48 protein-coding genes, 1 tRNA gene and 2 pseudogenes (1 of these 51 cut by a window edge) are annotated in these 57,220 nt (G+C 59.3%); 26 read left to right on the top strand and 25 right to left on the bottom strand.

All coding sequences use genetic code 11. The features are described 5' to 3' along the window. Window positions 1-15 precede the first annotated feature (15 nt). From selA to KVG95_RS06010, 3 genes are all read left to right on the top strand, one after another. Complete coding sequence (gene selA / locus KVG95_RS06000; protein WP_217854895.1) at window positions 16-1,464, top strand: L-seryl-tRNA(Sec) selenium transferase; 1,449 nt, start codon at window positions 16-18, stop codon at window positions 1,462-1,464. Then, window positions 1,461-3,380, top strand: coding sequence for a selenocysteine-specific translation elongation factor (selB, locus tag KVG95_RS06005; protein ID WP_217854896.1), 1,920 nt, complete (start codon window positions 1,461-1,463; stop codon window positions 3,378-3,380). The genes selA and selB overlap by 4 nt, the downstream gene beginning before the upstream one ends. A 6-nt stretch (window positions 3,381-3,386) precedes the next feature. Beyond that, window positions 3,387-3,482: transfer RNA gene (locus tag KVG95_RS06010), tRNA-Sec, on the top strand. Window positions 3,483-3,500: 18 nt separating this feature from the next. On the opposite strand, the gene KVG95_RS06015 is transcribed toward KVG95_RS06010, so the two are convergent. Both KVG95_RS06015 and KVG95_RS06020 read right to left on the bottom strand, forming a co-directional pair. Then, the gene (locus KVG95_RS06015; protein ID WP_437180784.1) at window positions 3,501-4,826 is read right to left on the bottom strand and encodes an OprD family porin; all 1,326 of its coding nucleotides are present in this window, start codon (window positions 4,824-4,826) and stop codon (window positions 3,501-3,503) included. 75 nt (window positions 4,827-4,901) lie between these two features. Further along, entirely contained in the window at window positions 4,902-5,555 is a 654-nt protein-coding gene (locus tag KVG95_RS06020; protein WP_052963294.1) for a hydrolase, read from the bottom strand. 238 nt (window positions 5,556-5,793) lie between these two features. On the opposite strand from KVG95_RS06020, the gene KVG95_RS06025 reads away from it, so the two are divergent. The 4 genes from KVG95_RS06025 (at window position 5,794) to KVG95_RS06040 (ending at window position 9,428) form a co-directional block, all read left to right on the top strand. Then, complete coding sequence (locus KVG95_RS06025) at window positions 5,794-6,759, top strand: tripartite tricarboxylate transporter substrate binding protein (RefSeq protein ID WP_217854897.1); 966 nt, start codon at window positions 5,794-5,796, stop codon at window positions 6,757-6,759. Window position 6,760: 1 nt separating this feature from the next. Continuing rightward, on the top strand, window positions 6,761-7,252 hold the full coding sequence (locus KVG95_RS06030) for a tripartite tricarboxylate transporter TctB family protein (RefSeq protein WP_217854898.1): 492 nt from the start codon (window positions 6,761-6,763) through the stop codon (window positions 7,250-7,252). Between the two features lie 24 nt (window positions 7,253-7,276). Beyond that, window positions 7,277-8,785, top strand: a complete 1,509-nt coding sequence (locus KVG95_RS06035) for a tripartite tricarboxylate transporter permease (RefSeq protein ID WP_217854899.1) — start codon at window positions 7,277-7,279, stop codon at window positions 8,783-8,785. Window positions 8,786-9,125: 340 nt separating this feature from the next. Beyond that, window positions 9,126-9,428 (top strand): hypothetical protein, encoded by a 303-nt coding sequence (locus KVG95_RS06040; RefSeq protein WP_217854900.1) that lies wholly within the window; start codon window positions 9,126-9,128, stop codon window positions 9,426-9,428. A gap of 209 nt (window positions 9,429-9,637) precedes the next feature. On the opposite strand, the gene KVG95_RS06045 is transcribed toward KVG95_RS06040, so the two are convergent. Both KVG95_RS06045 and KVG95_RS06050 read right to left on the bottom strand, forming a co-directional pair. Then, entirely contained in the window at window positions 9,638-10,417 is a 780-nt protein-coding gene (locus KVG95_RS06045) for a carboxymuconolactone decarboxylase family protein (RefSeq protein WP_217854901.1), read from the bottom strand. Window positions 10,418-10,600: 183 nt separating this feature from the next. Further along, a complete protein-coding gene (locus KVG95_RS06050) occupies window positions 10,601-11,032 on the bottom strand; it encodes a nuclear transport factor 2 family protein (protein ID WP_217854902.1) in 432 nt (143 codons plus the stop codon). 366 nt (window positions 11,033-11,398) lie between these two features. On the opposite strand from KVG95_RS06050, the gene KVG95_RS06055 reads away from it, so the two are divergent. From KVG95_RS06055 to KVG95_RS06070, 4 genes are all read left to right on the top strand, one after another. After that, complete coding sequence (locus KVG95_RS06055; RefSeq protein WP_217854903.1) at window positions 11,399-12,040, top strand: hypothetical protein; 642 nt, start codon at window positions 11,399-11,401, stop codon at window positions 12,038-12,040. Continuing rightward, a complete protein-coding gene (locus KVG95_RS06060; protein ID WP_052963288.1) occupies window positions 12,040-12,483 on the top strand; it encodes a phage holin family protein in 444 nt (147 codons plus the stop codon). Before KVG95_RS06055 ends, KVG95_RS06060 begins: the two co-directional genes overlap by 1 nt. Next, entirely contained in the window at window positions 12,480-13,310 is an 831-nt protein-coding gene (locus tag KVG95_RS06065) for a DUF3618 domain-containing protein (protein WP_217854904.1), read from the top strand. The genes KVG95_RS06060 and KVG95_RS06065 overlap by 4 nt, the downstream gene beginning before the upstream one ends. A gap of 95 nt (window positions 13,311-13,405) precedes the next feature. After that, complete coding sequence (locus KVG95_RS06070; RefSeq protein ID WP_052963286.1) at window positions 13,406-13,690, top strand: hypothetical protein; 285 nt, start codon at window positions 13,406-13,408, stop codon at window positions 13,688-13,690. A 41-nt stretch (window positions 13,691-13,731) separates the two neighbouring features. Here the strand turns inward: KVG95_RS06070 and KVG95_RS06075 are convergent, their stop codons facing one another. Further along, on the bottom strand, window positions 13,732-14,289 hold the full coding sequence (locus tag KVG95_RS06075; RefSeq protein WP_123494699.1) for an ATP-dependent Clp protease proteolytic subunit: 558 nt from the start codon (window positions 14,287-14,289) through the stop codon (window positions 13,732-13,734). 287 nt (window positions 14,290-14,576) lie between these two features. On the opposite strand from KVG95_RS06075, the pseudogene KVG95_RS29705 reads away from it, so the two are divergent. Further along, a pseudogene (locus tag KVG95_RS29705) lies at window positions 14,577-14,735 on the top strand (con-10 family general stress protein); the annotation flags it as partial. 189 nt (window positions 14,736-14,924) lie between these two features. Here the strand turns inward: KVG95_RS29705 and KVG95_RS06085 are convergent. Beyond that, window positions 14,925-15,857 carry a LysR family transcriptional regulator gene (locus KVG95_RS06085; protein ID WP_217854906.1) on the bottom strand — a complete coding sequence of 311 codons (933 nt, stop codon included), beginning with the start codon at window positions 15,855-15,857 and terminating at the stop codon, window positions 14,925-14,927. A gap of 143 nt (window positions 15,858-16,000) precedes the next feature. Between KVG95_RS06085 and KVG95_RS06090 the strand changes: the two genes are divergently transcribed. Both KVG95_RS06090 and KVG95_RS06095 read left to right on the top strand, forming a co-directional pair. Next, on the top strand, window positions 16,001-16,402 hold the full coding sequence (locus tag KVG95_RS06090) for a RidA family protein (protein WP_217854907.1): 402 nt from the start codon (window positions 16,001-16,003) through the stop codon (window positions 16,400-16,402). Window positions 16,403-16,518: 116 nt separating this feature from the next. Next, window positions 16,519-16,854 carry a YajG family lipoprotein gene (locus KVG95_RS06095; protein WP_217854908.1) on the top strand — a complete coding sequence of 112 codons (336 nt, stop codon included), beginning with the start codon at window positions 16,519-16,521 and terminating at the stop codon, window positions 16,852-16,854. Window positions 16,855-16,963: 109 nt separating this feature from the next. Here the strand turns inward: KVG95_RS06095 and phaC are convergent, their stop codons facing one another. The 3 genes from phaC to phbB all read right to left on the bottom strand — a co-directional run bounded on the left by phaC (window position 16,964) and on the right by phbB (window position 20,735). Further along, window positions 16,964-18,664 carry a class I poly(R)-hydroxyalkanoic acid synthase gene (gene phaC, locus KVG95_RS06100; protein ID WP_217854909.1) on the bottom strand — a complete coding sequence of 567 codons (1,701 nt, stop codon included), beginning with the start codon at window positions 18,662-18,664 and terminating at the stop codon, window positions 16,964-16,966. A gap of 88 nt (window positions 18,665-18,752) precedes the next feature. Then, window positions 18,753-19,931, bottom strand: a complete 1,179-nt coding sequence (locus KVG95_RS06105) for an acetyl-CoA C-acetyltransferase (protein WP_217854910.1) — start codon at window positions 19,929-19,931, stop codon at window positions 18,753-18,755. A 57-nt stretch (window positions 19,932-19,988) separates the two neighbouring features. Beyond that, complete coding sequence (phbB, locus tag KVG95_RS06110; RefSeq protein ID WP_217854911.1) at window positions 19,989-20,735, bottom strand: acetoacetyl-CoA reductase; 747 nt, start codon at window positions 20,733-20,735, stop codon at window positions 19,989-19,991. Between the two features lie 257 nt (window positions 20,736-20,992). On the opposite strand from phbB, the gene KVG95_RS06115 reads away from it, so the two are divergent. After that, a complete protein-coding gene (locus tag KVG95_RS06115) occupies window positions 20,993-22,030 on the top strand; it encodes an AraC family transcriptional regulator (protein WP_217854912.1) in 1,038 nt (345 codons plus the stop codon). A gap of 25 nt (window positions 22,031-22,055) precedes the next feature. On the opposite strand, the gene KVG95_RS06120 is transcribed toward KVG95_RS06115, so the two are convergent. Continuing rightward, the gene (locus tag KVG95_RS06120) at window positions 22,056-24,485 is read right to left on the bottom strand and encodes a DUF3141 domain-containing protein (protein WP_217854913.1); all 2,430 of its coding nucleotides are present in this window, start codon (window positions 24,483-24,485) and stop codon (window positions 22,056-22,058) included. Window positions 24,486-24,731: 246 nt separating this feature from the next. Between KVG95_RS06120 and phaP the strand changes: the two genes are divergently transcribed. Next, entirely contained in the window at window positions 24,732-25,301 is a 570-nt protein-coding gene (gene phaP, locus KVG95_RS06125; protein ID WP_217854914.1) for a TIGR01841 family phasin, read from the top strand. A 35-nt stretch (window positions 25,302-25,336) separates the two neighbouring features. Here phaP and phaR read toward each other — a convergent pair whose 3' ends face one another. The 6 genes from phaR to KVG95_RS06155 all read right to left on the bottom strand — a co-directional run bounded on the left by phaR (window position 25,337) and on the right by KVG95_RS06155 (window position 33,062). Further along, window positions 25,337-25,849 carry a polyhydroxyalkanoate synthesis repressor PhaR gene (gene phaR / locus KVG95_RS06130; RefSeq protein WP_038983295.1) on the bottom strand — a complete coding sequence of 171 codons (513 nt, stop codon included), beginning with the start codon at window positions 25,847-25,849 and terminating at the stop codon, window positions 25,337-25,339. Between the two features lie 238 nt (window positions 25,850-26,087). Continuing rightward, complete coding sequence (locus KVG95_RS06135; protein ID WP_217854915.1) at window positions 26,088-27,356, bottom strand: OprD family porin; 1,269 nt, start codon at window positions 27,354-27,356, stop codon at window positions 26,088-26,090. A gap of 127 nt (window positions 27,357-27,483) precedes the next feature. Beyond that, window positions 27,484-29,256: an acyl-CoA dehydrogenase C-terminal domain-containing protein gene (locus KVG95_RS06140; RefSeq protein WP_217854916.1), complete on the bottom strand. Its 1,773-nt coding sequence runs from the start codon at window positions 29,254-29,256 to the stop codon at window positions 27,484-27,486. Between the two features lie 64 nt (window positions 29,257-29,320). Next, a complete protein-coding gene (locus KVG95_RS06145) occupies window positions 29,321-30,991 on the bottom strand; it encodes a cation acetate symporter (protein ID WP_217854917.1) in 1,671 nt (556 codons plus the stop codon). Beyond that, on the bottom strand, window positions 30,991-31,317 hold the full coding sequence (locus KVG95_RS06150) for a DUF485 domain-containing protein (RefSeq protein ID WP_048393398.1): 327 nt from the start codon (window positions 31,315-31,317) through the stop codon (window positions 30,991-30,993). The genes KVG95_RS06145 and KVG95_RS06150 overlap by 1 nt, the downstream gene beginning before the upstream one ends. A 122-nt stretch (window positions 31,318-31,439) precedes the next feature. Next, entirely contained in the window at window positions 31,440-33,062 is a 1,623-nt protein-coding gene (locus KVG95_RS06155) for an acyl-CoA synthetase (protein ID WP_217854918.1), read from the bottom strand. Window positions 33,063-33,291: 229 nt separating this feature from the next. Here KVG95_RS06155 and KVG95_RS06160 point away from each other — a divergent pair, with 229 nt between their 5' ends. The 3 genes from KVG95_RS06160 to KVG95_RS06170 all read left to right on the top strand — a co-directional run bounded on the left by KVG95_RS06160 (window position 33,292) and on the right by KVG95_RS06170 (window position 37,588). Continuing rightward, a complete protein-coding gene (locus KVG95_RS06160) occupies window positions 33,292-35,568 on the top strand; it encodes a PAS domain-containing sensor histidine kinase (RefSeq protein WP_217854919.1) in 2,277 nt (758 codons plus the stop codon). 4 nt (window positions 35,569-35,572) lie between these two features. Then, window positions 35,573-36,208: a response regulator transcription factor gene (locus KVG95_RS06165; RefSeq protein WP_217854920.1), complete on the top strand. Its 636-nt coding sequence runs from the start codon at window positions 35,573-35,575 to the stop codon at window positions 36,206-36,208. A 195-nt stretch (window positions 36,209-36,403) separates the two neighbouring features. Next, window positions 36,404-37,588 carry a patatin-like phospholipase family protein gene (locus tag KVG95_RS06170; protein WP_217854969.1) on the top strand — a complete coding sequence of 395 codons (1,185 nt, stop codon included), beginning with the start codon at window positions 36,404-36,406 and terminating at the stop codon, window positions 37,586-37,588. A 9-nt stretch (window positions 37,589-37,597) separates the two neighbouring features. Here KVG95_RS06170 and KVG95_RS06175 read toward each other — a convergent pair whose 3' ends face one another. Beyond that, a complete protein-coding gene (locus KVG95_RS06175; protein ID WP_217854971.1) occupies window positions 37,598-38,245 on the bottom strand; it encodes an MliC family protein in 648 nt (215 codons plus the stop codon). A gap of 251 nt (window positions 38,246-38,496) precedes the next feature. Between KVG95_RS06175 and KVG95_RS06180 the strand changes: the two genes are divergently transcribed. From KVG95_RS06180 to KVG95_RS06195, 4 genes and pseudogenes are all read left to right on the top strand, one after another. Continuing rightward, the gene (locus tag KVG95_RS06180) at window positions 38,497-38,952 is read left to right on the top strand and encodes a YMGG-like glycine zipper-containing protein (protein WP_217854921.1); all 456 of its coding nucleotides are present in this window, start codon (window positions 38,497-38,499) and stop codon (window positions 38,950-38,952) included. Between the two features lie 24 nt (window positions 38,953-38,976). Continuing rightward, window positions 38,977-39,042, top strand: a pseudogene (locus KVG95_RS06185) (hypothetical protein); the annotation flags it as partial. 28 nt (window positions 39,043-39,070) lie between these two features. Next, on the top strand, window positions 39,071-40,552 hold the full coding sequence (locus tag KVG95_RS06190) for a DUF3300 domain-containing protein (protein ID WP_217854922.1): 1,482 nt from the start codon (window positions 39,071-39,073) through the stop codon (window positions 40,550-40,552). A 26-nt stretch (window positions 40,553-40,578) separates the two neighbouring features. Further along, window positions 40,579-41,466, top strand: a complete 888-nt coding sequence (locus KVG95_RS06195; RefSeq protein ID WP_217854973.1) for a DUF2950 domain-containing protein — start codon at window positions 40,579-40,581, stop codon at window positions 41,464-41,466. Between the two features lie 61 nt (window positions 41,467-41,527). Here KVG95_RS06195 and KVG95_RS06200 read toward each other — a convergent pair whose 3' ends face one another. Then, a complete protein-coding gene (locus tag KVG95_RS06200; protein ID WP_217854923.1) occupies window positions 41,528-46,357 on the bottom strand; it encodes a M10 family metallopeptidase C-terminal domain-containing protein in 4,830 nt (1,609 codons plus the stop codon). A gap of 282 nt (window positions 46,358-46,639) precedes the next feature. Between KVG95_RS06200 and KVG95_RS06205 the strand changes: the two genes are divergently transcribed. Further along, on the top strand, window positions 46,640-46,804 hold the full coding sequence (locus KVG95_RS06205; protein WP_217854924.1) for a con-10 family general stress protein: 165 nt from the start codon (window positions 46,640-46,642) through the stop codon (window positions 46,802-46,804). 418 nt (window positions 46,805-47,222) lie between these two features. Then, window positions 47,223-47,900: a dTMP kinase gene (locus KVG95_RS06210; protein WP_217854925.1), complete on the top strand. Its 678-nt coding sequence runs from the start codon at window positions 47,223-47,225 to the stop codon at window positions 47,898-47,900. 168 nt (window positions 47,901-48,068) lie between these two features. Here KVG95_RS06210 and KVG95_RS06215 read toward each other — a convergent pair whose 3' ends face one another. The 7 genes from KVG95_RS06215 to KVG95_RS06245 form a co-directional block, all read right to left on the bottom strand. Beyond that, entirely contained in the window at window positions 48,069-49,280 is a 1,212-nt protein-coding gene (locus KVG95_RS06215) for a TIGR02270 family protein (protein ID WP_437180783.1), read from the bottom strand. A 41-nt stretch (window positions 49,281-49,321) separates the two neighbouring features. Beyond that, window positions 49,322-50,086: a beta propeller repeat protein gene (locus KVG95_RS06220; RefSeq protein ID WP_217854926.1), complete on the bottom strand. Its 765-nt coding sequence runs from the start codon at window positions 50,084-50,086 to the stop codon at window positions 49,322-49,324. Window positions 50,087-50,253: 167 nt separating this feature from the next. Further along, window positions 50,254-51,300, bottom strand: a complete 1,047-nt coding sequence (locus KVG95_RS06225) for a DUF4150 domain-containing protein (protein WP_217854927.1) — start codon at window positions 51,298-51,300, stop codon at window positions 50,254-50,256. Next, entirely contained in the window at window positions 51,300-52,340 is a 1,041-nt protein-coding gene (locus KVG95_RS06230) for a hypothetical protein (protein ID WP_217854976.1), read from the bottom strand. The genes KVG95_RS06225 and KVG95_RS06230 overlap by 1 nt, the downstream gene beginning before the upstream one ends. Then, complete coding sequence (locus tag KVG95_RS06235) at window positions 52,337-53,449, bottom strand: DUF2169 family type VI secretion system accessory protein (protein ID WP_217854928.1); 1,113 nt, start codon at window positions 53,447-53,449, stop codon at window positions 52,337-52,339. The genes KVG95_RS06230 and KVG95_RS06235 overlap by 4 nt, the downstream gene beginning before the upstream one ends. Window positions 53,450-53,460: 11 nt before the next feature. Next, window positions 53,461-53,907 carry a DUF6484 domain-containing protein gene (locus tag KVG95_RS06240; protein ID WP_217854929.1) on the bottom strand — a complete coding sequence of 149 codons (447 nt, stop codon included), beginning with the start codon at window positions 53,905-53,907 and terminating at the stop codon, window positions 53,461-53,463. 11 nt (window positions 53,908-53,918) lie between these two features. Next, on the bottom strand, window positions 53,919-56,168 hold the full coding sequence (locus tag KVG95_RS06245; protein ID WP_217854930.1) for a type VI secretion system Vgr family protein: 2,250 nt from the start codon (window positions 56,166-56,168) through the stop codon (window positions 53,919-53,921). A gap of 361 nt (window positions 56,169-56,529) precedes the next feature. On the opposite strand from KVG95_RS06245, the gene tagH reads away from it, so the two are divergent. Next, window positions 56,530-57,220, top strand: partial view of a type VI secretion system-associated FHA domain protein TagH gene (gene tagH / locus KVG95_RS06250; RefSeq protein WP_217854931.1) — the 5' portion only. Its footprint extends 716 nt past the window's final position; 691 of the gene's 1,407 nt are visible here — the first part of the coding sequence; it begins with the start codon at window positions 56,530-56,532; its stop codon lies beyond the right edge, outside the window.

Below are 57,220 nucleotides of genomic sequence, written 5' to 3' on the forward strand. Positions count from 1 at the left end.
TTCCGGGAGCCTCTGATGCCCGCACCCTCCGCCAGCCAAACCTTGCGGCTGCCCTCCATCGACAGCTTGCTGCGCCATCCTGCCTGCCAGGCGCTGGCCGAGCGTTATGGGCGTGACGCGCTGCTGGCCGGCCTGCGGCAACTGCTCGACGACTTGCGCGAGCCGGTGCTCAAGGGTGAACTCGATGCCGTCGAAATCGCCCCCGACGTATTGGCGGGCAGGGCAGGCGAGCGTCTGGCGATCCAGCATCGCAGCCAGGTCCGCCGGGTGTTCAACCTTACCGGCACGGTGCTGCACACCAACCTCGGGCGCGCGTTGTTGCCGGAGTCGGCTATCGAAGCCGTTCAACTCGCCGCCCGCTATCCGCTCAATCTGGAATTTGACCTGCACAGCGGCAAGCGCGGCGATCGGGATGATTTGATCGAAGGCCTGATCCGCGAGCTGACCGGTGCCGAAGCGGTGACCGTGGTCAACAACAACGCCGCCGCTGTGTTGCTGACGCTTAACAGCCTGGGCGCGCGCAAGGAAGGCATCATTTCCCGTGGTGAGCTGATCGAAATCGGCGGTGCCTTTCGCATTCCCGACATCATGGCCCGCGCCGGGGTGCGGCTGCACGAAGTGGGCACCACCAACCGCACCCATGCCCGCGATTACGAGGCTGCGATTGGTCCGCGCAGTGGCCTGGTGATGCGCGTACACGCGAGCAATTACTCCATTGAAGGTTTCACCGCCCGGGTGCCGACGGCTGAACTGGCGGAGTTGGCACACCGTCACGGACTGCCGCTGCTGGAAGACCTGGGCAGCGGCAGCCTGCTGGACCTGACTCGCTGGGGTTTGCCCGCCGAACCGACGGTGCGTCAGGCGCTGCTTGATGGCGCGGACATCGTTACTTTCAGCGGCGACAAACTGCTCGGCGGTCCCCAGGCCGGGCTGATAGTCGGCCGCAAAGACCTGATCGCGAAGATCAAGAAGAACCCGCTCAAGCGTGCGCTGCGGGTCGACAAACTGACCCTGGCTGCCCTCGAAGCCGTATTGGCGCTGTACCGCGATCCTGATCGATTGGCCGAACGCCTGCCGAGTCTGCGCCTGCTGACCCGGCCCCAGGCCGACATCTTCGCCGAGGCCGAACGCCTGCAACCGTCACTGGCGCAGGTGTTGGGCAATGGCTGGAGCGTCAGCGCGGTACCGGCGCTGGGCATGATCGGCAGCGGCAGCCAACCGGTGGCTCGCTTACCTAGTGCTGCGTTATGCCTGCGGCCCAACGTAACCAAACGTCTGCGCGGGCGGCGATTGATGGGGCTGGAAACCGCGTTTCGTCGGTTGCCGATTCCCGTGCTCGGGCGCATCGATGACGATGCGCTTTGGCTGGACCTGCGCCAACTGGACGACGAAGCCGCGTGGTTGGCGCAACTCGATCAGCTGGCGCAATTCGATCAACTGCAGGAGGAGGGCGCGGACGGGTGATTGTCGGCACGGCGGGGCATATCGATCACGGCAAGACCTCCTTGCTCCAGGCATTGACCGGCCAGGCCGGCGACCGTCGCCGGGAAGAACGCGAACGCGGCATGACCATCGACCTCGGCTACATCTACACGGCGCTGGAACCGGGCGCCGCCCTGACCGGTTTTATCGACGTTCCCGGTCATGAGCGCTTCACCCACAACATGCTGGCCGGGGCTCAGGGCATTGATCTGGTGTTGTTGGTGGTGGCGGCCGATGACGGCGTCATGCCGCAGACCCGCGAACATCTGGCGATTGTCGAGTTGCTGGGCATCCCTCGGGCACTGATTGCAATCACCAAATGCGACCGCGTCGACCCTGCTCGTGTGCAAGCCGTCCGGGAACAGATCGAAGCATTGCTCGCACCCGGACCTTATGCCAACGCGCCGCAAATCGCGCTGTCGAGCGTGACCGGCGAAGGCGTCGAGACACTGCGTCAGGCCTTGCTGGATGCGCAACATGAGGTGCTTCAACGCAGCGCCAGCGGCGGTTTTCGCCTGGCGATTGATCGGGCTTTCAGTGTGGCCGGTGCCGGGATCGTGGTGACCGGCACCGCGTTGTCTGGCCAAGTGGCCGTGGGCGATACGCTGATGTTGAGTCCGCTGGGCAAACCGGTGCGGGTGCGAGGCCTGCACGCGCAGAACCAGGCGGCTGACAGCGCAACGGCCGGGCAGCGAGTCGCGCTGAACCTGAGTGCCGACCGTTTGGCCCTGGAGCAGATTCACCGGGGCCACTGGTTGTTGGCCGAATGGCTGCATGCGCCGACCCAGTGTCTGGATATCGAGATGACCTTGTTGGTCAGCGAGGCGCGAAGCTTCGAGCACTTTCAGCCCGTGCACGTGCATCTGGGTACTCAGGACGTGACCGGGCGAGTGGCGTTGCTGGGGGGCGCCAGCCTGGCACCGGGTAAGCAGATGTTCGCGCAACTGCTGGTGAACGCGCCGGTGCTGGCGGTGAAGGGCGATCGTTTGATCCTGCGCGACCAAAGCGCCCGACGCACCCTCGGCGGTGGCCGGGTGCTTGACCCGTTCGCCCCGGCCCGACACCGTCGCAGTCTCGAACGATTGGCGCAGCTACAAGCGCTGGCCACCACGAACAGCCTGGAAGAAGCATTGCCGGCGCTGCTGGCCAACAGCGACACCGGGCTCGATCCGCAACGTCTGGAGCGTCAGTTCAATCGCCCGCGCGAAACTTGGGAGCTGCCCGACGACGTGCGCTTGATCGATACGCGGCAGGGGCCGTTGCTCTTCAGCGCTGCTCGCTGGGAAGCCCTGAAAGCGCCACTGCTGGAACACCTCGCACGCTTTCATCAACTCGAACCGGATCAAATGGGACCGGACAGGGATCGCCTGCGTCGCTTCGCCGGCACCGCGCTGGACCGGCCGACCTTTATCAGCCTGCTCGACGAATTACTGGTCAGCGGTGCGATCGTCGCCAGTGGCCCATGGCTGCATTTGCCCGATCACCAAGTGCGGTTGAGCGAGGATGACGAAACCCTGTGGCAACAGTTACAGCCGTTGTTCGAACAGGCGGGTTTCGATCCGCCGTGGGTGCGTGATCTGGCTAAATCGACGGGCCATGAAGAGGCCGCCGTGCGCCTGCTGCTGCGCAAGATGGCGCGGCTGGGGCTTGTGCATCAAGTGGTTCGTGACTTGTTTTATACCGAGACACTGGTGCGCCGATTGGCGGCTATGCTGGTGCAACTGGCCAGCGATGACCCGGTGATCCAGGTCGCCGCGTTTCGCGATGCCGTGGGCCTGGGGCGCAAACGCAGCATTCAGATTCTTGAGTACTTCGACCGAATCGGCCTGACCCGGCGCTTTGGCGACCGGCGCCATATCCGGCTCGACAATGCATTGGCTCAACCAGCAACAGACTGAGTTCAAGGAAGGCAATCGCGCCCGGTGGCGCGGCCGGGCTTCAAACCCGGTTGGGGACGGCATCCGTTCCCGGGCAGGTTCGACTCCGGCTGCCTTCCGCCATTTCCATCGTGACGCTGATCATAGGTGCCCGAAGGTCAGCGGGTACTGGATGACGATGTAAACCCTGTCGATGTCATCGCCCGCCTGGGCGCTGTTGGCTCGGTGAGACACATGGGACAGTTGCACCGACAACCCTTTGGCGGCACCTGATTGCACGATGTAGCGCACGTCAATGTCGCGCTCCCAATGTCGCCCGCCATCGCCTTGTTGAGGCACGTACCCGCCGACAGTCTGGTCGAACGGGTTGTAGGCCCCACCCTTGGGCGCACGGGTGCCATCGACGTCGCTGCCCCTGACATAACGGGTCATGAAGCTCAGGCCGGGTATTCCATAAGCGCCGAGGTCGAGGTCGTAGCGTGCCTGCCAGGAGCGTTCGTGGGCGCCGTTGAAGTCGGCGTATTTGATCGAGTTGGCCAGGTAAATGGAGTCGCCGCCGACGAAGTCGAACGGTGTGTCGCCATTGATGCGTTGCCAGGCCAGGGTGAAGGCATGAGCCTCAACGGTGTATTTGCCCGACAGGCTGTAGGCGGTGTTGTCGAGGGCACCGGCCAACGCCTTGCCGCTGTCTTGCGTGCGATACAGGTTGGCGTCGAGGAACCATCCGGACCGTTTCAGGTGCAGATTGCCATAGTACTGGCGCCAGGTGTCGCTCAGTTCGGAGGCATACAGCGCACCGCCGACAGGACTGTGTGTGAACAGGTCGGCGCCCAGAAGCGTGATGCCTCCGGCCTCGGTGTTGGCACCGTAGCCGTAAAAGTTGCCCTTGCCCGAGGTGTTGTCTTGATTCTTGAACGCCGTGAAATGACCGGCCACCAGATTCACGTTGTCGATTTCGCCGCTGTTCAATAGAAAACCCGTGGCGTATTCCGGTTGCAGGCGTTTGTCGGCGGTGTCGAACACCGGGGTTTCCACGGTCATTTCACCGAAAGCCAGGGTGGTTCGGGAAGCCCTGATTTTCAGCGCGCCACCGGCACTGGAATAGTTGCTTTCGCTACGACCGTCACTGTCCAGTGGCAGTAACCCCGTTCCCGAATGCCCTTTGCCGCCGTCGAGTTTCAGCCCCGTAAAGGCGTGGCTGTCGACGCCGAAACCTAGCGTGCCGGGTGTGAATCCGGATTCAAAAGAGCCGATAAAGCCTTGAGCCCACTCTTGTTTGTAGTTCTTGCCCGAAGGCGAGGGTGAACGGTAGTCGCTGTTGAGGAAGAAATTTCGACTGAGCACCTCAAGCTTCGCGCCCTCGAGGAATCCTTGCGCGGTTGCCGGCGCTTCATCCGCCAAGGCCGTTCCGGCGAAAAGCACGCAGAGCCAGAAGGACGCTTTGGCCACGTCCTCCCGACCGGGCATGAGCGGGGGGGCTTGTAAAGAAAACATCATTGATCGCCCCCTGAAACAGCGACTCCAAAGAGTCGCTGTTTTCTCTCAATGGCCTTCAGAGGCGTTGAACATGGTCTTGGCGTAGATCAGGCCCAGGCCATAGGCACCACCGTTGGCGATGGAGGTTTTCACCGTCTCGTCGTAAGTCTCGGTACGTGCCCAGTCACGCTGGAGTTCAAGCAAGTACTGCAACGATGTCATGGGACGGGCGCCGATCTGGATCATGCGTTGCATGGCCATTTCATGGGCCTCGGTGGTGACGTCGCCACAGGCATCGGCAATCACGTACACCTCGAAGCCCTGGTCAATCGCCGAAAGGGCCGGGCCAACGATGCACACGGAAGTCCACAGGCCGGCCAGAACGATTTTCTGCTTGCCGGCTGCGTTGACTTCGACGGCAATACGCTCGTCCTCCCAGGTGTTCATGCTGGTGCGGTCGATCACCTTGTGTTCCGGGAATACCGATTTGATTTCGTCGAAAATCGGGCCGGAAAAACTCTTCTCGGCGACGGTAGTGAGGATGGTCGATACCTTGAAGCCCCTTGCGGCCTTGGCGACAAGGGCGGCGTTGTTGCGCAGGGTGACGGCATCGATGGACTTGGTCGCAAACGACATCTGCGACTGGTGATCGATCATGATCAGGGTGTGGTCGGTCGGGGTCAGCAGGGTTTTGCCGGGAACAGCTTTTGCAATGGCCATGGTGAATGTCCTTACGGATTAAGTGAGAGGTGATTCGCGAGGCCATGGTTGCGTAGATTCGGGCGGGAATATTGAGTCGATGTGCTGTTTTTTTCGCAGGAATAGTGGCGGCAGGCAGGCCATTGAAATACCGCCAACAAACACAACTATGACCTACGCTTATTCCAGACGCATGTTCAACGAACAGGGGTTCTTCCCTGATCGAAAACAACAAAAAACAGCTCTCGGGAGACCACTCATGTTTGCATTGGCCCGTCGATTCAGCAGCAACCTCGCCGTTTTCATTACCGCCGCCGCGCTCGCCTTACCGGTTTTTGCGCTGGACACCGTCAAGTTCATGGCCCCCGGTTCGGTCGGTGGTGGATATGACCAGACTGCACGCGTCCTGGGTAAGGCGATGGTCGAGGCGAAAACGGCAAAGTCCGCTACCTTCGAGAACAAGGGCGGCGCCGGTGGGACCCTGGGCTTGGCGCAATTTGCCAACGGCACCAAGGGCGACGCCAATGCCCTGCTGGTGGTCGGCGCAATCATGGTCGCGTCCATCGAGCAGAACAAACCGCAAATCACCTTGAAGGACGTGACGCCGATCGCCCGGCTGTTCACCGAATACAACGTGATTGCCGTGCGGGACGACTCCCCGTACAAAACCCTGGATGACTTGCTCAAAGACTTCAAAGCCAACCCGTCCAATATCAAATGGGGCGGTGGCTCCAAGGGGTCGATCGACCACATCGGCATCGCCGAACTGGCGAGCAAAATGGACGTCCCCGTCAACAAGGTGAATTACGTGGCCTTTGCCGGTGGCGGCGAAGTCGTCGCCGCGACGCTGGGGGGCCACATCACGGTGATCACCGGCGGCTACGCCGAGCTTGCCAAATACGTGCAGTCCAAGCAGTTCCGGCTACTCGCCATTGGCGCACCCAGCCGCGTTGAAGGCATCGATGCACCGACTCTCAAAGAAAGTGGCTATGACGTGACGATCGGCAACTGGCGTGGCGTTTACGGCGCAGCGGGCCTGACGCCTGACCAGCGCAAAGAACTGACCGAAGCCGTCCTGACCGCCACCAAAAGCACTGTCTGGCAAGAAAACGTAAAAACCAATGCATGGTCACCGAGCATTCTGACCGGGGATGACTTCGGCAAATTCGTCGAAGAAGAACATGGCCGTCTGCGCGCGATGCTGGTCAAGGTCGGACTGCTTTGAGATGGCCGGGCGCTGGAAAGTCATGCCGACCCAACTGGCGATTGGTTTAGGTGTCGTCGCCATCAGCGCGGTATTGGCGTTCGGTGCCTCGCGATTTCCTGCCGAGATGGGCTTCGTCATCATGGCGGCGTACGTCTATCCCTACGCCGTCGCGGCGTTTCTGGGCATCGTCGGTCTGTTGATGTGCTATCAGGCGCTCACCGGTGGTTTTCGCAACCTTGCCGACGACCACCAGACCACCCAGGCTCAGCCCGGCGGCAAGCTCGGCGCAACCTGGGTCACGGCGGGGCTGGTGGGGGTTGCCTTGCTCATTACCTACATCGGTTTCGTATTGGCCGCCTCATTACTGTTTGCCTGTTCTGCACGGGGTTTTGGCAGTCGTAGCCCGGTGCGGGACCTGGCCATCGGCATCGCCCTGACACTGCCGATCTACTGGCTTTTCACCGCCGGGCTAGGGGTTTCCCTTCCGCCCCTGGTCAACGCCTGGATCTGATCCGGGCCGAAGGAGGTCGACAAGGTGGACATTCTCTCGAGTCTGGCAACCGGCTTCGGTGCCGCGTTGGCGCCGATCAATCTGATGTGGGGTTTTATCGGCTGCCTGCTGGGCACCGCGATCGGTGTTTTGCCGGGGATCGGGCCGGCGCTGACTGTGGCGTTGCTGCTGCCGATTACCGCCAAGGTCGATCCTACCGGGGCGCTGATCATGTTCGCCGGTATCTATTACGGCGCTCAGTTTGGCGGCTCGACCACCTCGATTCTGCTCAACACCCCGGGGGAATCGTCCTCCATGGTCACGGCCCTGGAAGGCAATCTCATGGCCCGCAACGGGCGGGCAGGCCCGGCGTTGGCGACGGCGGCGATAGGTTCATTCGTGGCCGGCACCATCGCGACGATCTTGCTGACCCTGTTCGCCCCCCTCGTGGCCACGCTGGCGCTGAAGTTCGGGCCGGCGGAGTATTTCGCGATTCTGGTGCTGGCCTTCACCACGGTGTCGGCGGTGCTCGGTGCGTCGATGCTGCGCGGCTTTGCCTCATTGGGGATCGGGCTGACCATCGGCTTGATCGGCCTGGACTCGACCTCGGGCATTGCCCGCTACACCATGGAGGTGCCCGAACTGGTCGATGGCATTGAGGTCGTGCTGGTGGCGGTCGGTTTGTTTGCCGTCGGTGAGGCCTTGTACAGCGTGCTCTACCAAAAGGAAGAAACGGGCAGCCGACATCGCCTGACCTCGTTGTGGATGACCCGTGCCGACTGGAAACGCTCGGTTCCCGCGTGGCTACGGGGCACCTTGATCGGTTTTCCCTTTGGCTCGATTCCGGCTGGTGGCGCGGAAATTCCGACGTTCCTGTCTTATTCGACCGAACGCAAACTCAGCAAGTACCCGAAAGAGTTCGCGGCCAGCAAAGGAGAGGGCGCCATCGAAGGTGTCGCCGGCCCCGAGGCGGCCAACAACGCCAGCGCCACCGGTTCTCTGGTGCCGCTGCTGACCCTGGGCATACCGACCTCTGCCACGGCGGCGATCCTGTTGGCCGCATTCCAGAACTACAACCTGCAACCGGGGCCGTTGCTGTTCCAGACCTCGGGCGAGCTGGTCTGGACGCTGGTGGCTTCGCTGTACATCGGCAACGCCATCCTGTTGGTGCTGAACCTGCCGTTGGTGGGCCTGTGGGTCAAGCTCCTGCAAATTCCACGACCGTACCTGAACGCCGGCATTCTGGTGTTCGCCACCATCGGCGTGTACGGCATGCGCCACTCAACGTTCGACTTGTTTCTGATGCTGGGCATCGGTTGGGCCGGGGTATTGATGCGGCGTTTCGATTTCCCCGTCGCCCCGGTGATCGTCGGCATGCTGCTGGGGCCGATGGCGGAAAAACAACTACGCAACGCCTTGTCCATCAGCCAGGGCGACTGGATGATATTTGTGACACAACCCATCGCGGCGTCGGTCCTGGTGCTGACGCTGTTGGTGTTGCTGGTTCCGTATCTGCTGCATAAACGCGGCATTAAATTGCATGAGGACGATTGAGCGCCGATCGTTCCCACGCGATCGTAGGAACGATCAACTTTATGGCGCACAACTTTCCAAGACGTTTCCTACAACGTACCCTGTTGCCGCGTTTCGGTATCGACCCCTATAGTTCGGACTCGCGGAAAACACCGCGAACGACCTTGGCCGGTCGATCACCCAAAACGCATCAGCGTCATTGTTCAGACCGTTTTATGTCTGGATATCGTGTTATGGCAGCTGTGCGCGGGACACCCTCGGGTGTGCCGGATCTAATGGGTGCCGGTCGGCCAACCCGCACACAGCCGCCACCTTTTTCGCTTGGCCGCGAACGGTGGTTGCTCTATTTGGAGTTACACCCATGTTCGACCAAGTCATGCCTCGCTACCTCCCCATCGACACCTACGACGCTGAAACCCCAGTGCTTTTCATCAACACCCACAAAGAACTCAGCGACATGGCCGCTTGCGCCATGCACCGCTTCACCGTGGTTCGCGATCTGACCGACACCTTGTCCAGCCTTAACCTCAACGGCATTTCCGACTGCGATTTGACCCGTGTTACCCGGGCGGTGCATCTGCTGATGCGCGAAGGTTGCGCAATACTGGATGTGATTCAGGCTCGGGCGTTGCAGCGGGAGGAGGGGTTCAAGACTGCTGTTTAGCGGTGTAGCGACGGACGCCTTCGCGAGCAAGCCCGCTCCCACACTGGATTTTCTGTGAACACATTATTTGTCCACGCCAGCGAGCAAATGTGGGAGCGGGCTTGCTCGCGAAGGCGGTGGCCCACCAGCATTAATGTCGACTGACACTCCCTCTTCGCGAGCAAGCCCGCTCCCACATTGATTGTGCATAACTGACTGGCATTAACCTTTCATCCCTGGGGTTTACGCGAGGCGAACACCTCTTTCAGAACAGGCACAGCAGACATCGCTTTCGGCCACCCGACGTAAAACGCCAGGTGCGTGATGACCTCGGCGGCTTGGGTTTGGGTCAGGCCGTTGTCCATCGCTCGGTTCAAGTGAAAGGGCAGTTGCGCCACCTGGCCTTGGGCTGTAAGAGCTGCAACGGTGATCAGGCTTCTGTCCCTTGGCGTCAGGTCAGTCTTGCGCCACAGATCGCCAAACAGAACGTCATTGGTGTACGCGGCCAGTTGTGGCGCCACGTCCCCGATTGACGCCTCGACGGCGGCTTTGCGTTTGGTTTCGCTGGCAGGGTCCAGCGTCAGCGGTTCAGAGGAGGGCGGCAGGATCTGCTCAGCCGTCAGGCCTCGATCTGTAAACACTTTATTCGCCACGCCGGCGGCTGACATTGCGTTGGGCCAGCCGGAGTAGAACGCGAGATGGGTGATGAGGGCGCTGATCTCGCTGGGCTTGAGGCCGTTGTCGAGCCCCAGGTTGAAGTGCCCTGTGAGTTGCGCGGATTGCCCGTTGGCCAGGAGCGCGGCAATCGTGATGAGGCTGCGATCCCGGGGCGCCAATTCCTGGCGTTTCCACACCTCGCCGAACAGCAGCTCAGTCGTATAAGTGTAGAGCTGGGGTGTCGCTTCCTGAACATCCGGTGAAGGTTTGGGCGCAGGTTTGGCACTCCCCTGATTGCCTTCGCCCCACGCGGAAAAGAACAGCGTGGCGAGTGTGGCAGCGAACAGCTTCATGACATCGACCTCCAGGTTGTCTGGCGCCTGATGGCAGCCACTCATCTTTCACATACTAAAGAAAGTGGATAGATCGATTAAGGCCAATAAGCTGCATGGAGTCATGAGGTGGGCTCATCAATTGAGCCCACGTTTGAAACCGATCGCAGCCCAGCGCCTATTCACTGCCTTGTCACGCAAAATTCAGAAGCGGAACGCTTGTCGTCCTACCAGTAGCCATTTGCCTTGCTGTTTCTGCCAGATCTGGAAGTTCTCGATTTCCGTCGGAACGATCTCTTCACCCTTGATGGCTTGTGCCGAAAAATGATGCCGGACCAACGCCACATCACCCGACAGAGTAATGGTCTGCCCCTGCATTTCCAGCGTCTTGAAAGCGCTTTTTCCGGTTTCGATGTCGGCGATGAACGCTTTCTTGTCCTGGATTTTCCCGCTGGAATGGCCGTAGGTGAGGTTGTCAGCGGTGAGCGCATTCAGTTGGGGAATGTTCTTGTGCAGCATGGCTTGCGTCAGATGGTCCACCGCTACGGCAACTTCCTTCTCACCCGATGAGGGGGCTGCTATTACATAGCCGCTGAAGAGGCACAAGAAGCCGATAAGCAATTTCGTTTTTTTCATGAATATTTTTCCTTGTTGTTATGGAGATGACAGACGAGAGACAGCCGCCTCATCTGTCATCGTACAACTTAGCAGATTTTTGTTGCTGGATGCATCCAGTCAGTCAATGAAACGCAATCCTGTGGGAGCGGGCTTGCTCGCGAAGACGACGGCACATTCAACATTGATGTCGCCTGACACATCGCTTTCGCGAGCAAGCCCGCTCCCACAGGTTCCGCTCCCGCGAGTACCTCTGGTGCCGCTTTTCATCACTTCATCATCTGCTTGGAACTCCCCGCCAGACACCCTCGTCATCTGCAATGAAGCACTACCGCGGACACCCCGCGGCCACTTCCTGACGTGTTCATTACGAAGGCGATGGATGACATGACTATTCCAGATAGCAGAACCGGACAACCGGATGCCCCTCGGGATCCCGCAGGCTCCGAACAAAACTTTCAGCATTTAAAGGAGGAGGTTACCGAAGCGATAGGCGGTGCACGGCATCAGGCCGATGAGCAGTTCGGCCAGTACCGCGATACCGCAGCGGATCAGATTGAAGCACTGGCCAGAGGCGCCCAGTCAGTCGTTTCCGAGATCAGGACGAACGATACGTTTGGGATGTCCGATTACCTGGCAGACATGGCCGACAGCATGAGCAGCCTGGCGGGAAAACTGCGCAGCAAAAGCGCCGAAGAACTTCTGCACGATGGCGCTGACCTGGCACGGGACAATCCGGGGCTGTTCATTGTCGGCAGCATCGCGGTGGGGTTCGGTCTGTCGCGGTTCCTGAAAGCAGGCACGGCGACTATGCCGACAACCACCGACCGTGAGTTCGCTGCCCAGAGCAGCGCAGCCACGTTCACTGGCGATGGCTCGCAAGGACTTTATGAAACGTCGATGCCGCCCGGAGGCGAGCTGTCGCCCGGGTTGGCCTCTAGCATCACGCCGTCCTCGCCGAGCGCGCCCGACCATCGTGGCGATACTTCCTCAATGCCGGGGTCCAGCCCCTTCTCAGGAGAACGGTGATGAACAGAGAAGATCCAGAACTACAACGCACACCCCCCGTCACACCGTCGGTCACGACGGCTGATCATGACGCTTCCGTGGTCGGTTTATTGCGGCAGTTAACTCGGGAAGTACCGGCGTTATTCACCAAGGAGCTGGCGTTGGCCAAGGTGGAATTGCAGGCCAGCCTGACGACATTGAAAGCAGGGATTGCCGGGGTCGCCGGCGGCGCCATTGTGCTGCTCGCCGGGTTCATCATTCTGCTGATGGCGGTCGTCTATGCCTTGAGCCTGGTGATGGCGCCCTGGCTGGCCGCGCTGATTGTCGGCGTCGTGGTGATGGTCATCGGGTTCGTGATGCTGCAGGCAGGCAAAAAACAATTCGAGCCTTCCCACTTCAAGCCTGATCGCACCCTGGACGCGCTGAACAAAGACCAGGAAGCCCTGCGGAGGAAAGTGTCATGAACCGAGAATTCGAAACCGAAGCGGCCAAGAGCCCGGAAACCATCGAGCGTGAAATCGATGCGCAACGGGAGAACATCGGGCATATCGTCGACGCGCTGGAAAGCAAGTTCACCCCCGGCCAGATGTTCGATCAGGCGCTGCTGATGATGCAAAGCAACGGCTCGACCTTCCTGACCAATCTGGGCACCAGTGTGCGCAACAACCCCGTGCCCGCGGTGCTGACTTCGGTCGGGCTGATGTGGTTGATGATGAGCCAGAATCGTCCGCCAACGCCCAGGGAATATCGCGTCGAGCCGCAGCCGGATGTCGACTGGGCCGATGACGTGGGTGAAGGGCTCTCCGAGGGTTTGGACAGCGCCCGACAGCGTCTGCACAACACCACCGATTCGCTGAAGGACAGCTATCAGGCGGTCAAAGGTAAGGCAGCGCACCTGAGCGATAGCCTGCATGCGAAGACCGATCAGCTCAGTCATACCGTCCATGACACCAGTGATCGCCTGGCGCGCAGGACTCATGAAATGAGCGACCAGTTCAGTCATCTGCTCAAGGAGCAACCACTGCTGATGGCTGCGATGGGTATTGCGGTGGGCGCGTTGCTGGGCGCGGCGTTACCGACCACCGAAACAGAGCGCCGTTATCTGGGCAGGACCAGCGCAAGCCTCACCGGCAAGGTCAAACAGCAAGCACGGGAGGGCTATGAGGCGGTGCGCGAAAAGGTGATGGAAACCACAGAGCCCCACGAGGCAATCGCTGGAGAAACGGGCGAGATGCGCAAGACCGCGTCCGAAACCTCAGCCGACCTGTCGCGTGGGCTGGGAACTTCTTGACAGGTATCAGGGCAAGGCGGGAGGTCTGATGCACAGACGTCCCGTCGAGCCCGGTTTGTCGACGCCAATCAGACACCATGACGAGGTACACCATCATGATTGATGAATCCACAGGCATGACCCCCGGCGTGCGCTACGAAATCGAGAACCGGGAAAGGGTAGAACCGTTCGCCGGTTTTTTTCTGGACGGCAAGTATTACCTCACGCCCGAACTGCAAACGGCCATCGGCTGGCTGGAGGGCAACCGCTTTATCTACGATGAACTTGATCCCGAGGGCGAACCGGTTTTCCAGGATCGTGTAGCCGGCACTATCAAGGATTTAAAACTCACGCTGAGTGACGGAATGACCCTGGACATTCAGCCCATTGCTGGCACCTGACGCATCGGTAACGAAAAGCTCAGGTCCGTCTCGAACATGCGTCAGCCGCCACTGATTTTCCAGTGTTTGACGTTATCGGCAAACACCATCTGATGCATTTCGTGGGCGATTCCGTAGGCCAGGGATTCATGCGCCGCAATCACTTTCTCTTCCGCTGAAAGGCAATGAAAAATATCCAGTTTGGTATCCGCGTTGGCCGTTTCCAGGGCAAAGATTTGCACATAACGCGCGAGGTCGTTATCCAGGCTCAAGAGGTATTCGCGCAGGCGTTGATGGTCGACCGAGCTTTGGGGGAAGTACCAATTCATGGGGTGAATCAGAAACCGCGAATGGGGCGCGGTGATACGTCGGCCGGCGGCCAGGTACATGATGATGCCCATCGACTCGATGTTGCCGGCATTAATCGCGCACAGCGGCACTGGCAGGGATTTGAGGAAGGTGTAGAGGGCGAAGCCAAAATTGGTGCTGCCGCCGCTGGTGGAAAGATTCAGCAGTAAAGATGAGGCGCCCTGGTCGATGGCGTCGAGGCAGCAGTCCCTGAAGCGTTCCATCGTGCCCTGATCAATCTGGCAATGAAAGTGGACGATGTGCTCTGTCATCGACGTACCTCCATACAGGATAAATTAGAGAGCTAATGATTAAGCGTAACTGCTTGAATGATGCCAGACCTCAACGCTCTTTTCTTTCATCAATTTGTATAAGCGCAGCCTGTTTTTATACTCGTTTGATGCACACCCATTAGTCGCCGCAGCAGGAGTTTTCTGGAACTAATAACCCCAATCCGTTGGTCGCAAGAATGCCGCATCAGTTCAAACTTTCAATCCCGGAAAACCTCGGAATAAGACGAGCCGACAAAGGTTCGCGCGAAACAATGAGGAGAACGAAAATGGCTAACACCGGTGACAAAAAACCTGGCAATTTTGCCAACGACCCTGATAAAGCCTCCGAAGCTGGCAAAAAAGGCGGGCAGTCAGGCGGCGGGATGATGAACGATCCGCAACGCCCCTCCGACGCCGGCAAAAAAGGTGGACAGGCCTCAGGGGGCCGTCAATCCAGCGATACCAATCGCTCCGGCAGCGAACAGGGAGGAGGCCGCTCGGGCAACTTTGCCGACGACAAGGATAGAGATGCAGGCAGAAAAGGAGGAGGGCAAAATCCCGGCGGCGGGCGTAAACCCTGATGCCGTGTGAAATACATCAAGCCCCGCTTATGGCGGGGCTTGGTTTTCTCCAGGTCAGATTCCTGACGCCTCACGAATCATGATAGGCGCGTGCTGTGCCATCAGCTCAGCGACCCAATCAATGAACACGCGCAACTTGAAGCTGATATGCCGGTTCGGCGGAAAGGCCACGTAGATCGGCATCGGATCGAGGCGCCAATCTTCGAACAAACGGACCAACTCGCCGCGCGCTTCGTGGGGCTTGGACATGTAGTCTGGCAGCCAAAGAATTCCGAGGCCGGCCAGCCCGGCCGCGATGTAGGCATTGCCATCGTCGACCGCCAACACATAGCGACCCTTGATATGGACACTCTCGCTGTTGCTGCGCATGGCATAAGGCACGGCTTTGCCGGTGCGTGCCCACAGGAAACCGACGACACGATGATGCGAATCTTCCAGCTCTTGCGGATGCGACGGCGTACCGACGCGCTCCAGGTAGCTCGGCGCCGCATAAACGCCCAACTGGAGTTCGCCTACCCGCCGGGCCATCAGAGACTGATCGGTTAGTTCGCCACCGCGCACGACGCAATCTACATTCTCACCGATCATGTCCACGATGCGATCGCTGACGCCCATGTCGATCTGGATGTCAGGGTATCGAGCATGAAACGCAGGCAACGCCGGTACCAGAATCATGCTGGCCAACGGGCTGGGCACATCCACTCGCAGCCGGCCCCGGGGCAGGGCCGAGGCGCTGGACAGGCTGGTCTCGGCATCGTCCATGTCGGCTAGCAGCCGTACCACGCGCTCATAATAGACGGCGCCATCGGCGGTTACGTTGACCTTGCGCGTCGTGCGGTTGAGCAATTTGACGCGTAACCGGGCCTCCAACTGCTGCACCAGTTGCGTCACGCTCGTCTTGCTCATATGCAGTGTTTCGGCCGCCTTGGTGAAGCTGCCCGTCTCCACCACCCGAGCAAATGCCAGCATCGCATCGAAACGGTCCATTTCTGCCCCGGATATCTATTGGATTGTTTGGGTTTTACAAACAGTGATGGCTACAGTTGCTCGTTTATCGGGCAGGCACAAGTCCTTAAAGTCTCTTCATCATTAATTGCGGGTCGTCTTTGACCCGTTGCTGGAGGCACTTTATGAGCAAGCGTGATGTTGTTTTTCCGCCCGGACGCCAAGCGCTTTATGAGCGCAATCGCTATTCACCGGCTATCCGGTCCAATGGCTTTTTATTCGTTTCGGGGCAAGTCGGCAGCACCGAAGACGGCTCACCCGAGCCCGACCTGGAGACTCAGGTTCGGCTCGCGTTCAACAATCTGAACGCGATCCTGGGATCTGCCGGTTGCACCTTCGACGACGTGATTGACATAACGGTCTTCATCGTCGATCCGCAAGAGAAATTCGAAACGATCTGGAAGGTAGTGCCGGAGTTCTGGGGTAACGCACCGCACCCGACACTAACTGCTGTCGGCGTCACGTGGCTGTATGGCTTTGAGTTCGAGATCAAGGTGATTGCCAAGCTTCCTGAAAACCAGCGATAGCGCGGGGCAACTATCGGTTCCGGTAATAGTGACCATCAAGAAACGCCAGTTCTGCTTTGTCGGGCAAAGTCGGAAAATCGCCTCCATCGAAGACGCTGCTCAAGGAACTGGCGCAAATGAAGACATTGACCCGACTGGCTGTTGTCGCCCTGCTGCTGACCGGTTGCGCCTCCGCACCGAACGACCCGACGCTGACCTTTCAGACGAAAAAAACGCCTGCCGAGTACGCCGACTGCGTGGTGCCGAAGTTGCAGGGCAGCGCACTGAACCCGACGGTCTCGCAAAACCAGCGCAGCTACCGGATCGTGGTGCCGAGCAAAGTCGCGGCAGACAATGTTCTGGAAGCCTTCAAAGCCCCGAATGGCGGCAAGGTGTTTTTGTATGAGCGCCACTTGCTGGCGTCGAACTTCATGCCGTCGAGTTTCGAACGTGCCGCGCAGGAATGCCTGTAACCGCTTTAAAAAATGCTCCTTTGGTTGGCCGCAACCAACCATTTCTTTGTCCCGTGACTCATTCGGTCACGGGACTTTTTTTTGCCTATTTACCCGGACGGGGCGGCTCTCATTGCATCACATAACGCCCCGGCGCCGACTCAAGTGCCGGGTATTTAGCATTCCCCGTGCTCAGCACTGAAGGCTGGCGTTCCCCGGCGTGTTCGGCCAGCCAGACGAACCAGTCATTCCACCAGCTGCCCGGATGCTGCTGGGCATTCTTGAACCAGGTTTCAGGGTTTTTGGTGACGCGATTATTGGTCCAGTAATGGCGTTTTTCCTTGGCCGGTGGGTTGATCACCCCCGCGATATGCCCTGAGGCGCCGAGTACGAAACGCTTGGTTCCAGACAGTAGCTCGGTGCTGGCGTAGGCACTTTTCCATGGCACGATGTGGTCGTCATGGGTGGCGAGGATGTACGCCGGGGCATCGATGGCGCGCAGGTCCAGCTTGACCCCGCAGCAATCCAGCTCGCCGGATTTCAGATCGTTCTGCAGGTAGGTATGGCGCAGGTACCAGCAGTACATCGGCCCGGGCAGGTTGGTGCTGTCGTTGTTCCAGAACAGCAGGTCAAGGGGTATCGATTTCTGCCCCTTGAGGTATTTGTCGACGTTGTAGTTCCACCACAAGTCGTTGGGGCGCAGCAACGAGAATGTATTGCCCATGTCCTCGCCCTTGAACAGGCCGATGGGACCATTTAGGCCGCCGATGGTGCGCTCGCGATAAGCCACCAATTGCTCGTCGACGAAGATGTCGATGGGGCCGGTATCAAGGTAATCGAGGAAGGTGGTCAGCAGGCTCACGCTGGCGATCTCTTTGTCGCCACGAGCCGCCAATACAGCCAGCGCCGAACTCAACAACGTCCCACCGATGCAGAAACCCACGCAATTGGGCCGTTGCTCGCCGCTGATTTCACGGGTCAGCTGCAGGCCTTTGATAATTCCGGTTTCGATCAGGTCATCCCAGGTGGTGCCGGCGTGTTCCTGATCGAAGTTGCGCCACGACATCAGAAACACCGGGTGGCCTTGCTGCAACAGGTGGCGAACCATCGAATTGTCGGGGCGCAGGTCAAGGATGTAGTACTTGTTGATCGATGGCGGAACGATAAACACCGGGCGCCGGTATTGGGTTTCGCTTTGCGGATAGTACTGGATGAGCTGGAAGAGTTCGTTCTCGAAGACCACTTCGCCGGGGGTGTTCGCCAGGTCGATACCCACTTTGAACGCGTTGGCGTCGCACTGGCGCATCTTGCCTTCCTGCAGATCGCTGGCCAGGTGCATCAGGCCTGTGAGCAGGCTGCTTCCTTGGGTGTCAACGACCCGTTGCAGCGCATCGGGGTTACTGGCCAGAAAATTGCTCGGCGCGCCGGCGGCGATGGCTTGTTCCGCCAGATAGAGCAAGCGTTGACGCGGCTTTTTACCGTCGATCGGCAGCTGATTGACCAGTTTCAGCAGAAAGTCGGCATTGAGCAGGTAAAACGCCGCCAGAGAACCGAACAGCGGCTGGCTCCAGTTACCGCTGGCGAAACGTCGGTCTTCGAAACTGAAGGGCTGACCGGTCAACAGACGCTGGCCGAGTTCACTCCATTGTTGCTGATAGTCCGATTGAAGGCTGTCCAGGGTTTCGCGTGGCAGTTCAAACCAGGCGTTGTAGTCCTGCCCGGTAAACCAGGGATTGCTGCTGACCCAGAGCCTTAATTGTTGAACTGCAAAGGACGCAATGAATGGAACCTGGCCCGACCAGAATGTGTTTAAGGTATGCGTGTTGTCCATGGAACTCCTTGCCCACATGAATAATCCGGAAGGAAAAAAAACGCGGCGCCTAACGTCGGCGCCGCGTCTGGCAACTCTGCCTGTGTTTCTAGCGCTCGATGACCAGGCTGACGCCCTGGCCGCCACCGATGCACAAGGTGGCCAGACCTTTTTTGCCATCGCGCCGGATCAGTTCATGAAGCAGCGACACCAGAATCCGCGCGCCTGATGCGCCGATCGGATGACCGAGGGCAATGGCGCCACCGTTGACATTGACCTTGTTCATGTCCCAGCCCAATTCCTTGCCGACGGCCAGTGACTGCGCGGCGAACGCTTCGTTGGCTTCGATCAGGTCCAGGTCGTCCAGGCTCCAGCCGGCTTTCGTCAACACCAGACGGGTAGCGGGTACCGGGCCGATGCCCATGATCGACGGGTCCACTCCTGCACTGGCATAGGCCTTGATGCGCGCAAGTACCGGCAAACCCAGAGCCAGGGCCTTGGCGGCGCTGGCCAGCATCAACACGGCGGCGCCGTCATTGAGGGTCGACGAGTTGCCCGCGGTTACGCTGCCGTTTTTCTGGAACGCGGGTTTGAGGTTGCCCAGTGCCTGGAGCGTGCTGTCCGGACGCGGCTGTTCATCGGTGTCGAAGACCAGCGGCTCGCCCTTGCGCTGGGGGATCAGGATGGGGGTGATTTCACCCTTGAAGTAACCCGCCTCGATGGCCGAGGCGGCTTTCTGTTGCGAGGTCGCGGCGAAAGCGTCCTGATCTTCGCGACTGATGCTGTATTGATTCGCCAGATTCTCGGCAGTGATGCCCATGTGGTAGTCGTTGAAGGCATCCCACAAACCATCCTGAATCACGCTGTCTTGCAGTTGCGCATGACCCAGGCGCAGACCGGTGCGCGCCTTGGGCAGAACATAGGGCGCCAGGCTCATGTTTTCCTGACCGCCGGCAATCACCAGTTCGGCGTCGCCGCAACGGATCGCCTGAACCGCAAGCTGAACCGCCTTGAGGCCCGAACCGCAGACTTTGTTCAGGGTCAGGGCAGGGGTGGTATGGGGCAGGCCGGCCTTGATCGCGGTCTGGCGTGCCGGGTTTTGCCCGGAGCCTGCAGTCAGCACCTGGCCGAGGATGACTTCATCAATCTGCGCAGCGTCGATCCCGGTCTGTTCGAGCAGGCGACGAATCACCGCCGCGCCCAACTCGGTAGCTGGAATGGCGGACAGTGAACCTTGAAAACTGCCAATGGCGGTGCGAGTAGCGGCAACGATTACGACTTCGTTCATGCATGACCTCATCAAAATTTTGTCGAGCGGGAGCAGGGCATCAATGCCCTGACAGGCTTACTGCATGTTCATGCCGCCGTTGACCGAGAAGTCGGCACCGGTGCTGTAGGCCGATTCATCGGACGCCAGCCAGGCGACGATCGAGGCGATTTCTTCGGGTTGGCCAAGGCGCCCGACCGGTGTGGCGGCGATCATGGTCTCGAGAATGTCCGGGCGGATGGCAGCGGTCATGCTGGTCTGGATGTAGCCGGGCGATACGGTATTGACGGTCACGCCCTTGCCCGAGACTTCCCGGGCCAGTGCCATGGTGAAGCCATGGATACCGGCTTTGGCCGCGCTGTAATTGGTCTGGCCGAACTGGCCGCGCTGACCGTTGATCGACGAAATGTTGATGACCCGCCCCCAGCCCTTGGCCAACATGCCTTCAATCACCTGTTTGGTGGTGTTGAACAGGCCGCTGAGGTTGGTCCCGATCACCGCGTTCCAGTCTTCTGGAGTGAGTTTGCGAAAGGAAGCGTCCCGAGTGATGCCGGCGTTATTGACCAGCACATCGATCGGGCCGAATTGTTCTCGTGCCATTTCGAAAGCCTTACGAGTCGACTCCCAATCGGTGATGTCGCCGAAGATGCACTCGAACTGATAGCCCTCCGCCAGCTGGGTGGCTATCCATTCGTTCTTGCGGGCGGAATCCGAGCTGCAGCCGACGATGACCTTGAATCCTTCCTTGTACAGGCGTTGGCTTATCGCAGTACCAATCCCACCCATACCACCCGTGACCAACGCAATACGACCAAGCGACTTCATACAATCCATTCCTTTCTTTGTTTTGCGTTGCAAGATAGGGGGATTGTTCGGTATTGGCCGGGTGTGCGGAAGTGTTGAGAGGTGACGCTCTGGTGTCCAACGGTGCCATGCCCAGGTTAATGACGGGTGGCGAAAAACGCTGGTTACCTATACTGGGATCAATATTCGCCACTGAAGAACCCGTTAGTCTTTGATTCATCGCAGATCAGTTATGGCTCCGGACAGGATGTTCGGTTCCACACGTCATTGAGGACGCCATGTATAGAATGAGTTCTGGCTACGCCAGCGTGCTGGTAAATACGCTCTCGGCTCAAGGGCTGGATGTTGCCAGTCTGTGTCGGGAGGCTGGACTAGACATGAAGCTTGCGAACAAACCAGGAGCGTTTTGCGAGCGAAGGGCGATTTATCGATTATGGGATCTGGCTTCTCAGGCCTCGGGTGATCCAGACATCGGTCTGAAAGCTTACGGAAATTTCAATCCCGGCACTTTTCAGATCGTCGGCTACACCATGATGTCCAGTCTCAATCTGAAAAAAGCGCTGGAACGGCTGGTTCGCTTCAGTCCGTTGATAGGCACCGGATTCAGCCTTTTCCTTCTACCGGAACAGCAAAACTACCGACTGTCCGGACTCGATCATCAACAAAGCGGCTCGATTAAACCACGCCAATACAGTGATGCCGGCTTGGCGTCGTTGCTGGGAATCTGCCGTTGGCTGGCGGGCAGCAAATCAATGCAGCCCCTGAGTGTGGATTTCACTTATCCCGAACCTGAAGACACCTCCGAACACCGTCGCCTGTTTGGTTGCGACCTGCATTTCAACGCGGCCTACGACAGCATTGTGTTCGACGGGGAGGAGTTGCAGCGCCCCTTGAGCATGGCCAATGAAGCGTTGGCGGTGCTGCATGACAGCTTTGCCGAGGCGCAATTGGACCTGCTTTTTGGTTTTTCCGTTGTCGGCAGGATTCGGGCGCTGGTGACCGAGCGCTTGAGTCAGGGGCAGGGGCAATGCGACATGGAGTCGATCGCTGCATCTTTGAACATCAGCAAGCGAACCCTGCAACGCGCCCTGGAAAAAGACGGGACCCAATTCAAGGACGTGCTGAATGCCGTACGCAGGCAATTGGCCGATTTCTATCTGCGCCATTCTCACTTCAACATGAAGCACGTGGCCTATCTCCTTGGTTTTCATGATCACAGCAGCTTCAACAAAGCCTGCAGCCGCTGGTTTGACATGACCCCCGGTCAATATCGGGCCGATGAATCGTTCGGGATCAAGGGGGCCACGCCGTTCTGATACAGCCTCCCGTCAGCGCCCAGCGTTATTTCATCGGAGGTTTTTTTACGGCTTTCTTGCTCTTGGCAGGTTTGCGCACCGGACTCACCACCTTGGCGATGAGGTCTGGGGTCACTGCGGGGATTTTCTGTTTGGTCGGCTCTGTAGTGATCGCCGGGACTTTCACTTCAATCGCATCGGCTGCACCGGGTGGTTGGGTCAGGCTGAAACCTGGCAGCGGAACGTCGAGTAGTGTATGCAGCTCACACCAGCATGGGTTGTTTGCGCCGCTGCTCAGCAGTTCGGGCAGTAAATTGGCAACGGCCGCCAGCACTTGTTGACGCTCTTCGACTTCAACCAGCATCAAGGGCAGGCTGTGCAGGCTTTCTTGCGGGTGGGTGGCGACCAGCAATTTTTGCAGGCGCAGGGTTTCGCGCAAATCAAGCGGCTCGGCACTGTAGTCCTGGAGCAGTACCTGCAGTTGCAGGATCAATTTCTCGATGCTTTCCTTGCCCGGTTCGTCGCTGTCGCGGCCCAGCAGGAACAGAATCCGTATCAAGGCTTCCATCAGGCCGCCAAGGGGCAGGGCATCCTGCAGGCGCTCGATCAGAACCTGGTCGTGCTGCTTGGCGTGTTCCTGCAGATTTCGCCCGGGTGCATTGCCGGCGAAGCTATTGAGTACGCCATACACGCCGTAGAAACACATTTCGTGAGCCGCATCACGCAGGTCCCGATAGCCGTTCAAGGCGTCCTGCACCTGATTGGAAAACAGTTCCTGCCAGACCAGTAACGGGTTGTTCTGGCTGGCGGGGTGACGATCCTTGCTCACTTGGGCGGCACTGCCAGTCAGCCACCACAGCGCCGGGTTCAAACTGCTCCAGGCTACTTGCTGCTGATGGAAAGGGTGCGCGCGGCGCAGCATTTCGGCGCTCGGTTCGTTGATCAGCAGGCGCAACCATGGGCGTATGAATTCGTCGTACACGCTGTTGTTGATGGCGGACGCACGTTGCACCAGCGCGAATTCGCGATCGTCATCACGGGGCGGCTGCACCTGGCCATGAATGTCGGCGATACGCCGGGGCTCGAAACGCACGGTATACGGCGTCGCCGAGGGCTCCGGCAGGTCGTCGATCAGCATTTCATACAACCCGGCCGGCAGCGCATTGATCGCATCGACCGCACCCAGCAACTCGCGGTGCTCACGCCGCGCCACTTCACCGGACACGAAGATGCCCAGGTGACCGATGCTCGCATGCCGCAGGTAAACGATGGTGCGTCCGGCATTTTGCAACGCGAGATCGCTGGGGTAGACGTCGGTGATCCAGTCCAGTGCCTGCTGCGGGGAGGTTATGTTGTCGCCATAGGAACAGAACACCACCACCGGCACTTCGATCAATTTGAGGTCGAGCCCGCTGCTCTTGCGCCCCAGGCCACCGGACAGCTGATTACCGATGAACAGGTCGTCGACAATCATCTCGATCTCTTCGCTATTGAGCAGGGTCGGGCTGCCCCACCAGCGTTCGAAATCCAGAAAGCGTGCGGCCTCGCTGTCGACTTCACTGAACAGGTGGTAGTACTTGCCCCAATAGGTATTGGCCGGGTCCAGGTTTTCGAAATTGCTCACCAGCCAGGTGCCGTCGAAGCGGTCATTACCGAGGTCGCTCCCCAGGCGCGCCATCCAGCCTCCGCCCAGCAAACCGCCGGTGTAGCGCATCGGATTGCGGCCATTGACGCCGGCCCAGTACGACAACGGCGCACCGTTGACGATGATCAGCCCCGGCAACTCTGGCCGAGTGGCCGCCAGGCCCATTAACGCCCAGCCCGCCTGGCAGTTACCAATGACGACAGGTTTGGCGCTGTTCGGATGCCGGGCGCTGACTACCTCGATGAACCGTGCCTGGGCGTCTGTGATATCGGCAAGGGTTTGCCCTGGGCGTGGCGAGTGACTGAAGGCGATGAAGTAGGTGGGATGGCCGGCTCTCAGGCTTTCGCCGATGACCGAGTCCTGTTTGAAACCGCCGATCCCCGAGCCATGACCGCCGCGGGGGTCAATGATGATCACGGGCTGTTTTTTGCTGTCGATCTGTTGCCCCGGGCCGCCGAGGATTTGCAACAACGAATAGTTGACCGCACGAGGCAGGTCTTCACCAGCGACCAGCGTTTGATGATTGAACTTGAGCAGCAGCGGATACCCGGCGCGTTCGTGGGCCAGGGTGTTGTCGCCGCGCTGCCGCAAGGTGTCCCAGAACAGCACGCTGCGTTGGCCAAGGTCAGTGAAGTATTCCTGCCAGTCAGCCAGTGTCGGCTGCCTGAGTTGCCCAAGGCCTAAAGGCGCGAAGGTTTTTGCCTGACGCTTCTGCACCGCGTCGAGGACGTTGCGGGTATTGAGGTGTTGCAGATGATTCAGGTGTTCGAACAAGCCGGCGGGGTCGCTACGCTCTTCATCTTGCAGCGCAATATTTGCTTCCTGACCCATGGTGATCTCCTGTTGCTATGCATGGGAACCTGCGCATCTGAACCCTTTAGTTAAAGAGGGCCAGGCTGGCCGTTCGATGAGCAGGAGTCTACAGCGAATAAGGAGGGCGTTAGTAATGTTTATTTTGCACCGCACAAAAATAGGCGTTGCCAAATGGCTTTGTGCACTGCAATATCAAGGCTAACGCGATGACTGGCCGGATCGCTATCGCGTCCTCAGGCCCTTCCAGTACCAGGAGATTCAAGCATGTCTTTTTTCAATTCGGAAAAACTGCAAACCGCTCAGAAAGCCAACCTCGACCTTTTGCAGCAAATCAGTGGCAAAGTGTTCGCCAGCGTTGAACAGCTCAGCCAGTTGCAGTTCAAGGCACTGCGCGACTCCACCGAGGAGCAGTTTGAAGGTGTTCGCAAGCTGCTGGCCGTCCGTGATCCACAAGGTTTCGCCGAGCTGCAGGCTTCTTTCACCCAGCCGAGCGCGCAAACCGAACGCCTGGCCGAGTTCAATCGTCAGGTTCAAGCACTGATTGTGGGTACTCAGTCGGACATCGCCAAATTGACCTCGAGTCAGGTCGAAGCGGGCACCCAGCAGATGCATGAGTTCGTTGAAACGATCAGCAAGAATGCACCGGCCGGCTCCGAGCCTGTTGTGGCCGCGTTCAAGTCGGGCCTGGCGAATGCCGGTACTGTGTTCGAAAGCGCACAGAAAGCCGTAAAACAGGCTGCCGATGTGGCTCAGAGTGGTTTCGATGCAGCGACTGCCGCGGGCACTAAAGCTGCGCCAGAAGCCAGCGCCAAGCCTAACAGCGGTAACAAGTAAGTCACGTCAAGCCAGCGGCACCAATGGCGATGGGTTTATTCCCCATCGCCATTTTTTTTCGTTCCGCCATCGGCACCGGGTTTGCCGCCGAACATGCCGAACAGGTTCTGGGTATTCAGGTACAGCGCCTTCGACTGATCGACATACTGCCGCATCAGATCCTGCATCACTGGCGCTTGCTGGTGCATGAAGGTGCTCCAGGCTTCGGATGATTGCGCACCGGTCTGGGACTGGATGTCGATTACGGTCTGAATGCTTTTGTCCAGGTAACTGCCAAGTACGCCCTGATAAGGGCCGTAGAACTGGATAATCCCCATCAGCATCTCGCTGGTGAAGATCGGCTCACCGCCGCTTTCGGCTTCCAGAATCACTTGCAGCAAGATGCTGCGCGTCAGATCCTCGCCGCTCTTGGCATCGACCACCTGAAAGGCAATTTTATCGACCACCAATTGGCGTATGTCCGCCAGCGTCAGATGACTGCTGGTATGGGTGTCATACAGTCGGCGATTGGGGTACTTCTTGATCAGGCGTGGGGTGGTATCAGTCATGCGGGCGTCTCGCGGCGGCCTGGTTTGCAGGCATCTTAACCTACAATCATCATTGGTGTTCTTCAGGCCGCCTTCGCGAGCAAGCCCGCTCCCACACTTGACCGAGTCTCCCATGAGAATGCGGTTAAATGTGGGAGCGGGCTTGCTCGCGAAGAGGCCCGCCATCACAGCACAAATCCAGCAGCAAAAAGGAGACTGCGCCGTCAAGCGAGTCCCCCCTTGTGTAACCAGAACTGAGTTACCAGATCGACAAGGTGTAGCTGACGATCAGGCGGTTTTCATCCAGATCGCTGCCAAAGTGGGTCGAGCGAACTGTCGCGTTACGCCATTTCACCCCGACATTCTTCAACGGCCCGCTCTGCACGACATAGCCGATGTCGGTATCACGTTCCCATTCCTTGCCTTGCGGGCGGTTGCCGCCCAGATCGATATGGTCGCCGGTGAGGTAACGGGTCATGAAGGTCAGCCCCGGAACGCCAATCGCCGCAAAGTTGTAGTCGTAACGCGCCTGCCAGGATTTTTCGTCCTTGCTGGCGAAGTCGCCGATCTGCACGAAGTTCACCAGGAACGCATCGGTACCGTTGACGTAGGCGTAGCCGGTGTCGCCGCTCATGCCTTGATAACCCAGGCCCAACGCATGCCCGCCGAGGCTGTAGGTGAACATCGCGCCGATGGCATTGTTATCGACATTACTGCCGCCATCGTCCGTGGAGCGAGCGAAGCGCAGATCCGTCTTCAGCGACTGGCCGGTTGTGACCGGCAGCACGTAGGTCAGGTTGACCAGGTGCTGGCTGTAGAAATTGTCGAGGTGACCATAGCTGTAGCCCGTGGCGAGGTTGCTGGTCCATTTGTAGTTCAGGCTGGCGAAATCGAAGCTGTCGCTATCGAGATGACGTGTGGTGATGCCCTTGGCGCCGGTGCGGGTGATGCCCATGTCCTCGTAGTCCGAGGAGTCGCGCTGATTGACTTGCGTCAGTCGCCCGGCATCCACCGTCAGGCCTTCGAGCTCCAGCGACGTTAGCTGACCGCCCTTGAAGGTTTGCGGCAACAGCCGTGAATCGTTGGCCAATACCGTCGGCAGTTTCGGCAGCAGCGTGCCGAGTTTCAGCGTGCTTTTCGAGGCCCGCACTTTGGCCGTCAAGCCCAGCTCGCCGTACTCGTCCTGAGCCCCTTTGCGGGTGTCGCGATGGCGTTTGAGCAGGCCGGAGCCTGTGCGATCGGGGCTGGAATCGAGCTTGATGCCGAGCAGGCCAATGGCATCGAAACCCACGCCGATCAAACCTTCGGTGAATCCCGATTCATAACGCAGCAGGAAACCCTGCGCCCATTCCTCTTGTTTGGATTGCGGGGCGTTGTCCTGGCGATAGTCGCGATTGAAATAGAAGTTGCGCAGCTCCAGGCTGGCCTTGCTGTCTTTGACAAAATCAGCAGCGGCGGGGGCCGAGAGGCTGATGACGCCGCCGGCCAGCAATAGTCGGGTAGCGAGGGTGCGGGTGTTGCGGTCCATGGTGAAGCCCCTTTGTTTTTATTATGGAAAGACAGGTCCCGCGGCCCTCGCCAGGTGGGCGAGGGCTTATCAATAAAAAACGCGAACGCCAAAAAGAGAGGAGCGTGGCGCCGCGTGGGTTCAATCGTTAGAACTGTTCGGCGCTCAGGCCAAACAAGGAGGCACTGCCCGCGCGGATGGATTGCTCCAGGCTCAAAATGCGCGGTAGCAAGCGGTGTATGTAGAAGTCGGCGGTGGCGATCTTCGCGCCATAAAACCCGGCATCTTCGGGCAGCTTTTGCTTGGCAACCTGCGCCATGCGCGCCCAAAGCCAGGCATAGGCGACGTAACCGAACAGGTGCAAATACTCCACCGAAGCAGCGCCGACTTCGTTGCGATTGGTGGTCGCCTGGTCCTGCAGCCAGTCGCTCAGGTCTTCCAGACGCTGCACGGCATCGAACAGTTGAGCGGAGTAGAGCGCGTCGGGCTGATGGGCGAAATGGCGGATCTTGCCGGTGAACTGGCGCAGCGCGGAGCCCTTATCGGCGAGCACTTTACGTCCAAGCAAGTCCAGGGCCTGAATGCCGTTGGTGCCTTCGTAGATCTGCGCGATGCGCACGTCGCGGACCAATTGTTCCTGGCCCCACTCGCGGATGTAGCCATGGCCGCCGAACACTTGCTGGCCGTTGATGCAGCTTTCCAGGCCGGTGTCGGTGAAGAACGCCTTGGCCACCGGTGTGAGCAGCGCGACCAGGGTTTGCGCGCTGTCCCGCTCTTTGGCGTCATCGGAAAACTTCGCCAGGTCCAGTTGCTGCCCGACATAGCTGGCGAACGCACGGCCGCCCTCGGTCATGGCTTTCATGCTCAGCAGCATGCGGCGCACATCAGGGTGGACGATGATCGGGTCGGCCACTTTGTCCGGCGCAACAGCACCGGTCGGCGCGCGACTCTGAACACGTTCACGTGCGTAGGCGACGGCGCTCTGATAGGACGCTTCGGCGCAGCCAATGCCCTGAATGCCGATGGACAAGCGTTCGTAGTTCATCATGGTGAACATCGCCGCCAGGCCTTTGTTGGCTTCGCCGACCAGCCAGCCGCTGGCGCCATCGAAGTTCATGACGCAGGTGGCCGAGGCCTTGATGCCCATCTTGTGTTCGATCGAACCGCAACTCACAGCGTTGGCATCGCCGAGGGAACCGTCGGCATTGACCAGCACTTTGGGGACGACAAACAGCGAGATGCCTTTGGGCCCCGCAGGTGCGTCCGGCAGTTTGGCCAGCACCAGATGGACAATGTTTTCGGTCAGGTCCTGTTCACCACCGGTGATGAAGATCTTGCTACCGGTGATGCTGAAGCTGCCGTCGGCCCGGGGTTCGGCGCGGGTGCGGATAATCCCCAGATCGGTGCCGGCGTGGGCTTCGGTCAGGCACATGGAACCGGCCCAGCGCCCTTCGTACATCGGCGGCAGGTAGAGGTTTTTCAGGGTGTCACTGGCGTGGGCATCCAGCGCCAGGCAGGCACCGGAACTCAATGCCGAATACAGCGCGAAGCTGGAGTTGGCGCCGTAGAGCATTTCTTCGAACTGCACGGCGAGCATCTTCGGCATGCCCATCCCGCCAAAATCGGCGTTACCGGACAGGCCCACCCAACCACCTTCGATGTAGGTGGCATAAGCCTGTTTGAAACCGATCGGCGTGCTGACTTGGCCGTCGGCCCACTGGGCGCCTTCCTCGTCGCCACTGCGATTCAGTGGCGCAATCAGGTGCGAGGTGACTTTGGCCGCCTCCTCAAGAATGGCGTCAGCGGTGGCGGCGTCGACACTGTCGGCCAGGGCCGGCAGGCGTGCCCACAAGGCCGGGGCATCGAACACTTCATGCAATACAAAGTGCATGTCGCGCAGCGGGGCGTTGAATTCGGGCATAACGTGAACCTCAAAAGGGTGTGCGATGGACACGGCGCCGCTTGAGCAGGCCGTGCCCTTTCTATCAATGGGCGGAAGCGCTGGCGGCGCCGAGGCCGGTCTGGGCACGGACAAACTGGTCGGCGTAAGCGTCACGCTCCTTGTCGGCCCGCACGCTGCGGTCGAGTTTGGATACGACGACGATCACCAAGAACGCCAATGGCATGGAGAACAGCGCCGGGTGGTCGTACGGGAAAATCGCATGCGCATGGCCGAGCACGGTGACCCAGACCGCTGGCGAGAGGATCACCAGGACCAGCGCGCAGATCAGCCCGGCGAAACCGCCGATGATTGCGCCTTTGGTGGTCAAGCCTTTCCAGTACATGGCCATGATCAGCACCGGGAAGTTGGTCGACGCAGCGATGCCGAAGGTCAGGCCCACCAGGAACGCGACGTTCATCTTCTCGAACAGAATGCCCAGCAGAATCGCGATGATGCCAAGGCCCACGGTGGCCATGCGGGTCACGCGCATTTCCTGTTTCTCGCTGGCTTTGCCCTTCTTGAACACCGTGGCGTAGAGGTCGTGGGAAATCGCCGAAGCCCCGGCCAGGGCCAGCCCGGAGACCACCGCAAGGATGGTGGCGAAGGCCACGGCCGAGAGGAAACCGAAGAACAGATTGCCACCGACCGCTTTGGCCAAGTGCATGGCAACCATATTGCCACCACCCATCAAGGTGCCGCCGATTTCGCCATTGACGTAGTACTGCGGGTCGGTGCCGATGATCACCATCGCGGCGAAGCCCAGGGTGCATACCACCAGGAAGAAAAAGCCGATGAAACCGGTGGCGTAGAACACCGATTTGCGCGCTTCCTTGGCGTTAGGCACGGTGAAGAAACGCATCAGAATGTGCGGCAGGCCGGCAATCCCGAACACCAGGCCCAGCGACATCGAAGCGGTATTGATCGGGTCGGCGAGCATTGAGCCAGGGCCCATGATGTTCCAGCCACTGGCGTGCGCCTGAACGGCTTTGTCCGCGAGGGTTTCGTAGCTGAAACCGAACTGCGACATGGCCATCAATGCCAGGGTCGTGCCGCCGGCAAGCAGCAGCACGGCCTTGATGATCTGCACCCAGGTGGTGGCGATCATGCCGCCGAAAATCACATAAACCAGCATCAGCGCGCCGACGATCACCACGGCTACCGGGTAGTCGAGGCCAAACAGCAACTTGATCAACTGACCCGCACCGACCATCTGCACGATCAGGTAGCAACACACCACCGTCAGAGAGCCGAAGGCGGCGAAGATCCGCACTTTGTTCTGGTCCAGGCGATAGGACACGATGTCGGCAAAGGTGTAGCGCCCCAGATTGCGCAAGCGCTCGGCCATCAGGAAGGTGATGATCGGCCAGCCGACGAAGAAACCGATGGTATAGATGAAGCCATCGTAGCCCTTGGCAAACACCAGGCTGGACAGCCCCAGCAGCGTAGCGGCGGACATGTAGTCGCCGGCAATTGCCAGGCCATTCTGAAACCCGGTGATGCCACCGCCCGCGGTGTAGAAGTCCGAAGTGGATTTGGTTTGCCGCGCGGCCCACCAAGTGATGGCCAATGTGCCCAGTACGAAGACGAAGAACATGCCGATCGCATGCAGGTTGAGCGGCTGTTTTTCCACTGCACCCAGCGCGGGCGCAGCCAGCACTACGGAAGCCGGCAATAGCCCGGCAGCGGCGAGGAGAAGTTTACGCAGCAGAGTCATCACTTGCTCTCCTCGAGAATGGCGGCGCCCAGTGCGTCGAAACGCGTGTTGGCGCTGTAGACGTACCAACCGGTCAGTAGCCAGGAAAAAATGATGATCGCCGCGCCAACCGGCATGCCCAGGGTCAACATCCGATGTTCGGCGATCGGCGCGTGCAGCCACTGCGGGGCAAACGCCACCACCAGCATGAACGCGTAGTAGGTGCCGAGCACGGCAGCACTCAGCGACCAGGCCAGGCGCGAACGGCTGCTCACCAATTGAAGGAATTTGGGGTTGGAGCGAATGCGTTCACAGCGTTGGGTATCGGTTGAATGAATGTCGATCATGGGTGGCTCCACATTGTTCTTGTTATCAGTGTGTAGGTCAGGGGCAGGGCCAAATTCAGCCTGCACGAGCCCGAAGCGGCAGGTAAAACACCTGCCGCCTGGTGGGTACAACGTCGATTCGGCTAGAGCGCTTTGGCCCTGTCGCGCAAAACGTACTTCTGGATCTTGCCGGTTGAAGTCTTCGGCAGCAGGGTGAAAATCACGGTGCGCGGGACTTTGAAACCGGCCAAGTGTTCGCGGCAGAAACTGATGATGTCGGCCTCGCGAACGTCCTGGTGATCAGCCTTCAATGTGATAAAGGCACAGGGCGTTTCGCCCCATTTCTCATCGGGACGGGCGACGACGGCCGCTTCCATGACCGCTGGATGTCGATAGAGCACCCCCTCCAGCTCGATGGTGGAAATGTTCTCACCGCCGGAAATGATGATGTCCTTGAGTCGGTCCTTGATCTCGACATAACCGTTCGGATGACACACCGCCAGGTCGCCGGTGTGGAACCAGCCGCCGTCGAACGCTTCGGCTGTGGCGGTCGGGTTCTTCAGGTAGCCCTTCATTACGGTGTTGCCACGCATGAAGATCTCACCGATGGTCTGACCGTCTCGCGGGGTCGGCTCCAGCGTCTTCGAATCGCCAACCATCACACCTTCGAGCGTCGGGTAGCGCACGCCCTGACGGGATTTGATTTGCGCCCGTTCGTCCAGTGGCAACTCATCCCATTCGGCATGCCAGGCGCAGAGCGTCACCGGGCCATAGGTTTCGGTCAGGCCATAGACGTGGGTGACTTTGATGCCCATTTGTTCCACGGCACCGATCACTTTGGCCGGCGGTGCAGCGCCGGCGACCATCGCGTTGACCGGGTGATCGATCGCCGCTTTCGCCGATTCCGGCATGTTGACCAAGGCATTGAGCACGATCGGCGCAGCGCACAGATGGGTGACCTGATGCTCGCGGATCAGCGTGAGGATTTTCTGTGGATCGACGCGGCGCAGAAACACATGCACACCGGCCATGGCGGTGACGATCCACGGGTAGCACCAACCGTTGCAATGGAACATCGGCAAGGTCCAGAGGTACACCGGATGGTTACCCATGGCCCAGGTCATCTGGTTGCCCAATGAGTTCAGGTAGGCACCGCGATGGTGGTAAACCACGCCTTTGGGGTTGCCGGTGGTGCCGGAGGTGTAATTCAGCGAGATGGCTTGCCATTCATCATCGGGCCACTGCCAGGCGAAAGCAGGGTCGCCTTCGGCCAACAGCGCTTCATAGTCCAGATCGCTGACAGCCTGGCCTTCGCCATATTCCGGATCATTAACGTCGATGACCAATGGCGGGTGATCCAGCATGCCGATCGCCGCGTGAATCACATCATGGAACTCACGGTCGGTAATCAGCACCTTGGCTTCGCCATGCTGCAGCATGAAAGCAATGGCTTCGGCATCCAGACGCACGTTGAGCGGGTTGAGCACCGCGCCAATCATCGGCACGCCGAAATGCACTTCGAGCATCTCGGGAATGTTAGGCAACATCACCGCCACGGTGTCGTTCTTGCCGATGCCGCGACCGGCTAGCGCCGAGGCCAGACGGCGGCAGCGGGTGTAGGTCTGCGCCCAGGTGCGGCGGATCGAGCCATGGATGACGGCGGGATAGTGTGGGTAAACGCTGGCGGTGCGCTCGATGAAGCTGAGCGGAGACAAGGCAATATGGTTGACAGCCGCAGGGCCTAGCCCTTGTTCATAGATCGACATGTACGGTACTCGGTGGCTGATTGTTAGCTCTATAGGTGACCTTGCAGCGTAGCCGCTGAGGTCGCCTTTTATGTCCGGCCTGCTTTATATAACATTCAGCCAGTGATATGGAAGTACAACCTACGTCATATAGGATATGTACTATATTTGATTCTTGTGGATCTAAATGAATACAGTGACACCGCCGAGGCCGGTATATCCTTGGCTTCCCCAACGAAGCGGACCCGTGATGACCCTGACTCCCGTTCGATTGCACAGCTGGTTGCGCCTGCAGCGCGAGGGTGTGTCTCTGGCCGCCCGGGCCGATGCGTTGTGCCGTGCGCTGCAGGATTGCCCCGAGGTGCGCCGGGCGGTTTATTTGAGTTGGCAACCCAATGCGCGGATTTACAGCCACGAGGGCGCCGCCCAGCATTTTCCACCGGGGCTGGGCGACCCTTCGCTGGCCAGCGATCAGCGGCTGTTTGATCGGCTGGCCGAAGCGGGGCGGCTGGATCTGGCTCAAGTGCGTCAACTCGATTGTTGGCTGGCCGGCCGACTGCGCCGGGCCGCTATCAGCCATGGCCAGGTGTTTGATCTGGCGTTGCAACCGGGGCAGGCGGGTTTGTTGCTGGTGGAAGTGTGCGAGGGCGTGAGTCTTGATTGGCTGGGTTGGGTGCAGGACTTGCTGACGACGTTGCTGAGTAGCGTCAACGGCATGCTGCGCGGCTCACCGCTGTTGGGGCACGACCCGCAACCGAGTCTGTTGCTCGATGCGCAGGGCCGGCCGCTGGAGTTCAATGCGGCGCTGCTGGCATTGCTGGCCGAAAAGCCGCTGACCGATGTGCTGGGTTTTTTGCCGGTCAATCACCGTGTGCTGGTACGCGCCTGCCTGGACCAGCAGCGCGCCATCGAAGGGGTCGAAGCCCAATTCGAAGCGCAGATCCTGATCTGGACGTTTATCCCCGATCCCCAGGACAACCGTGTGCTCGCCCGGTGTCGCGATGCCACGGCACAAGTGCTGGCCGAGCGTGAAGCGGCCACGGCACGGCGGCTGTACCGGCTGATCATTGAAAACACCACCGACCTGATTTCCCGACACACACCGGACGGGCGCTTTCTCGATGCCTCGCCGGCGTCCTGGACATTGCTCGGCTACTGGCCGGAGGAGCTGCGCGGGCAAATGGCCCAAGGCTTGTTCCATGGTCAGGACCTGGCCAGCCTGGTGCAGCGCGCGCGGGATGCCCTGGAGCAGGACGGTTATCACACGATGACGTATCGGATTCGCCATCGGGATGGGCATTACCTGTGGTTTGAAACCGCCAGCCGGGCGATTCGTGAGACCTATACCGGAGCGGTGGTGGAAGTGGTCAGCGTGTCCCGGGACATTACCGCCCGGGTGCTCGCCGAGGAGAACAAGCGACGCCTGGCGGAAGTCGTCGAGGCCAACACCGATCCTGTGTTGTTCATCGACCCCGAGGGTCAAGTCACTTACCTCAATCCAGCGGCGCGGCGCGTCCTCGGGATCGACGAGCAACAACCGATGCCAGCCCTGGCAACGTTGTTCGCCAGCGGCGACCTGGCACGTCTGCAGCGTGATGGCTGGAGCAGCGCCGAACGCGACGGTGTCTGGAGCACCGATGCGCGATTGCAACCACCGGCAGGTGGCACTTCGGTGCCGGTATCGCTGGTGCTGCTGGCGCACCGTTCGGCCGGCGGCGAGCGCTATTACTCGTTGGTGGCGCGGGACATGACCGAGCGTGAACTGCGTGAAGTGCAGCAGCGCCGTCATCAGGACGAACTGGCGCACACCGCGCGGTTGGTCACCCTGGGTGAATTGGCCTCGGGCATCGCTCACGAAATCAACCAGCCATTGGCTGCGGTGGTCAATTACGCCAATGCCAGCCAGCGCTACTTACAGACGCTGGACTCCAATCCCCAGGCCGCCGCCAAAGTGGCCCAAGGGCTGGAGCGCATTACCCATCACGCCACTCATGCTTCAGAAGTGATCAGACGTTTGCGGGCGTTTCTGCGCAAGGGGCAACGCCGCATGCAGGCCTTGAATTTCACCGAGGTCGCCCGCGAGGCCGTGCGTTTATGCGCCTGGGAGGCGAGCAATTGCCAAGTGACAATCGAGGATCGCCTACCGGATAATCTGCCGCCGATTTATGCCGACCGAGTGCTGCTGGAGCAGGTCCTGCTCAATCTCTTGCGAAATGCCATCGATGCCAACCGCGAACAACATCCGGGGCAACCCTCGCTGATCGTGATGGCTGCGGGGCAGGGCGGTGGTGCAACCGTGGAAATCAGTGTGCAAGACCAGGGGCCAGGCGTCAGCGAGCCCGAACTGGAGCAGATATTTACCCCGTTCTATACCAGCAAGGTCGATGGCCTGGGGCTTGGCTTGTCCATGAGTCGCAGCATCATCGAAGGTTTTGGTGGCGAATTACAGGCCCGACGCCAACCTGTCGGGCTGCTGATGTGCTGCCGCTTGCCGCTGGTCGGCCCAATAAAACAACAACAGGAATAACGTAATGGCAGGTGCGACGGAGCACGTGGTGTATGTGGTCGACGATGACCAAGGCATGCTCGATTCGACAGTCTGGTTGCTGGAGTCGGTAGGGCTCAAAGCCTTGCCGTTTACCAGTGGCGTGGCGTTTCTCAATGCCTGTGATGCCAGTCTTGATGCCTGCGTGCTGCTCGATGTTCGCATGCCCGGCATGGGCGGTTTGAACGTGCAGGAAGAGATGCGCGCACGTGAGCTGAACCTGCCGATCATTTTCGTCAGCGGGCACGCGGATGTGCCGATCGTGGTTCGCGCTTTCAAAGCGGGTGCTCATGACTTCATCGAGAAGCCCTACAACGAACAATTGCTGCTGGACAGCGTGCAACAGGCGCTCAGCAACTGCGCGGCAAGCCGCTCGGGTAATCAGGGGCACGATGCCTTGCAGGCGCGCTTGCTGACCCTGACCCCACGGGAGCGCGATGTCTTGCTACCGCTGGTCCAGGGTTACACCACCCGCGAGATCGCTGAGCAACTGGGTGTCAGTGCGAAAACCGTCGATCTGTATCGTTCGCGGGTGATGAAACGCATGCAAGCCAATACCTTGCCGGACCTGGTGGGCATGGCCATCGCCGCTGAACTGGTCGATCCGCTGAAGTTGCGGTGATTGCTCGCATTTTCTAATGAGCGTCTATGGGGGGAGCATCAGCCGCAAGACAGACCGGACGTCCCACCAACGTTATGACTGCCTGAGCTTGCGCTAGCATGAAAGATGTTCAGGCCACTCGCCATTGAGAGTCTGGTCGTGGGTGTCGAGTGTGCGTGACGGGCTCTGTCAATTGCAGGGGCCGGAGGAGGCGTGTTGAAACCATTCCAGCTCAGACCTAGCGCCTCAACCCTGAACATGTTGCGTCAAGCGTGCCTGCAACGCCGTGATGCGGTGCCGCCAACGTTAACGGAAAGAGCGCTGATCCCGGACATTCCAGATGCTCGCTACTGGCTGGACCAGGACCTGACACCGTTCATTCGGGATGTGAGCCAGGCCAACCTTCGAGAGGCTGAGGCGCTCGCCAGCGCAGGGTTACCGAACGACATCCTTCCGCGGGCAAATCTGCTGGCCGTTTCGGGCGGCGGCGACGCCGGCACATTCGCCGGGGGCATCATTGCGGGATGGACCCGGCATGGGACTCGACCTGAGTTCAAAGTTGTCACCGGCATTAGCGCTGGCGCCCTGGTCGCCCCGTTTGCCTATCTGGGGCCCCAGTACGACGATGTCATTGTGCGTATCTGCAATGCGGTCGGTCCAAAAGACATTTTCCATGCGCGCAATATGCTGACCCGTCTTACCAGCGATGGTATGGCGCACAGCAAGCCACTGTCGCGGCTCATTGCACAGCACGTCACTGCCGAGATTCTCGCGGCGATCGCAGCGGAATACGCCAAGGGGCGGCTGCTGATGATCGGTACAACCGATCTTGACTCAGGGCGCCCGGTCACCTGGAACATGGGGGCTATTGCCTCCAGCCAGGCACCGGGAGCGCTCGAGCTGTTTCGCAACATCATGGTCGCGTCGATGAGTATTCCCGGTGCCGTCTCACCCGTCATGATTGATGTGGACGTTAACGGTCACCCGTTTCAGGAAATGCACGTGGACGGAGGTGTCCTTACGCAGGTGTTTCTTTATCCACCCGGCACCGTAATGGCGCTGAATCAGGTGCCCGGGGCGCGTTTGCGTCGTGAACGGCATTTCTATGTGATTCGCAACGGCAAACTGGAACTGCAATGGTCCGGAACCAAGCGCCGAACCTTGAACATCGGCGGTCGAGCCATCAGCGCATTGATCCAGAATCAGGGGATCAGCGATCTGGATCGAATTTACCGAATTGCCCAGCAGGATGGGGCGGAGTTCAATCTGGCGTACATCGGCTCTGACTTCCGCATTTCTCGCCTCCATAAATTCGATGGCGAGTACATGAAGCGCTTGTTCAAATACGCCTTTGAACTCAGTGCCAAAGGCTATCCGTGGCATAAATCGCCGAGTACGTGAGAGACGGTCTCAGCCGATAGGCTCGGCCGTACAACTCATTTCCCCTGAGCCTGGCTTCTGGAAAAGCACCACGTTGCCGTCTTGCCAGAAGCTGTAGCTCCCTTGGGAATCCTTGCCCGTGTATTGGGTTCCCGAATCATTCTGCGCCTGGCTCAGGGTGATCGAGGTGTTCGCCCATTTCAGGTACACGACACCAGGCTGCGTGTTAAAGAAAGTGGCGGCAATCAGCGCATTAAGCCCTGTACACCGAAAAGCCAGGGGGCCTTCAGTGAGTCTGTCTGGATCCTTGGTTCTCACAATGGCCGAACCTTGGCGTAGCTGGTGCGCGCGCTCGGCATAATGTCGGATCGTGCACGCCTTGGGCTCAGACGTGGAGGCACACTGATTGCGGGCGTCGATCCAGAACTGCTGGTCAATCATGACTTTGTCTGGACGCGGCACTGAATGATCATCCGTAAGCGCCAGGCGATAAAGACGCGTCAGTTCGATATCCATCTGCATCAGTTGTGGGTCGCGACAAATAAGCTTTTCGACGGGGGCCCTTGCCGTGGCGCAGTCGAAGCTGGTCTGGAAGGTCGGCGTAGCAGGTGAAGCATTGACCCAGCTGCTCGCCGCCGCGCACACGCTGGCAGCGAACAGACAGGTGACCGTTTTCATGTTGGGCTGATTCATTACCTGATACCCGGATTGCTGTGGGATCTATTGATCCGTTGAACAGTCATTTGTTCGCATTGGGTGTATCGCAGTGTAAGTCAGTGCTTAAAACTTGCCGCACCCGTTCGAGTTCGAGGAAGTAAAAGTACAAACGGAATTAGAGCTTGCACCCTAAGAACTTTGTTTCAGGGTTAGTCGCCAGACGCTGAACTAGACTCAAATATCCAAAGCACACTGATAGCAGTGGAGGCTTTATGAAAAAATCCATCCCCCCCTGTCTGGCTACGATTGTCTCGGTATTCTGCCTTTGTGCTTCAGCCGAGACCGTAACGCCGCTCAAAGGGCAGCCCCCCGAAATGATTCAGCAGGACATCAGCGCATGCCAGGCTCAAGCCGGGAACGCAGCAAGCACCAGCACAACGCCTGAATCAGGTGGACGTGTCCGTGGTGCTGCTACTGGCGCAGTAGCAGGTGCGGCGGTTGCCGGAGCGCGCGGTCGTCAGCATGACGAGATTTATGACAAAGTAGACGACGATGTTAAACAGGAATATCGACAGAACAAGGCCAAGGATGCTGCTGTGGCAGGTGCGGTTGTAGGTGGATCCCGGCAGCGTCAGGATCGTCGTCAGGATCGCCGGGAAGAACCGGCGGCAACTGCTTCCGCCTACAACAGTTGCATGCAGCAACGGGGCTACCAGATAACCCCTTGAACCTGAACAACAAAGGGTCATTGCATGAAGATCTGTATCGTCTTTGACGGGCGCGACGGTGCAGGGAAGGGCGGAACGATCAAGGCGCTCAAGTCTGCCTGACCACATAGGGGGTGCAATGCGCATTCCATTGTTTTACGCGGTGTCAGCTGTATTGTTTTTGAGCGGACCTTACTGCCTGGCGCAGCCATTGGATGCGAGCGCGACCGCAAACGCTGCCGATACAGCGCCCGTCACGGCGGCGGCCAAAGATGCCGTGTTTACCCAGGAACAGCTGGATCAAATGCTGGCTCCCATTGCGCTTTACCCGGACCCACTGCTGGCACAGGTGCTGATGGCCACCACGTACCCCGGGGAAATCGCCGAGGCAGTTACCTGGTCTAAAGCACACCCGGACGCCAAAGGCGATGATGCGGTCAAACAAGTGGCGAGCCAGCCCTGGGATCCGAGCGTGCAGGCGCTGGTCGCTTTCCCACAGGTGCTGGTAACGCTGGGACAGGATCCCGTCTGGGTACAACGCCTGGGTGATGCCTTCCTGGCGCAGCCCGACGATGTCATGGGGGGCGTGCAACGTTTGCGTCATCAGGCGCAAGCAGCAGGCAACCTGCAGAGCAACCAATATCAGAACGTGACGGTTCAGGCTGTTGCGGCACCGGCACCGGCAGCAACTCCGGCCCCGGCCCCTGCCAGCAGCACCTCCACCATCATTATTCAGCCCTCCGATCCGCAGGTGGTGTACGTACCCAGTTACAACCCGACAACAACCTACGGCACCTGGCCCTATCCTGCATCGCCTCCCGTTTACTATCCACCGCCGCCAGCCTATTACCCCGGTTCTGCATTGATGGCTGGGCTGGCGTTTGGTACCGGTGTGGCTATTGTCGGTGCGTTGTGGGGTGAATGTGACTGGGGCAATAACGACATCGACATCGACGTCGATCGCTACAACAACATCAATCGCAACAACCAGATCACCAATAATCAGAACAAGTGGCAGCACAACACTGTTCACCGCGATGGCGTTCCCTATCGAGACAGCAAGAGCCGCGAACAGTACGGCCGCCAACTGGACGGTGCCAATAAGCGTGAGGCCTATCGAGGGGAAGATGCTCAGCGAGCCCAGGCTCGTGAAAAAGCCCGTAGTTCAATGGACAAGCACGGTATCGAACGACCTGCCACCAGCAACCGCGAAGCCCGTGATCGAGCGCGCGCAGCCCAGTCCGGAACCTCGGCCAGCAATCGGATGCAAGCAGGTACAGACAGACCGAAGTCGTCTGACAGAAGCCAGGGCACTGCCAGAAACACTCGGGAGAGTCAGCAACCCAGGAAACAGACCGCTCAGGTAAATCAGCGCGGGCAGGGCGACTCGCAAGGGCGCCAGGCTGCGCAAAAACGGCCGTCCGTCAGTACGGCCAGTGCGGGCAGTGCCCGCAACAATGCATTTGCCGGTGTGCGCACACCGTCCCAGGCCAACGCACAAGCCAGTCGTGGCCAAGCCAGCCTGGCATCCGCCCAGCGCCCCAGTGCCTCGCGATCAGCCGGCCATCAGATCAGTCGGCCATCCAATCCACCCGCGCGTCAAAGAGGGGGCCGTCGTTGAAAAACAATGCTCGAGTGAAGGCACTCATGGGCTTGCGCCTTCATGTCTTAGCGATGGCTGCCGGCTTGGCGTGGTCGTGCATGGTTACGGCACAGCAGGCATTTCCAACGCCAGAAATGGCCGCCCAGGCGTTCGTCGAGGCACTGGGTACGGAATACGCCGATCAGGCACGCCTGACAGAATTGCTGGGTAATGAATGGCGCAGTTTCATCCCGCGCGAAGGCGTGCAGCGCAGTGATGTGGATGCGTTTTTGAAGCAATATCGCGAACAACACTCCATTGAAAAAAATAGCGATCGCAAGGCGATCCTGTCGGTTGGCAGTGACCACTGGACACTGCCTATACCCATGGTAAAAGGCGCGAACGGTTGGCGCTTCGACATCAATGCCGGCAGTGCCGAAGTCCGTGCACGTCGAATTGGCCGCAATGAACTCGCCGCGTTGCAATCAGTGCTGACCTATCACGACGTCCAAATGGACTATGCGTCAGTGGATCGTGACGGTGACGGCGCACTCGCCTATGCGCAGAAAATCTTCAGCACTGCCGGCAAGCACGATGGACTTTATTGGGAGGATGACGATAGCGGTCAGATCAGCCCTCTGGGTCCCTTGTTCGGCCAAACCCTTGCTGGCGAAGACTGGCATGGTTACCACTTCCGCATCCTTGATGGCCAAGGTCCTTCGGCACCTGGCGGCGCCTACAGCTACCTCATCGGTGACAAGATGATCCGTGGCTTTGCACTGATCACGTGGCCAGCGAAATACGATGACACCGGGGTGATGAGTTTCATGATCAGCCATGAAGGACAGGTGTTCGAAAAAGACTTGGGACCCGGTGGTGACACGTTGGCGCAGTCGATGAAGCGCTTTGATCCAGACGATAGTTGGAAGGTGGTTACTGCAGATCAAGAGTAGATCTACCTGGGCACTGCAAATCCCCTGTGGGAGCGGGCAAGCCCGCTCCCAGGATGTGGGCCTAACTCAAGACTGTGAAATCGCTGGCGTGCAGCTCCTGGACACCCACCAATTGGATTTCGAACTCGGGGGTGGCCCCGGCGTTGACACTGCCGTAGAGAATGCCATCGGCAAAGCGCAGTTGGCCGGTGGCGTCGGCAGGGTCGAAGGCGTTGCTGCCGATGAAGGTGAAGGCGTCGACAGCAGTGGTCAGCGGGTTGGCGTCCAGGCCGGTGAAATCCAGCAGATCGCCCTCGGTGCTCTTGAAGCCGTTGATCACATCGCGCAAAGCCCCGACGCCCATGTCCGACAGCGCACCAAACGCGTAGGTATCCGCGCCAGTGCCAGCGGAGAGGTTGTCGGTGCCTGCACCGCCGATCAACCGGTCATCGCCCGAACCGCCCACCAGCGTATCGTTGCCCGCACCACCGTTCAGAACGTTCGCGGCGCTGTTGCCCGACAGGCTGTCGGCGTAAGCGCTTCCCTTCACGTTTTCGAAGAATTTCAAAGTGTCGAGCCCGGAACTGACGGTGTTTTGTTGCGCTGACGTCGAGAGGTTTACGGTAACGCCGGACAGGGCGCGTTCAAAGGACACCGTGTCATTGCCATCGCGCCCGTCCAGCACATTGTTGCCGGCTCCGGCGAACAGCGTGTTGTCCAGCGCATTGCCCGTACCATTGGCGGCGCCAGTGCTATCGACATACAGATGCTCGACGTTGTTGCTGAGGGTATAGGCCGCCAGGCTGCTGTGCACGCTGTCGATCCCTCCAGGCGCCGCATTGCTGATCTCGATCACGGTGTCGTCGGCGTTATCGACATAGTAGGTGTCATTGCCATCGCCGCCACTCATGCTGTCGTCCCCTGCGGCACCATTGAGCACGTTATTGGCGGCATTGCCGGTGATGAAGTTGTGCCGCTCATTGCCGGTGCCGTTGATGCCCGACACGCCGGTGAGCACCAGGTTCTCGAGATTGGCGCCCAGGGTCCAGCTGACCGAGGCCTGCACCGTATCGATCTGCGAGGTCGAGGTGTTGGTTTCCACCACGCGGTCGGACGCGTTATCGACCACATAGACGTCGTTGCCATTGCCACCGGTCATGGTGTCGGCACCCAGGTGACCATCCAGTGTGTCGTTGCCCGAACTCCCTACCAGGGTATCCGCCTGGTCGGTACCGGAAATCATGTTCTGAGCGTTGTCGAAGATGTCCTGCACGCTGTTGTTGTCGTTGGGGTTGCCCTGGAAGCCAAGGTCATTGGCAATGTAGTCGGCCAGGCGCTGGCCGACGATCTCCGCCGACTCCTCGTGCAGGTGCCAGACGTCGTCCGGATACGCCAGCGGATCGACTTCGTAGCGCAAGGGGAGGTCGGTGTAGTCCACCGCCAGCTTGACGTCGGCGCGCTCGGCGGCGATGGCTTCCTGGGCGGCGCGGACATAGCCAACCCCCTCGACGATGGAGGCAATCTTTTCTTCCGAATAACCACGGGCACGCGCCGCGTCCTGTTCGTAGTGACCGGTTTCCATCAAGTACACGGTGAAGTTGCCGAACTGGGCATGCAGGTAATCAAACACCTTCAGGGTCGCGGCCTTGTAGGCCGCTGCTGCCGCTGCTTTGTCCGTGGCGCGGCCGATCTCCTGGGCGGCTTCCTCGCCCTGGCCCCAAATGATGCCCATGGTGACGTTATCGATGGATTGCAGTTCGGTGCGTTGGTCCCGCAGCAGCGTCACGGCGCGCAACAGCGCAGCCCCGGGTTGGTTGGTGTCGGTCAGCCACCAGCACAACTGGAGTTCCTCGGCGCTGAGCGTCGACAGGCCGGTGACCGTGCTGCCGCCCACCGCGATGTCGATGCCGTTGCCATTGGCATCGTTGAACTGGCTGCGCACGTCATAGGGGGTGTAGCGGTCCAGGTCGTTGACCAGCATCGAGGTGCCGGACTGATTGTCATCCTCCGTCATGCGCAGAAGGCGCGCATTGGATTGGCCGAGGGTGGGCAGGTAGAGGATGTCCTGCTGGGTGCTCTCGCCAAACACGAAGTCGCTGGCGGTCAGGGTATTGAGGTAGTTGCCGTTGAGGGCGATTTCAAAACGATTGCCATCGGCATCCGCTTCGGCGGACTTGATGTAGGTCTTGTCGCCGGCCGCGTTGAGGGTTATGTACAGCGTGCCATTGCTGCCATCGCCGAGGCCGACAAAGCCCAGGCCCGAAACATCGATCTTGTCGACGCCCGCGGTGAAGTCATAAATCGTGTCGGTGGCCGTGATACCACCGGTGTCGTAGTCGCGGTAGCTGTCGAGCAGGTTGGTGTAGCGGAAGGTGTCGGCACCGTCGCCGCCGTACAGCGAATCGCGTCCGGCACCGCCGTCGACGATGTCCGCGCCGGTGCCGGCCTTGATTGAGTCGTTGCCACCGAGGCCGAGGATCAGGTCTGCGCCCGCCGTGCCGTTGAGGGTTTCGGCATTGTTGGTGCCGGTGATGGTGTTGGCGGGCGCATCGGCCACTACCAGGGCGAAGCTATCGCTGACCGATGCACCGGCCGGATCCATGGCTTTGACCAGCACGTTGTAATTGCCGGACGCGGTGCTGGTCGGCGTGCCGGTGAAGGTCAGGTTGGTGGCATTGAAGCTCAGCCACGCGGGCAGGGCGCTGCCATCGGCCAGGGTCGCGGTGTAGCTGAGGCTGTCGTTATCCGGATCAGTGAAGCTGGTGGCCGGCACCACGTAGCTGAACGGGGTGTTTTCGGTCGCGCTTTGATCCAGCAGCGGAGTGGCCAGCACCGGCGCCTGATTGGTCGGCGATGAGGTGGCGAAGACAAAATTAGCACTGGTCAGCGTGTTGAGGTAGTTGCCGTCCAGTGCCACTTCGAAGCGGTTACCATTGGCGTCGGCGGTCAGGGATTTGATGTAAGTCTTGGTGCCGGCACTGTTGAGCACTACGTATACGGTGTTGTTCTTGCCGTCCCCCAGGCCGGTGAAACCCATGGCCGAGAGATCGATCTTGTCGGCGCTGATATCGAAATCGGTGATCAGGTCGCCAAGGTTGGCACCGCCGGTGTTGTAGTTGCGGTAACTGTCCAGGCGATTGGAAAACACGAACGTGTCCGCTCCGGCACCACCGGTGAGGGTGTCCATACCGACACCGCCATCGAGCTTGTCGTTGCCCGCGCCGCCATTAAGGCTGTCGTTACCTGCCAGGCCGAGGAGGGTGTCGGCCGACTCGCTACCCAGCAGCGAGTCGTTGCCGCTGGTGCCGGTGATCACCCGATTAAAGATGAAGTTATTGGCCGTCAGGGTGCTGGTCAGGTTACCCGAGAGGATCAGCTCGAAACGATTGCCGCTGGCGTCGGCATCGTAGTCCTTGATGTAGGTGCGGTCGCTGCTGGCGCTGTAGCTGACCTGCAGGGTGCCGCCGCGGCCATTGCCCAGGCCGGTGAAACCGAGGTCGGCGAGGTCGATCTTGTCCTGGGTGACGTCGAAGTCGGTGATGGTGTCATCGAAGCTTGTGGTTGCGTTGCGGTAACTGTCGGACTGAGTGGTGAAACGGAACGTATCGGCGCCGGTACCGCCGGTGAGTTTATCGGTGCCTGCACCACCCACCAGAATGTCGCCACCGGCCCCGCCATTGATGGTGTCGTTGCCGGCCCCGCCGTAGAAAATCTCGCTGGCGGCGCTGCCCAGCAGGGTGTCATTGCCAGCCGTACCCTGCACGGTGGTCATCGGCACCGTGGCGCTGACGTAGCTGCCGTCACCATAGATCAGCGTGGCACCCTTGCTGGTGTGGCTGATGGTATTGCCGATAATGGCGTTGCGATCAGTACCGTCTTCGTTGCGTTCGGCGACGCCGTAGGTCGACAGGTCGCTGCCGATGATGATGTTGCCCTGGATGGTGTTATCGCTGCCGTTGAAGTACTTGCCGGACACGCCCAGGGTGTCGTTGTAAGACTGGATGATGATCTCCGGTACGGGGCTGCCCAGGGAATTGTTGGTGAGCGTGTTGTCGATGATCTCGACGTGATTGCTGCCGTAGATGCGTATCCCGGCGCTGGTGTTGTCGTGAATGTCGACGCCGCTGACGGTCACCTCGCTGGACAGTTTGATCAGCACCCCTTCGGCGCCATTACCGTACACCTCGCCACCGGTGATGGTGATGTTGCTCGGTGAGGGAATGTCCTCGCTGCCGCGCTGCACCACGATGCCATTGCCGCCGTTGTTGTAGGCCACGTTATTGGTGAGCGTGAAGTCGTGGGTGCTGGTGACGATGTTGAAACCGTGGCGGTCGTTGTCGTAGGCGATGTTGTTTTCGAAGGTGCTGTTGCTGAGGAAGTCAGCCACGAAGCCGTCCAGGCCGTTGCCGTGGGACACGCTGTTCTTGATGACCATATTGACGGTCTGCTCGTGGGGGTCGAAACCGTACCCGGAGCAATCCTTGATCTCGACGCTGTCGAGGGTGACGTTGGAGTCGTAGCCTGCTTCGCCGGGAATGTAGCCATTGAACCAACCGTCGATCTTGCCCGTGGTGCTGTCACGGTTGCCGTCGATGGTGAGGTTGCTGACGCCGAAGTCGTGGGTTTCCTCGCCATAGGCGGAGCGGATGACTCCCGTGATCTTGGTGTCGGAGCCATCAGCCACCTTGACGGTGGTTGCGCCCATGCCGTCGCCGTACAGGTAGACGTTGCTTTTAAGCATCAGGCAACCGTCGGAGGGTTCCTCCCCTCCCGAAACGATATAAGTTCCGGTCGGCATATACACCTGCCCACCGCCTGCAGCGGCCGCCGCATCAATTGCACTTTGTATCGCCGCCGTGTCGTCAGTGATGCCATCTCCTTTGGCGCCAAAATTTTGTACATTGAAAATCATGAGCTTATCTCCGTATCAGGCGAAAACCTCGGTAGATGCCAATATTCCATCGACAACCACCGTGTTATGACCCAACGGAGGGCAAAAGTTGTGACCGCGTATCGGGGAAGTGTCAAAAAACCGGACTAACTGATTAGCGGTTGCGAGATGTTTTGAGGTGTTTTGAAAAAATAACGTTCTGTTGACGTTTGCTTAGGGGCGTCCGTTGGTCGTGCCGGGGGGACGAAGGTGCAGGGCGCAGTTCCAATGGAGGCGACTGTTTTTTCTTAAAGGAGATTGGACATGACCAAGCGACAAGAACCGCATCACGGCTTTTCCGACGACCCTCAAAAAGTTAAAGAGGCAGGGCGTAAAGGCGAACAAAACGCCAATGTGGCAACCGACAAGGCGGAGAAAGCTCGAATCGGCGGGCAGCATAGTCATGGGGGAACACGCGGAGAACGATGATATACCTGCTCGACCTGCTGATCCCTATGTCAGCAGGTCGCAGTCCAGCCAGTCGCAAATGCAATGACCATTGCACACTCAAGGTCTGATTGCAGACTCCCTAGAGAGGGATAGTCATACATCGAGGTGTCATGCATGTAATTCAAGCGTGCGGTGGTAGCAGTCATGGCAAAGGCTTGGCATGCGCGTCTTAGAGTATTGCGTTAGCCAAAAGCCTCGCCGGTGAGCGACCTCATTCCCGTGTCATGAACACCGAAAGGCCCCTGGGAAGTTTGAGACCCGTTAGCCAGAATCCAGGTTAGAGTGTTCATCAACGTCTGTACATAAGCTCCCTCCACTCGATTCGCGTAGTCGCGCCAAGCGGTTCCAGCGAACGAACCGGGCAAAAAAAAACCGTATATCAATCGTTGTTTGAAGAATGAATCGTCCGCTGTTTGTTTCTCTAGATGGGCCCAAGGGAACCGGCAAAACCACACTGTTGGAGGCCGTTACGAAAGTACTGAGGGCAGACAACAAAAAGGTGATCCGACTTTGCGAGAAAAAAAGCGATCCCTATCGGGGGGAAACAATGGCCCTCGTTAACAAGCTCGTCAGAAATCCCACCCGGGATTTGGAGCTGGGGGTTTGTGAGCGCTTTGCCGATAGCCGTACCTGGATTTCCCAGCACGTGCTGGCTAAACAGCCACTAGGCAGCATTATCCTGATCGACCGCTGGTACCCGTCTGATGCCGCGTTTCGCCGGATAGTCCCGTTTGCAGAGATTCTACAGCTGAACATTGATCGAAACGTGCGAGTGCCAGACCTGCATGTCGGGGTTGTCACCGCCCCTGAAATTTCATGGGCGAGGGCAGCGACACGACGGCGTGGGCTGAGCAGTACTGTGATCCATAAGCTGGAAGAACATGTTGCTTGTACCAAGGCGTTCGAGCGAGCGATTGCAGATCACGGCTGGTTTTTATGCCGTAATGAAGGAACGATCGAAGACGCAACGATGCAGGTGATTTCTGAGATCTATAGAGTCCTTCGATGCCCCGCAGGCGAAGTTCGCTGCGCCGGCCTTGATGCGGTTGAGATAGCCGTAGATATAGATCGTTAGCAGGATCGAAGGGGTGATTTGTCGCCGCAGCGGTAGCCGGCTGATGCTTTGATCTGGGAGCCCGTCATCGAACCCGCCCACCCGCCGCCCCTTATAGAGCCTTGCTGGAATCAAGCAAATTGCGGAAGCCAAAGCGCGACCACTGCGGATCGAAAGACAATCGCCTGCTCATCGTCCGAACAACAACCGCTTTTGCCGCCAGGCCGGTGCGCTGGTGGGGAAAAGCACTTCGGTCGGCCGGAAACGAGCGACACCGCAGGCGGCGGCGATACGCTGGCGTTGCTGGCCCCGGACAAGCGCTTGCTGAAAACTGCTTTCACGCTGCGCCAGCCCCAGCACATAGCCCACGCCCGCCTGGAAATCGCCTCCATGGGCCTGCCACCAAGCGGCGATCAACTGCGGGTCGGGCCAGGGCAGATTCTCATCGGGGTCCATGGCGACATTGGAATCCTCAGGGTCGTCGTTCGGGCCTGCATCGAAATCCGGCAGGTCCTGCAATTCCAGATCGAGCAACGCCAGGTCAACCCCAGTAATCAGGCTGAAGGCCTCGCCGGCGACGCGGGCATGAGGCAGGTCGCTCATCTGCTGGAACAGCCAGGGCACGCTGACCGGATCGCCCAGCAGCCCAACGGCCTGGATGCCGACGCGCTGCTGCCCGGGGTTCTGTATCAACTGGCGTATCCAGGCGATGCTGTTCTCACGCCTTTGCCAGGCCAGCAATACACAGAGCGCGCGATACTGGAACTCGCCCGGTTGCTCGGCGAACTGGCGCAGCGGCTCCAGCGCTTCCTCGTCGCCCATCTGTGCGATGGCCCAATTGGCCCAGAAGCGCGTGGCCGTGTCCTTGTGTTGACGGTGGGCACGAATCGTCGGCATCAGGTCACGACGACGCAACTCGCCGGCAGTACGGGCGGCACGCGCCAGCACGCTTGGGTCGGCGTGGGACAGCCCAGCCAACAGCGCCGGCCCTGGATCGCGCCGGTGCATGCCACAGGCGGCTAGGCCGATGCAGCGAAACAGGGATTCCGGCGATGCCAGCAGGCGGTCGATCCAGGGTTCCACCAGGGTCCACTTCAACCAACCCAGCGCGGCTGCCATAAAGCGCTCGCTGCCCGGATGCACGCGTACATGCTCGGCCAGGCTACCCATGGCTATCGTATTATTCGTCTCGAAGGCCAGCACCGTGGCGGCAAACACCTCGCCCAGCGCGGTAGGGCTCAGTTGCTGCAACAGGGCCTCCAGTCCAGGCAAACCTGCTATGCACAGGCCATCCAGATGGGCTTCGATGCGATTGTCCAGGGTGGTCAGGTGTTTGAGGTCGTAGTGAGGCGCCCGAACGGCATAGTCGCGCAGACCGGCGAGGAAAGATGCCTCTTCCACGTATTGATTAAGAATCCCCTCTATTGTAAGGCGAACATCTATCACGGGTTGGCAACCTGTATCCAAGCTATAGCATCATCACTGTATGCAATATCCTGCAAGCCGACTGACCAAATGCGGCCATCAGCAGAATCAAGATATGCTGTGCTTACGTTTATATCGAGATCTAATTTCTCAATAACATCGCCTACAATCTTGAATATCCCCTCGTAGCTGGAGATATAAATGGAGCCACAAAAGTAAGTCATGCCCCAAAAATCACTTTTCGTAACGTCTTGTTCTATTGCCTCCCATGCGTTGCCACGCCCGCGAATGATTGTCCCCGCCATTCCACAGATGTACACATAGCCATCACCAGCACATTCAATTGCGTTAAGTACCACATTCGTCGGACTATGCTCTTGCATCCAGCGCTTCCCATCATAGCGCCAGATTTCCCCTGAATATCCCGCGCAATATATGTCCTCTTCAGAAAACCCATCGATGCAATTGAAGCCTATGGTGTGTTTGCGGCGATCTCTTCCTAGAAATACGCCGTTATCAATTCGAAACCATATTTTCTCGTTAGATTTTTTATATACATGCCTGCCCATGCCTGCTAAGTAAATTTCACCATCGATAACTCTCACAGCTCTAAGCGTTAACAAATCACTCGGACCATCATCAGAGGGATCCACTTGCTCCTCAGATAGCCCTGGCAGATTAAGGGTTAATATTGTCCCATCAACACCCATGGCTAATATTTTTTTCCCATCCTCAAGAACTATTGCTCCCCTGGTAGCCGTATCCAGCGTTTTTTCCCCCACTTCTCATCGGCATAGCGAAAAACTATCGAGTGGTCCGTATTTTGGTCTGCTAACTCATCGTCAACTGCCATTATGACAACGTAATTCTTTCTAAATGCGGTGACCCCTGTGAAACTTCTGGTGCGTTGTTGGTACATGGTAATTACCCCGTCTAGATTGGTTGATTATTACATGTCGTCGTCTTCGCTTATGCGTTTTATGCGCTCTGCGGCATCGGCCCTTTGTTCTTTTTTCAACGGCTGTCTTCGCGTTGGTGAGTGACATTTTTTTTTTGGATCTTTCCCGTAAAAGTGATCCAATTGTGACTCTATGCAGCCAGGCGAGCACTCACTATCAGGATTGGCGTCTTTATGCGATTGGAGCGCGATTTCTTTTGCCTTGGCATAAGTTAGCTCTTTGCCTATCAGCGTTTCCTCTATAACACCGCGTGTGCCGTGTGCAACGCCATGTTTACCTTCATAGCGTGAACAGTTGGCGCACATTGTTGGAGCGCCGCTATAAGCGCCTCCAGGCTTGCTTGAAATATGAGAAAAATCAGGCATTAAAACACCCCCTGGGCGCACCCAGTGATCCTCAATCAAGTGATCGCCTGTGTTCTCCGGACTACAGCACATTTCTTTGTCTTTGCCCTTGGGCACAAGTATGCACTGCATGGCAGTTTTACAATCGTCTGAGCAGTCAACGTGGTGCTTTCTTGCGCCAACTTGCTTTGATTTTGAATCTTTGCAGGCAGTCTGCATCTTCCCAGTATCGCTCTTACAGTTGGGAGGGTCTCCGAACGCCGTAGCATCCTGATAGAGCCAGGGCGTTGTATTAGAATTTGAGCCGTGGTTATGAGTAGTCATATCCATATTCCTGACTACATTTTCCCCCTCGAACTTCACATCCATCGACCATGCCGTGAAGTACACCTTTCCCTTGATCTTGCTGGTGATAACTCCTTTCTTCGGGGCGTTTCCAGCCTCATCTCCATAACTGGTTTTAAAGTAACTCTTGTCCTTGAGCATGACCTCCTTGCCGCTGATCTTGACCGTTCGCGTGCCCCTGGTGGTGTCCTTGGCCATGCCGGTATTCGGGTAGGGGATAGGTACACCGGTTGGTGTTGCAGCCGTTTGCGGCGGAGTGAAGCAGACATCCGGAAAGCAGGCAATCGACTTGCCAGCCGCCGCCTTGCAGGAAATCTCCATGTTGTTGGCATACACCTCATTCGCCATCACGCAGCCCTCACAGTCTGATAACTGAGCATCGCGGCGGCGCGTTCGCCGGCGTCGTTGCCGAGGTGGCAGAAGATATTCGGGCCTTCGCCATAGCCCTTGCGGCTGGCGGCCAGGGCCACGGCGAGCATCGCCGGGCCGATGGCGGCGCCGACTTCGCCAATGCAGTCGGCCGGGTGCCAGAGGTGGAAGAATTCCTTGCGCACGCGCAGGGTGCGGCTCAGGGCCAGGGAGGCTTCCTTGAAGTAGTACTGCTCGCCGGAGATGTCGGTGAGCCGATAATCCATTTGCTCCAACCCACAGCCGACTTCGCTCAGGGCAGCGCGTACGGCTTGAGTCAGGCCCTCGGCGCGCAGGGGAATGTCTTCGGCTTCCACGGTGGCCTTCTCCACGCCGAATCCCAGGCCGAGGCAGGCCAATTGCGGCTCTTCGCTGGCAAAAGGGGCGGCCAGCACCACGGCGGCGGCACCTTCGCCGGGGATAAATCCGTTGGAGTTCTGGCTGGTGAGCAGGCGTTCGCGTTCTTCGAAAGCGGCCAGCGTCGGTCCGTTCAGGAAGGAGTCGACGCCGGCAATCAGCACGTGGCGATGGCCGCCCTGGTAGATCAGCGTACGCGCATTGAGTAGCGCCACCGCAGCGCTGACCCGACCACGGGCGATGACGTTGGAACTGGGATGAAAGCGCAGGCCCAGTTCGGCTTCGATGTCGTGCAGCAGCCCGTTATCGAGACCGTCGAGGCGGCCGGGGCGGTCGGCTTCCGCCACTCCGAGCAGCAGCGGGGTCTTTTCCGGATCGACACCGGGGGTACTCTGCAGCGCCTCGGCGATGGCGCGGGCGGCCATCTTGATCAGCTTGGTGCGGCCGCGCCAGGGCTGTTCCAAAGGCACGCTGGCGGCAATCAGCCATTCGCCACCTTGATCGATAAAACGGGTTTCCTGGAAATTGTCGATGGCACAACGGATCGCCGCGCAGCTCGCGGGTGCGCTGAGGCCAACGGCGCTGACCATGCCGGAGCCGATGATGCAAAGTGCGGTCATCAGTCCGTCTCCTCGGGGGCGTGCTTGGCTTTTACCAGGGAGGAGAGCGATGGGTAGTAATCCTTGCCCAGTTCGCGGGCGCGCCACCAGCCCGTGGACATAGTGCCGACCAGCACCTGAGCGATCTCGAACATGTTGCGTCGTAGCGGACGGGAGACACGCCAGGTCAGCTGCACCTGGAGCGCGTCTGTGTCGATCAGCAGGGTGTCGATCACCGCCTGCACAGTCTCATGACCGCCTTTTTTCAGAAAGAAGGTCACCGACACGTCCATTTCGGGGATGCGAAAGCCCGCGCGCTCCTGGGGTGTGAGGTTGAGCAGTAGCACATCCTCGCCGCCCCGCAGGTAAGGAATCTGCTGATCGTCAGGGGCAGCCTGAAAGTAGCGATTGTCGAAATCCTGCGGCAGAAACGGAAAGCAGTTGGCCAACCAGGCATCGTCGTAAGTACCGGCGAAGCGAGCGCGTTGCGGCCAGCTGCGGCCGATGGGGCCAAGGGCCATCGGGCGGAAGTCGCCAGAGGGACTGTTGATCGCCTTGCCCAATTCCTCGGTGTTCGGCATCGGCATGCCGACAATGTCAGCACTACCCATGCTACGTGGGAACCAGCCACAACCAGTCGGATTGTCCAGGTAGCAGTGACGCATTTCGGAGTCTTTCGCCATCGGATGGCTGCCGCCAAAGGCCTGGGCATAGGAGATGTCCTGCTCGGTAAAAGGCTGCGCCAAGCCGGGAGAAACGCCCAATAGCCCCGGTTGCCATTGTCGGGGGCCTAGGACGGAAAAGGCCTTGCTCATCCGACCGACGCGAATGCCCGCGGCCAGCTGCGTCACGGGCCGCCCGTCTGGGGCATAGGCCTTGCCGCGGACCAGCACATCGCAGAATGGCTTGACCGGGGCGAAGTCCATTTCCTGCAGCGGGGCGCTGAGGCCCGGTTCGCCGAGGAAGGTATCGGCCATCAGCAGCGGTTGTTGGGTGTCGGCGAGGGTCGCCGCGCGGCCGTCCAGCGGCAGATTGAAAGTGCCTTTGGCTACCACCACCAGGGATTCACGGCCATCAGGCTCCATGCCCTGGGTATAGGCAGCAAGCAGTTTGCTGGCGTTGAGCAGTTCCATATGCCGAATACCTAGTTGATCTGCACCGAACCACCCTTGATGCGGTTGACCCCGCTGGAGCGGCTGGACAGGTAGGCGCCCTGGATGATCACTTTGCCCGCGCGGGTCAGGGTGATGCTGGCCTTGCCGCAACGCAGCACGATCTCGCGTTCGGCGCTCAGCTCCAGGCGCTGGTCGTCCAGTTGCACGCAGGCGACCGGTGCGGGCGCCACGGCCTGGCCCAGCAGGCGGCCGATCACTAGCGGGCGGGAAGGGTCGCCATCTTCGAACATCAGCGCCACCTGGGTGCCGATGTCCGCAGGGGCGAGCAGGGTGGTGGTGCGGGCGGCTATGCTCTGTTCCTCGGGGCAGCCGGGGTAGGTCACCAAGGGCGCACTGGCCTGTGGCAGGTCGAGCAGGACACCGATGACCACGCCATCGATGCGGGCCTGGGCGGGTAGTGAGTATTGAACCGTCATACGCGTTACTCCTAGTTTTGCAGGATCTTGCGTCCCTTGATCACCACGTTCTTGTTGGCCTTGATGTTGATCGCACCAGAGCCGTCTATGGTGATGTCCTTGCCGCGGATGCTGATGGTGCCGTCCTTCTTCATGATGATGCTGGCTTTGCCGGTCGTGATGGTCACCGAGTCACCGGCATTGATGACAAGATCCTTGCCCACCGTCAGCACATCGTCCTTGTCGATATCGGTCGTGCGTCCTGCCCCGACCTTGCGCGATTCGTTTGTTTTTACCGTCGTTGAAAGATTGGCTCCGACGTCCACCGAGCGGTTGGCGCCCACATTGGTCGACTGGTAGAGGCCCACGTTGATGTTTTGGTAGGCCCCGACATTCACCGTTTGAAAGGCACCGATGACAACTTCCTGCGCGGCGCCGATGGCGATCGTCTCGTTGATACCTACCGCATGAGTGCGCTGCAGGGCCACGGTCGCGGTTTCGCTGGCGCCGACGCTGATCGTGCGGTTGCTGCCTATGCTGATGGTCTCGTTGCTGCCGACGTTTTCCGTACGGTTAACGCCGATGCTGATGTCCTCGTTGTTGCCCACGCTTTCGGTACGGTTGACACCGATGGTGATGGTCTCGTTGTTATCGACGGTTTCGGTGCGGTCGTGCTTCACATGCACGGTTTCGTCGTTGTCGATGGTCTTGCTGCGGTCGTGGCCGACCCAGTGGGTCTCGTCGTTCTCGACCTCGATGTCCTGGTTCTTCTCGGCATGGATAAACAGTTGCTCTGCGCCTTTCTTGTCCTCCATGCGGATTTCATTGAAGTTGGCCGGTGAGCCGTCCTTGCTCGAACGGCTTTTCACCCCGCTCTGGGTGGCATTGGCTGGCAGCGTGTAGGGCACGGTCTGTTCGGCGTTGTAGACGCGGCCGGTGATGATCGGCCGATCCGGATCGCCCTCGAGGAAACTGACGATCACTTCCTGACCGATCCGCGGGAGCTGCACTGCTCCCCAGTTCTTGCCGGCCCAGGCCTGGGACACGCGAATCCAGCAGGAGCTGTTTTCGTTGGACTGGTCATGGCGATCCCAGTGGAAATGCACTTTGACCCGGCCGTACTGGTCGGTCCAGATCTCCTCGCCACTGGGGCCAACCACCACGGCGGTCTGCGGCCCGCGAACAATGGGCATGGGGGTTCGGGGGAGGGGGCGGAAGGTCTGGTTGGCATCCATACAGTCCAGCTCGCTGACGAACTGTTCGGCCAGGTCCAACTGCCCGCTTTCATAAGCGTCCTGACGGATCTGATAGCGGGCGATCACCACCAGGTATTCGCGGTTCTGGTCCGCACGGTCGTAGCCAGTCAGCTCGAACAAATGGCCGCAGCCCAGCCCGCGGGCGTGGCCGCGCAGCTGCACACGCTCGAACTGGCTGTGAATGGCTTCGATGCGGGTACGCGCGTAGTGCTCGCCATCGTTGCTCTGTACGTATTCACCGGGGTAGTCGTAGAGCGGGTGGTCGCCGTTGCTGTGGCTGCGCGACACACTGGAGCGCACCTCAAGGCTGGCGCGGGGGCGCTGGAAGTCGTAGTCGTTCAGCTCCAGCGAACCGGGTTGGACTTCCCGCGCCAGTTGCCAATCGTAGAAATGATCGCGCTCGCGCATTTGCCGATCGGGGGGGTAGAAGGGCACCGAGGCATAGTCGGCCACCGTGGAGTGGGCGCCATAGGCGTCGGCAAACACCAGTACATGACGCGCCTGCTCATGGCGGAAGTAGTAATAGATACCTTCCTGCTCCATCAACCGGCTGACGAAGTCGAAGCTGGTTTCGCGGTACTGCACGCAATATTCCCACTCGCGGTAGCTGCCGCTCAGGCTGTCTTCGAAATCGGAGAAACCGAGGTCGCGGAACACCTGCTTGATGATGTCCGGCACCGTTTTGTTCTGGAAAATCCGGCAGTCCGAGGTGCGCGTGAGCAGCCAGAGCCAGGGCCGTAGGCTGACGCGGTAGCCGGCGAACTGGCCGTGGCCGGTCACTTGCCGGCAGCTGCAGGCAATGCCGTGGAAATAGCGTTTGCCGCCGTCGTGTAGCTCCAGGGTCAGGCCCATCGGCTTGCCCAGCAACTGGTCGAACGTGATCGCCCGGTCTTCGGAGGTGAGGTCCAATTCGTAGTGGAACAACCGCCCTAGCTCTTCGCTGCCTTCCATGCCCTGCAGCACCAGGACATCGCCGCCGAGTGGGCTGTCGACCTGCACCAAGCGGTTGTTTTGCGTGATTGCCATAAAAAAACGGCTTCCTCTGGCCGGCACTCAGTCAGAGCGAACGTACGACTAAAACCGCTTCCTGCGGATTAACCTTCTGTCCAGAGCCACACTTTGGCGTCATCTCTAACAATTCAAGTGAAGTGTTAGCGCTGTTCAATGCTTGTCAAGAAACTCTCCGACCAGTGGGGCAAAGACCGGGCGTTTCAAGATGGGCGAACGGAGGTCACTAGTTAGCTTCTTTGGTTATAGGATTTATTCTAAACAGCGAATACAGCCGCAAAAACCTCGACGACACCTAACCATTTAAGGGGGGCTATACTCAGTTGCACGGATTGGCATATCCGAGCCGTTATTGAGCAATATCGTACAAGGAGTTCTGATGCCGCTGCGTTTGACAATCACCAACTATCACGTGCTCACGCGCGGCCAACCCGCGGAGTTCGAGCTTGATTGCGGTGAACTGAAAATCGGCCGCAGCCCCGAGAACGACTGGATACTTCCAGACCCGGAGCGACTGGTGTCCGGCCAGCATTGCGTCATTGAGCTGCGTGACGGCACCTACTACCTGACCGACACCAGCACCAATGGCGTGCAGTTGGTGAATGCCGGCGTGCACATGCACCGCGGCAACAGCGAACCTTTACGGGACGGCGAACTGCTGCGCGTGGGCGAGTACGACATCCTGGTGCAGATCAACGACGCTCCACAGATCATCAACGCGGCGCCTGGGATGAGTGATCCCTTTGCCGGCTTCGATGCGCTGATGGAGCGTCAGGCGCCTGACGAGATTCCCGACGCGGCCCCGGCGCCCCTCAGCAGAGAGCCGATCCAGTCGAGCGGTCCGCCCCCGGATATCCCCTCCGATTTGTTTGATTTCCTCGCGCCCCCATCGGTGCCGCCGCCAGCCGTGGCCGACCACGTGCCGGCCGAGCGCCATGATTTCCGCCCGCCGGAGCCACAGCCTCCCAGCGCCCCCCCGGCCAGCGAAACCGGCGCAACGCCAGCGATTCCGGGGGACTGGGATCCCTTCGCCGAACTGGACATAGGCCCCGCGCCTGTAGCGCCGCCCA

Origin of the sequence: Pseudomonas farris (assembly GCF_019145235.1) — a bacterium.
Taxonomy (GTDB): Bacteria; Pseudomonadota; Gammaproteobacteria; order Pseudomonadales; family Pseudomonadaceae; genus Aquipseudomonas; species Aquipseudomonas farris.

Excerpts from the sequence above, each read along its gene's own strand:
- KVG95_RS06020 (WP_052963294.1), bottom strand. The coding sequence starts at position 5,555 with ATGGCCATTGCAAAAGCTGTTCCCGGCAAAACCCTGCTGACCCCGACC.
- KVG95_RS06235 (WP_217854928.1), bottom strand. The coding sequence starts at position 53,449 with ATGGAACTGCTCAACGCCAGCAAACTGCTTGCTGCCTATACCCAGGGC.
- KVG95_RS06245 (WP_217854930.1), bottom strand. The coding sequence starts at position 56,168 with ATGGCAATCACGCAAAACAACCGCTTGGTGCAGGTCGACAGCCCACTC.
- KVG95_RS06060 (WP_052963288.1), top strand. The coding sequence starts at position 12,040 with ATGAACAGAGAAGATCCAGAACTACAACGCACACCCCCCGTCACACCG.
- KVG95_RS06150 (WP_048393398.1), bottom strand. The coding sequence starts at position 31,317 with ATGATCGACATTCATTCAACCGATACCCAACGCTGTGAACGCATTCGC.
- KVG95_RS06210 (WP_217854925.1), top strand. The coding sequence starts at position 47,223 with ATGAATCGTCCGCTGTTTGTTTCTCTAGATGGGCCCAAGGGAACCGGC.
- phaR (WP_038983295.1), bottom strand. The coding sequence starts at position 25,849 with ATGACTGATACCACCCCACGCCTGATCAAGAAGTACCCCAATCGCCGA.
- phaP (WP_217854914.1), top strand. The coding sequence starts at position 24,732 with ATGTCTTTTTTCAATTCGGAAAAACTGCAAACCGCTCAGAAAGCCAAC.
- KVG95_RS06225 (WP_217854927.1), bottom strand. The coding sequence starts at position 51,300 with ATGGCGAATGAGGTGTATGCCAACAACATGGAGATTTCCTGCAAGGCG.
- KVG95_RS06105 (WP_217854910.1), bottom strand. The coding sequence starts at position 19,931 with ATGAACGAAGTCGTAATCGTTGCCGCTACTCGCACCGCCATTGGCAGT.
- KVG95_RS06025 (WP_217854897.1), top strand. The coding sequence starts at position 5,794 with ATGTTTGCATTGGCCCGTCGATTCAGCAGCAACCTCGCCGTTTTCATT.
- selA (WP_217854895.1), top strand. The coding sequence starts at position 16 with ATGCCCGCACCCTCCGCCAGCCAAACCTTGCGGCTGCCCTCCATCGAC.
- KVG95_RS06095 (WP_217854908.1), top strand. The coding sequence starts at position 16,519 with ATGAAGACATTGACCCGACTGGCTGTTGTCGCCCTGCTGCTGACCGGT.
- KVG95_RS06160 (WP_217854919.1), top strand. The coding sequence starts at position 33,292 with ATGACCCTGACTCCCGTTCGATTGCACAGCTGGTTGCGCCTGCAGCGC.
- KVG95_RS06050 (WP_217854902.1), bottom strand. The coding sequence starts at position 11,032 with ATGAAAAAAACGAAATTGCTTATCGGCTTCTTGTGCCTCTTCAGCGGC.
- KVG95_RS06135 (WP_217854915.1), bottom strand. The coding sequence starts at position 27,356 with ATGGACCGCAACACCCGCACCCTCGCTACCCGACTATTGCTGGCCGGC.
- KVG95_RS06120 (WP_217854913.1), bottom strand. The coding sequence starts at position 24,485 with ATGGGTCAGGAAGCAAATATTGCGCTGCAAGATGAAGAGCGTAGCGAC.
- KVG95_RS06115 (WP_217854912.1), top strand. The coding sequence starts at position 20,993 with ATGTATAGAATGAGTTCTGGCTACGCCAGCGTGCTGGTAAATACGCTC.
- KVG95_RS06240 (WP_217854929.1), bottom strand. The coding sequence starts at position 53,907 with ATGACGGTTCAATACTCACTACCCGCCCAGGCCCGCATCGATGGCGTG.
- KVG95_RS06075 (WP_123494699.1), bottom strand. The coding sequence starts at position 14,289 with ATGACAGAGCACATCGTCCACTTTCATTGCCAGATTGATCAGGGCACG.
- KVG95_RS06155 (WP_217854918.1), bottom strand. The coding sequence starts at position 33,062 with ATGTCGATCTATGAACAAGGGCTAGGCCCTGCGGCTGTCAACCATATT.
- KVG95_RS06015 (WP_437180784.1), bottom strand. The coding sequence starts at position 4,826 with ATGCCCGGTCGGGAGGACGTGGCCAAAGCGTCCTTCTGGCTCTGCGTG.
- KVG95_RS06090 (WP_217854907.1), top strand. The coding sequence starts at position 16,001 with ATGAGCAAGCGTGATGTTGTTTTTCCGCCCGGACGCCAAGCGCTTTAT.
- phbB (WP_217854911.1), bottom strand. The coding sequence starts at position 20,735 with ATGAAGTCGCTTGGTCGTATTGCGTTGGTCACGGGTGGTATGGGTGGG.
- KVG95_RS06190 (WP_217854922.1), top strand. The coding sequence starts at position 39,071 with ATGCGCATTCCATTGTTTTACGCGGTGTCAGCTGTATTGTTTTTGAGC.
- KVG95_RS06180 (WP_217854921.1), top strand. The coding sequence starts at position 38,497 with ATGAAAAAATCCATCCCCCCCTGTCTGGCTACGATTGTCTCGGTATTC.
- KVG95_RS06055 (WP_217854903.1), top strand. The coding sequence starts at position 11,399 with ATGACTATTCCAGATAGCAGAACCGGACAACCGGATGCCCCTCGGGAT.
- KVG95_RS06145 (WP_217854917.1), bottom strand. The coding sequence starts at position 30,991 with ATGACTCTGCTGCGTAAACTTCTCCTCGCCGCTGCCGGGCTATTGCCG.
- KVG95_RS06065 (WP_217854904.1), top strand. The coding sequence starts at position 12,480 with ATGAACCGAGAATTCGAAACCGAAGCGGCCAAGAGCCCGGAAACCATC.
- KVG95_RS06165 (WP_217854920.1), top strand. The coding sequence starts at position 35,573 with ATGGCAGGTGCGACGGAGCACGTGGTGTATGTGGTCGACGATGACCAA.
- KVG95_RS06175 (WP_217854971.1), bottom strand. The coding sequence starts at position 38,245 with ATGAAAACGGTCACCTGTCTGTTCGCTGCCAGCGTGTGCGCGGCGGCG.
- KVG95_RS06045 (WP_217854901.1), bottom strand. The coding sequence starts at position 10,417 with ATGAAGCTGTTCGCTGCCACACTCGCCACGCTGTTCTTTTCCGCGTGG.
- KVG95_RS06030 (WP_217854898.1), top strand. The coding sequence starts at position 6,761 with ATGGCCGGGCGCTGGAAAGTCATGCCGACCCAACTGGCGATTGGTTTA.
- KVG95_RS06040 (WP_217854900.1), top strand. The coding sequence starts at position 9,126 with ATGTTCGACCAAGTCATGCCTCGCTACCTCCCCATCGACACCTACGAC.
- KVG95_RS06205 (WP_217854924.1), top strand. The coding sequence starts at position 46,640 with ATGACCAAGCGACAAGAACCGCATCACGGCTTTTCCGACGACCCTCAA.
- KVG95_RS06085 (WP_217854906.1), bottom strand. The coding sequence starts at position 15,857 with ATGGACCGTTTCGATGCGATGCTGGCATTTGCTCGGGTGGTGGAGACG.
- phaC (WP_217854909.1), bottom strand. The coding sequence starts at position 18,664 with ATGGACAACACGCATACCTTAAACACATTCTGGTCGGGCCAGGTTCCA.
- KVG95_RS06070 (WP_052963286.1), top strand. The coding sequence starts at position 13,406 with ATGATTGATGAATCCACAGGCATGACCCCCGGCGTGCGCTACGAAATC.
- KVG95_RS06200 (WP_217854923.1), bottom strand. The coding sequence starts at position 46,357 with ATGATTTTCAATGTACAAAATTTTGGCGCCAAAGGAGATGGCATCACT.
- KVG95_RS06140 (WP_217854916.1), bottom strand. The coding sequence starts at position 29,256 with ATGCCCGAATTCAACGCCCCGCTGCGCGACATGCACTTTGTATTGCAT.
- KVG95_RS06195 (WP_217854973.1), top strand. The coding sequence starts at position 40,579 with ATGGGCTTGCGCCTTCATGTCTTAGCGATGGCTGCCGGCTTGGCGTGG.